Origin of the sequence: Clostridium sp. AM58-1XD (assembly GCF_003464085.1) — a bacterium.
In the GTDB taxonomy this organism is placed as follows: Bacteria; Bacillota; Clostridia; order Lachnospirales; family Lachnospiraceae; genus Lachnoclostridium_A.
The window spans coordinates 1-57,671 of sequence record NZ_QSDR01000018.1 but is presented as its reverse complement, the minus strand read 5'-3'; the positions used below and the strand labels follow the sequence as shown (position 1 = coordinate 57,671).

The 57,671-nt window shown below is 46.5% G+C and carries 54 protein-coding genes, 1 tRNA gene and 7 pseudogenes (1 of these 62 running past the window's edge); 14 read left to right on the top strand and 48 right to left on the bottom strand.

What is annotated here, in order from left to right; all coding sequences use genetic code 11:
- The 3 genes and pseudogenes from DXA13_RS12465 to DXA13_RS12455 all read right to left on the bottom strand — a co-directional run.
- Window positions 1-1,232, bottom strand: a pseudogene (locus DXA13_RS12465) (aconitate hydratase); it reaches 651 nt to the left of the window's first position.
- A gap of 77 nt (window positions 1,233-1,309) precedes the next feature.
- On the bottom strand, window positions 1,310-2,026 hold the full coding sequence (locus tag DXA13_RS12460) for an RraA family protein (RefSeq protein ID WP_243009100.1): 717 nt from the start codon (window positions 2,024-2,026) through the stop codon (window positions 1,310-1,312).
- Window positions 2,027-2,093: 67 nt separating this feature from the next.
- Entirely contained in the window at window positions 2,094-3,413 is a 1,320-nt protein-coding gene (locus DXA13_RS12455; RefSeq protein ID WP_181995658.1) for a 2-hydroxycarboxylate transporter family protein, read from the bottom strand.
- Between the two features lie 346 nt (window positions 3,414-3,759).
- Between DXA13_RS12455 and citC the strand changes: the two genes are divergently transcribed.
- Together citC and citX are read left to right on the top strand one after the other, a co-directional pair.
- Window positions 3,760-4,806 carry a [citrate (pro-3S)-lyase] ligase gene (gene citC / locus DXA13_RS12450; protein WP_118244853.1) on the top strand — a complete coding sequence of 349 codons (1,047 nt, stop codon included), beginning with the start codon at window positions 3,760-3,762 and terminating at the stop codon, window positions 4,804-4,806.
- 27 nt (window positions 4,807-4,833) lie between these two features.
- Entirely contained in the window at window positions 4,834-5,349 is a 516-nt protein-coding gene (gene citX / locus DXA13_RS12445; RefSeq protein ID WP_207662168.1) for a citrate lyase holo-[acyl-carrier protein] synthase, read from the top strand.
- A gap of 38 nt (window positions 5,350-5,387) precedes the next feature.
- Here the strand turns inward: citX and DXA13_RS12440 are convergent, their stop codons facing one another.
- The 10 genes and pseudogenes from DXA13_RS12440 to DXA13_RS12390 all read right to left on the bottom strand — a co-directional run bounded on the left by DXA13_RS12440 (window position 5,388) and on the right by DXA13_RS12390 (window position 14,494).
- Window positions 5,388-6,116, bottom strand: coding sequence for a DUF554 domain-containing protein (locus DXA13_RS12440; protein WP_118244852.1), 729 nt, complete (start codon window positions 6,114-6,116; stop codon window positions 5,388-5,390).
- 137 nt (window positions 6,117-6,253) lie between these two features.
- Window positions 6,254-6,775, bottom strand: coding sequence for a LysR family transcriptional regulator substrate-binding protein (locus DXA13_RS12435; RefSeq protein ID WP_243009103.1), 522 nt, complete (start codon window positions 6,773-6,775; stop codon window positions 6,254-6,256).
- A gap of 34 nt (window positions 6,776-6,809) precedes the next feature.
- On the bottom strand, window positions 6,810-7,172 hold the full coding sequence (locus DXA13_RS12430; RefSeq protein ID WP_181995657.1) for a LysR family transcriptional regulator: 363 nt from the start codon (window positions 7,170-7,172) through the stop codon (window positions 6,810-6,812).
- Window positions 7,173-7,267: 95 nt separating this feature from the next.
- Window positions 7,268-8,131, bottom strand: a complete 864-nt coding sequence (locus tag DXA13_RS12425) for an MBL fold metallo-hydrolase (protein ID WP_118244849.1) — start codon at window positions 8,129-8,131, stop codon at window positions 7,268-7,270.
- Window positions 8,132-8,146: 15 nt separating this feature from the next.
- Window positions 8,147-8,958, bottom strand: a pseudogene (locus DXA13_RS12415) (alpha/beta hydrolase).
- A 127-nt stretch (window positions 8,959-9,085) separates the two neighbouring features.
- Window positions 9,086-9,583 carry a 2-hydroxycarboxylate transporter family protein gene (locus tag DXA13_RS22475; protein ID WP_347559848.1) on the bottom strand — a complete coding sequence of 166 codons (498 nt, stop codon included), beginning with the start codon at window positions 9,581-9,583 and terminating at the stop codon, window positions 9,086-9,088.
- 14 nt (window positions 9,584-9,597) lie between these two features.
- A complete protein-coding gene (locus tag DXA13_RS22470) occupies window positions 9,598-10,392 on the bottom strand; it encodes a 2-hydroxycarboxylate transporter family protein (protein WP_118244845.1) in 795 nt (264 codons plus the stop codon).
- 142 nt (window positions 10,393-10,534) lie between these two features.
- Window positions 10,535-11,422 carry a LysR family transcriptional regulator gene (locus tag DXA13_RS12400; RefSeq protein ID WP_118244844.1) on the bottom strand — a complete coding sequence of 296 codons (888 nt, stop codon included), beginning with the start codon at window positions 11,420-11,422 and terminating at the stop codon, window positions 10,535-10,537.
- Window positions 11,423-11,521: 99 nt separating this feature from the next.
- Window positions 11,522-13,408 (bottom strand): TRAP transporter fused permease subunit, encoded by a 1,887-nt coding sequence (locus tag DXA13_RS12395; RefSeq protein WP_118244843.1) that lies wholly within the window; start codon window positions 13,406-13,408, stop codon window positions 11,522-11,524.
- Window positions 13,409-13,420: 12 nt separating this feature from the next.
- Window positions 13,421-14,494 (bottom strand): TAXI family TRAP transporter solute-binding subunit, encoded by a 1,074-nt coding sequence (locus DXA13_RS12390; protein ID WP_181995656.1) that lies wholly within the window; start codon window positions 14,492-14,494, stop codon window positions 13,421-13,423.
- 269 nt (window positions 14,495-14,763) lie between these two features.
- On the opposite strand from DXA13_RS12390, the gene DXA13_RS22465 reads away from it, so the two are divergent.
- On the top strand, window positions 14,764-15,288 hold the full coding sequence (locus tag DXA13_RS22465) for a LysR family transcriptional regulator (protein ID WP_118244841.1): 525 nt from the start codon (window positions 14,764-14,766) through the stop codon (window positions 15,286-15,288).
- 38 nt (window positions 15,289-15,326) lie between these two features.
- Window positions 15,327-15,677 (top strand): LysR family transcriptional regulator substrate-binding protein, encoded by a 351-nt coding sequence (locus DXA13_RS22460; RefSeq protein WP_118244840.1) that lies wholly within the window; start codon window positions 15,327-15,329, stop codon window positions 15,675-15,677.
- A gap of 36 nt (window positions 15,678-15,713) precedes the next feature.
- Here the strand turns inward: DXA13_RS22460 and DXA13_RS12375 are convergent, their stop codons facing one another.
- The 4 genes and pseudogenes from DXA13_RS12375 to DXA13_RS12360 all read right to left on the bottom strand — a co-directional run bounded on the left by DXA13_RS12375 (window position 15,714) and on the right by DXA13_RS12360 (window position 19,255).
- Window positions 15,714-17,168: an MATE family efflux transporter gene (locus DXA13_RS12375; RefSeq protein WP_118244839.1), complete on the bottom strand. Its 1,455-nt coding sequence runs from the start codon at window positions 17,166-17,168 to the stop codon at window positions 15,714-15,716.
- Between the two features lie 192 nt (window positions 17,169-17,360).
- Window positions 17,361-18,148 (bottom strand): annotated as a pseudogene (locus tag DXA13_RS12370) (DUF6282 family protein).
- 73 nt (window positions 18,149-18,221) lie between these two features.
- Window positions 18,222-18,437, bottom strand: coding sequence for a beta-propeller fold lactonase family protein (locus DXA13_RS22455; RefSeq protein ID WP_347559847.1), 216 nt, complete (start codon window positions 18,435-18,437; stop codon window positions 18,222-18,224).
- A gap of 17 nt (window positions 18,438-18,454) precedes the next feature.
- Window positions 18,455-19,255 (bottom strand): beta-propeller fold lactonase family protein, encoded by an 801-nt coding sequence (locus DXA13_RS12360; protein WP_278287053.1) that lies wholly within the window; start codon window positions 19,253-19,255, stop codon window positions 18,455-18,457.
- A gap of 237 nt (window positions 19,256-19,492) precedes the next feature.
- Here DXA13_RS12360 and DXA13_RS12355 point away from each other — a divergent pair, with 237 nt between their 5' ends.
- Both DXA13_RS12355 and DXA13_RS12350 read left to right on the top strand, forming a co-directional pair.
- Complete coding sequence (locus DXA13_RS12355) at window positions 19,493-19,681, top strand: (2Fe-2S)-binding protein (protein WP_118244836.1); 189 nt, start codon at window positions 19,493-19,495, stop codon at window positions 19,679-19,681.
- A gap of 376 nt (window positions 19,682-20,057) precedes the next feature.
- Window positions 20,058-20,693 carry a DUF3885 domain-containing protein gene (locus DXA13_RS12350; protein ID WP_118244835.1) on the top strand — a complete coding sequence of 212 codons (636 nt, stop codon included), beginning with the start codon at window positions 20,058-20,060 and terminating at the stop codon, window positions 20,691-20,693.
- Between the two features lie 67 nt (window positions 20,694-20,760).
- Here DXA13_RS12350 and DXA13_RS21820 read toward each other — a convergent pair whose 3' ends face one another.
- The 7 genes from DXA13_RS21820 to DXA13_RS12320 are packed head-to-tail and all read right to left on the bottom strand — an operon-like array spanning window position 20,761 to window position 26,534.
- Window positions 20,761-20,976 carry a hypothetical protein gene (locus tag DXA13_RS21820; RefSeq protein WP_243009099.1) on the bottom strand — a complete coding sequence of 72 codons (216 nt, stop codon included), beginning with the start codon at window positions 20,974-20,976 and terminating at the stop codon, window positions 20,761-20,763.
- A gap of 50 nt (window positions 20,977-21,026) precedes the next feature.
- Window positions 21,027-22,103 carry an MATE family efflux transporter gene (locus tag DXA13_RS12345; RefSeq protein WP_243009098.1) on the bottom strand — a complete coding sequence of 359 codons (1,077 nt, stop codon included), beginning with the start codon at window positions 22,101-22,103 and terminating at the stop codon, window positions 21,027-21,029.
- Window positions 22,096-22,695 carry a YcxB family protein gene (locus DXA13_RS12340; RefSeq protein WP_118244834.1) on the bottom strand — a complete coding sequence of 200 codons (600 nt, stop codon included), beginning with the start codon at window positions 22,693-22,695 and terminating at the stop codon, window positions 22,096-22,098. Before DXA13_RS12340 ends, DXA13_RS12345 begins: the two co-directional genes overlap by 8 nt.
- Window positions 22,696-22,707: 12 nt before the next feature.
- A complete protein-coding gene (locus DXA13_RS12335; protein WP_118244833.1) occupies window positions 22,708-22,965 on the bottom strand; it encodes a hypothetical protein in 258 nt (85 codons plus the stop codon).
- Window positions 22,962-24,641 carry a TRAP transporter fused permease subunit gene (locus tag DXA13_RS12330; RefSeq protein WP_118244832.1) on the bottom strand — a complete coding sequence of 560 codons (1,680 nt, stop codon included), beginning with the start codon at window positions 24,639-24,641 and terminating at the stop codon, window positions 22,962-22,964. Before DXA13_RS12330 ends, DXA13_RS12335 begins: the two co-directional genes overlap by 4 nt.
- Window positions 24,642-24,665: 24 nt before the next feature.
- A complete protein-coding gene (locus DXA13_RS12325; RefSeq protein ID WP_181995654.1) occupies window positions 24,666-25,787 on the bottom strand; it encodes a TAXI family TRAP transporter solute-binding subunit in 1,122 nt (373 codons plus the stop codon).
- A gap of 45 nt (window positions 25,788-25,832) precedes the next feature.
- Window positions 25,833-26,534 carry an RraA family protein gene (locus tag DXA13_RS12320; RefSeq protein WP_118244830.1) on the bottom strand — a complete coding sequence of 234 codons (702 nt, stop codon included), beginning with the start codon at window positions 26,532-26,534 and terminating at the stop codon, window positions 25,833-25,835.
- A gap of 308 nt (window positions 26,535-26,842) precedes the next feature.
- Between DXA13_RS12320 and DXA13_RS12315 the strand changes: the two genes are divergently transcribed.
- Complete coding sequence (locus DXA13_RS12315) at window positions 26,843-28,834, top strand: sigma 54-interacting transcriptional regulator (protein WP_181995653.1); 1,992 nt, start codon at window positions 26,843-26,845, stop codon at window positions 28,832-28,834.
- A 9-nt stretch (window positions 28,835-28,843) separates the two neighbouring features.
- Here DXA13_RS12315 and DXA13_RS22450 read toward each other — a convergent pair whose 3' ends face one another.
- The 10 genes and pseudogenes from DXA13_RS22450 to DXA13_RS12265 form a co-directional block, all read right to left on the bottom strand.
- Entirely contained in the window at window positions 28,844-29,098 is a 255-nt protein-coding gene (locus tag DXA13_RS22450; protein ID WP_278287052.1) for a YhcH/YjgK/YiaL family protein, read from the bottom strand.
- Between the two features lie 40 nt (window positions 29,099-29,138).
- Window positions 29,139-29,315: a YhcH/YjgK/YiaL family protein gene (locus DXA13_RS22445; RefSeq protein ID WP_118244827.1), complete on the bottom strand. Its 177-nt coding sequence runs from the start codon at window positions 29,313-29,315 to the stop codon at window positions 29,139-29,141.
- 1 nt (window position 29,316) lies between these two features.
- Window positions 29,317-30,249: a dihydrodipicolinate synthase family protein gene (locus tag DXA13_RS12300; protein WP_118244826.1), complete on the bottom strand. Its 933-nt coding sequence runs from the start codon at window positions 30,247-30,249 to the stop codon at window positions 29,317-29,319.
- Window positions 30,250-30,557: 308 nt separating this feature from the next.
- Window positions 30,558-31,027: pseudogene (locus DXA13_RS12295) on the bottom strand (chromate transporter).
- A gap of 62 nt (window positions 31,028-31,089) precedes the next feature.
- The gene (locus DXA13_RS12290) at window positions 31,090-31,671 is read right to left on the bottom strand and encodes a chromate transporter (protein ID WP_181995652.1); all 582 of its coding nucleotides are present in this window, start codon (window positions 31,669-31,671) and stop codon (window positions 31,090-31,092) included.
- Window positions 31,672-31,870: 199 nt separating this feature from the next.
- A complete protein-coding gene (locus DXA13_RS12285; RefSeq protein WP_118244825.1) occupies window positions 31,871-33,256 on the bottom strand; it encodes an amidohydrolase in 1,386 nt (461 codons plus the stop codon).
- 130 nt (window positions 33,257-33,386) lie between these two features.
- Window positions 33,387-34,328 (bottom strand): ABC transporter permease, encoded by a 942-nt coding sequence (locus DXA13_RS12280; RefSeq protein ID WP_118244824.1) that lies wholly within the window; start codon window positions 34,326-34,328, stop codon window positions 33,387-33,389.
- A 15-nt stretch (window positions 34,329-34,343) separates the two neighbouring features.
- Window positions 34,344-35,360 carry an ABC transporter permease gene (locus tag DXA13_RS12275; RefSeq protein ID WP_118244823.1) on the bottom strand — a complete coding sequence of 339 codons (1,017 nt, stop codon included), beginning with the start codon at window positions 35,358-35,360 and terminating at the stop codon, window positions 34,344-34,346.
- Window positions 35,357-36,883: an ABC transporter ATP-binding protein gene (locus DXA13_RS12270; RefSeq protein ID WP_118244822.1), complete on the bottom strand. Its 1,527-nt coding sequence runs from the start codon at window positions 36,881-36,883 to the stop codon at window positions 35,357-35,359. Before DXA13_RS12270 ends, DXA13_RS12275 begins: the two co-directional genes overlap by 4 nt.
- A gap of 264 nt (window positions 36,884-37,147) precedes the next feature.
- Complete coding sequence (locus DXA13_RS12265) at window positions 37,148-38,233, bottom strand: BMP family protein (RefSeq protein ID WP_118244821.1); 1,086 nt, start codon at window positions 38,231-38,233, stop codon at window positions 37,148-37,150.
- Window positions 38,234-38,475: 242 nt separating this feature from the next.
- Between DXA13_RS12265 and DXA13_RS12260 the strand changes: the two genes are divergently transcribed.
- Window positions 38,476-39,060 (top strand): cupin domain-containing protein, encoded by a 585-nt coding sequence (locus DXA13_RS12260; RefSeq protein WP_118244820.1) that lies wholly within the window; start codon window positions 38,476-38,478, stop codon window positions 39,058-39,060.
- A gap of 20 nt (window positions 39,061-39,080) precedes the next feature.
- On the opposite strand, the gene DXA13_RS12255 is transcribed toward DXA13_RS12260, so the two are convergent.
- Window positions 39,081-39,665, bottom strand: a complete 585-nt coding sequence (locus DXA13_RS12255) for a sugar O-acetyltransferase (RefSeq protein ID WP_118244819.1) — start codon at window positions 39,663-39,665, stop codon at window positions 39,081-39,083.
- An 86-nt stretch (window positions 39,666-39,751) separates the two neighbouring features.
- Window positions 39,752-40,150, bottom strand: a pseudogene (locus DXA13_RS12250) (sporulation initiation factor Spo0A C-terminal domain-containing protein); the annotation flags it as partial.
- A 315-nt stretch (window positions 40,151-40,465) separates the two neighbouring features.
- Between DXA13_RS12250 and DXA13_RS12245 the strand changes: the two are divergent.
- From DXA13_RS12245 to ilvN, 4 genes are all read left to right on the top strand, one after another.
- Window positions 40,466-41,212: a helix-turn-helix domain-containing protein gene (locus DXA13_RS12245; RefSeq protein WP_118244817.1), complete on the top strand. Its 747-nt coding sequence runs from the start codon at window positions 40,466-40,468 to the stop codon at window positions 41,210-41,212.
- Between the two features lie 67 nt (window positions 41,213-41,279).
- Window positions 41,280-41,858, top strand: a complete 579-nt coding sequence (locus tag DXA13_RS12240) for a TetR/AcrR family transcriptional regulator (RefSeq protein WP_118244816.1) — start codon at window positions 41,280-41,282, stop codon at window positions 41,856-41,858.
- A gap of 80 nt (window positions 41,859-41,938) precedes the next feature.
- Complete coding sequence (gene ilvB / locus DXA13_RS12235) at window positions 41,939-43,669, top strand: biosynthetic-type acetolactate synthase large subunit (protein WP_118244877.1); 1,731 nt, start codon at window positions 41,939-41,941, stop codon at window positions 43,667-43,669.
- Window positions 43,669-44,166, top strand: coding sequence for an acetolactate synthase small subunit (ilvN, locus tag DXA13_RS12230; protein ID WP_347559845.1), 498 nt, complete (start codon window positions 43,669-43,671; stop codon window positions 44,164-44,166). The genes ilvB and ilvN overlap by 1 nt, the downstream gene beginning before the upstream one ends.
- A gap of 221 nt (window positions 44,167-44,387) precedes the next feature.
- Here the strand turns inward: ilvN and DXA13_RS12225 are convergent, their stop codons facing one another.
- From DXA13_RS12225 to metA, 6 genes are all read right to left on the bottom strand, one after another.
- Window positions 44,388-45,191, bottom strand: a complete 804-nt coding sequence (locus DXA13_RS12225) for an alpha/beta hydrolase (RefSeq protein WP_118244814.1) — start codon at window positions 45,189-45,191, stop codon at window positions 44,388-44,390.
- A 127-nt stretch (window positions 45,192-45,318) separates the two neighbouring features.
- Window positions 45,319-45,867, bottom strand: coding sequence for a signal peptidase I (gene lepB, locus DXA13_RS12220; RefSeq protein WP_118244813.1), 549 nt, complete (start codon window positions 45,865-45,867; stop codon window positions 45,319-45,321).
- A gap of 104 nt (window positions 45,868-45,971) precedes the next feature.
- Window positions 45,972-47,033 (bottom strand): carcinine hydrolase/isopenicillin-N N-acyltransferase family protein, encoded by a 1,062-nt coding sequence (locus DXA13_RS12215; protein ID WP_181995651.1) that lies wholly within the window; start codon window positions 47,031-47,033, stop codon window positions 45,972-45,974.
- Window positions 47,034-47,651: 618 nt separating this feature from the next.
- Window positions 47,652-48,200: an RNA 2'-phosphotransferase gene (locus tag DXA13_RS12210; protein ID WP_118244811.1), complete on the bottom strand. Its 549-nt coding sequence runs from the start codon at window positions 48,198-48,200 to the stop codon at window positions 47,652-47,654.
- 95 nt (window positions 48,201-48,295) lie between these two features.
- Window positions 48,296-48,460 carry a type II toxin-antitoxin system mRNA interferase toxin, RelE/StbE family gene (locus DXA13_RS12205; RefSeq protein ID WP_118244810.1) on the bottom strand — a complete coding sequence of 55 codons (165 nt, stop codon included), beginning with the start codon at window positions 48,458-48,460 and terminating at the stop codon, window positions 48,296-48,298.
- 145 nt (window positions 48,461-48,605) lie between these two features.
- Window positions 48,606-49,520: a homoserine O-succinyltransferase gene (metA, locus tag DXA13_RS12200; protein WP_118244809.1), complete on the bottom strand. Its 915-nt coding sequence runs from the start codon at window positions 49,518-49,520 to the stop codon at window positions 48,606-48,608.
- 132 nt (window positions 49,521-49,652) lie between these two features.
- Here metA and DXA13_RS12195 point away from each other — a divergent pair, with 132 nt between their 5' ends.
- Window positions 49,653-50,150 carry a manganese catalase family protein gene (locus tag DXA13_RS12195; protein WP_243009097.1) on the top strand — a complete coding sequence of 166 codons (498 nt, stop codon included), beginning with the start codon at window positions 49,653-49,655 and terminating at the stop codon, window positions 50,148-50,150.
- 206 nt (window positions 50,151-50,356) lie between these two features.
- On the opposite strand, the pseudogene ligA reads toward DXA13_RS12195, so the two are convergent.
- From ligA to DXA13_RS12175, 4 genes and pseudogenes are all read right to left on the bottom strand, one after another.
- Window positions 50,357-52,317: pseudogene (ligA, locus tag DXA13_RS12190) on the bottom strand (NAD-dependent DNA ligase LigA).
- 41 nt (window positions 52,318-52,358) lie between these two features.
- Window positions 52,359-53,099, bottom strand: a complete 741-nt coding sequence (locus tag DXA13_RS12185) for a pseudouridine synthase (protein ID WP_118244808.1) — start codon at window positions 53,097-53,099, stop codon at window positions 52,359-52,361.
- Between the two features lie 586 nt (window positions 53,100-53,685).
- The gene (gene queA, locus DXA13_RS12180) at window positions 53,686-54,744 is read right to left on the bottom strand and encodes a tRNA preQ1(34) S-adenosylmethionine ribosyltransferase-isomerase QueA (RefSeq protein WP_118244876.1); all 1,059 of its coding nucleotides are present in this window, start codon (window positions 54,742-54,744) and stop codon (window positions 53,686-53,688) included.
- A gap of 136 nt (window positions 54,745-54,880) precedes the next feature.
- Window positions 54,881-55,819: a hypothetical protein gene (locus DXA13_RS12175; RefSeq protein WP_118244807.1), complete on the bottom strand. Its 939-nt coding sequence runs from the start codon at window positions 55,817-55,819 to the stop codon at window positions 54,881-54,883.
- Window positions 55,820-55,953: 134 nt separating this feature from the next.
- Here DXA13_RS12175 and DXA13_RS12170 point away from each other — a divergent pair.
- Window positions 55,954-56,025: transfer RNA gene (locus DXA13_RS12170), tRNA-Arg, on the top strand.
- A gap of 182 nt (window positions 56,026-56,207) precedes the next feature.
- On the opposite strand, the gene DXA13_RS12165 is transcribed toward DXA13_RS12170, so the two are convergent.
- Window positions 56,208-56,825, bottom strand: coding sequence for a pyocin knob domain-containing protein (locus DXA13_RS12165; RefSeq protein WP_118244806.1), 618 nt, complete (start codon window positions 56,823-56,825; stop codon window positions 56,208-56,210).
- Between the two features lie 245 nt (window positions 56,826-57,070).
- Window positions 57,071-57,671 (bottom strand): annotated as a pseudogene (locus tag DXA13_RS12160) (collagen-like protein); the annotation flags it as partial.

Genomic DNA, 57,671 nt, shown 5'->3' with positions numbered 1-57,671 from the left:
GAATCCGGTTCTGTAATAGAAGCCAGTTTTTCGATATCACACACTTCTGACGGTTCTGTAATATATCCTGTAATCGCCGTAGCTGCCGCTACTTCCGGGCTTACGAGGTAAAGCTGTGCGTCCGGCGTACCGCCTCGGCCTGGAAAATTCCGGTTAGACGTGCGCACGGAAACTCCATTAGTAGGTGCTGCCTGCCCGATTCCCGTACACGGCCCGCAGGCACATTCCAACAGCCTGGCTCCTGCACAGAGAAGTTTGGAGATGGTTCCGTCCTCCATCAGCATCTGCAGGATCTGTTTCGTTCCCACAGCTACAGTCAGGGACACATGGTCACTGACCACATGGCCGTCCAGCACTTCTGCCGCTTTTTTGATGTCACTGTGGGACCCGTTCGTACAGCTGCCGATAAATACCTGATCCACCTTTACCTGTTTCATATCCTTTACTTTTGCCACTTTATCCGGCATGGACGGACATGCAACCAGCGGTTCCAGATCACTCAGATTGATTTCCATATATTCATCATACGTACAGTCTTCATCCGGAAGCAGGGGAGAGTAGTCCGCTTCTCTTCCCTGAGCTTTCAGGAATTTTCTCACTTCATCGTCTGCCGGAAATACGGAAGTTGTTGCGCCCAGTTCTGCGCCCATGTTGGCGATCGTTCCTCTCTGGGCCACAGTCAGGCTTTTCACGCCTTCTCCCACATATTCATATGCTTTGCCGACTCCGCCCTTTACCGTAAGCCTGCGGAGCATTTCCAGAATGACATCCTTTGCCGAGCACTGTGGATTTAACGCTCCCGTTAATTCCACCTTCACTACTTCAGGCATCTTTAATCTCATTGGAAGTCCGGCCATCGCCGTAGCCACGTCCATGCCGCCGGCACCAATCGCCAGCATTCCAAGAGCGCCTCCTGTCGTCGTATGGCTGTCTGTTCCCATCAGGCTCTTGCCCGGTTTTCCGAACCGGAAATAGTGGATCATATGGCAGATTCCGTTGCCGGGCCGTGAAAGATAGAGGCCGTATTTTTTCGCGATGCTCTGAAGGAAAATATGGTCATCCGGCGTTTTGCTGTCTACCTGCAGCAGGTTGTGGTCCAGGTAGCTGACAGAGCACTCTGTTCTCACCTTCGGGAGCTCCAGCGCCTCAAAAGCCAGATAAGCCATAACAGCCGTAATATCATGCGTCAGCGTGTGGTCAATTTTTATGTAAATCTCATCGCCTGGATTCATCGTACCGGATACCAGATGGCTGGCAATGAGTTTCTGGATCATATTCTGTCCCATTTTTTCAAATCCTCCTGTTAAACTTAAATTGCACCAAAGCCAGATTTATTTGTCCGTAAACTCTTTATATCCCAGCTTTTCCAGCTGTGCCGCATAGTTATCCGGCAGCACTTTCTTCTTTTCTTTGATTTCCGCCGTGACTTTTTCCAGATTATCAATCTTCTTCTGGCATTTGCCATAATTTCCTCAGCAAATTCCGGTGGAATTACACAGACGCCGTTTACGTCGCCCACAATGATATCTCCAGGATTAACAGTCACTCCGCCGCAGGAAATCGTTACGTTGATTTCACCGTTGGTGTTCTTGCTGCTGGAACCACATGTAACCGCTTTTGCGTACATGGGGAATCCGATCTCCTCACACTCTTCCAGATCGCGGAACGCTCCATCCATGACTACGCCCTCAATCCCCTTTACCGCGCAGGAAAGGCTGCGATGGTCGCCCCAGAGCGCATTATTGCCGCTGCCTCTGCCGTCAATCACAATGACATCCCCCGGCTGGGCCATATCCACGGCCTTCGTCACCATCAGGCTGTCGCCCATGGACAGTTTTACCGTAACTGCCGGCCCGCAGATTTTCTTCTTTGTCACCATCGGTTTGATGTGATAATCCATTGCGTTATACACAATAGAGCCGTCACAAAGCTCCGGTGCGGAAAACTTTCTTAATTTCTCAATGAGCTCCTTTGACGGACGTTCAATCTCCTGATACATTCTGTATCCAATTTTTGCTTCTGCCATTTTCACTACCTCCATAAGATGAAATTTATTTTATATTTTTATATTTTTCTGTGTCTTTTATCCTGTGCTAAACCATAAAGCTGAATGCGATACTGGCAATCAGAAGTACAATCGCACCTCCGATTCGGGAAGAGATCGCCGCATAGCTCATGAGTTCCAGACGATGACCTGCTCCAAGAACCTGCAGGTCTCCGGAACCGCCTCTGTTTGCCATGCAGAGGCCCGCCGTCATCGCAGATTCCACAAAATTGAATCCTACCATCATACCTACCAGACCGGAACCGATAATCGCTCCGATTACTACCATTGCGCATATAAAAAGCGTCTTGACATTCAGGACTGCAATCAGTTCACCCAGATCGGTAAACGCAATACCAATCCCTGCCATGCACATGCCCATCAATGGTTTTGTAAAAAATGCCGACAGCTTTTTCGCGCCTTCCTTCACATTGTCCGGAACGATATTTGATACATTCAGCAGCGCTGCAAATACGACCATATAGGCATACATATGTAACGTCACGGGGCCGATATTAGGAAGAATTTTACCGGAAAATGCACGGCACAGGGCATAGATTCCCCCCGTAAGGAGCAGCCCTCCGGCCATATCATACGCCGTGGCCTTCACCTTCTCTTTTTTATCTCCCACCAGCACCGTCTTGTCCATATTTCTCAGAAGCTCGCCGTTGCCAGTCAGTTTCGGCCACTTATTTCCCATGGAATTCAAAGCTACTGCTCCTAAGATCGCAAAGTTATTGGCGATGTTCAGAATTGCAAATGCCTGTGAATAAAATGCGTCCTTGCTCTGCCCTGTAGTGGCTTCCCACATTTCACTTAAGGGTACTGCTCCCGCGCCGTTTCCACCGCCCATGACAGGGAGAACATACAGGGAAATGATATGAATCACGTCCACACCGCAGATCAGGCCTCCTATAACTCCAAATAACGCCGCCGCTGCAATTCCTCCCAGGATGGCCGGAACGTATCCTGCAAATGCCTTGATCAGCTGTTTTCTGTTTACCGCCAGCACAGCCGATACGATCAGCAGGGAAATAAATACCGTCTGAAATCCGTATTCATCATAGAAAAACGTAATTCCTTCTGCATATTTTTCCGGCAGAATATGATAGTAGTTCAGCGCAGCCGCTCCTAAAAACGCAAGCATGGAACCGCCGCCGATATATGCATTCCAGATCGGTATTTTTTCACCGATCTCATAGAGCACCAGACCAATCGACATGAGAACCGTTATTGTTGCCAGCATATCATCGCTTGGAATTACCTGTAATCCAATCGCCGCATAAATTACAAGCAGTATAATTCCTACCTGCCACATAGGCAGACCATAGAATTGACGTGACAGCAGACCATCTTTCTTTTCTTCCATAATACCCATTACCCTCCTTAAATCTTATATACTGACTTTCAGCCCTTTTCTGCGCGCACACGGATCTTTCAGCTGTCTCCAGTATAAAAGCATTTTTATCATCAGTAAAATACGTATAATTACATAAATGCCATATAAAAATCTATATACTTTGAAGAAAAACGCCCGAACTCATGTGAAAAAACTCCAAATTCTTTTCACTCGATTAGTCACTTCTTCCAAAACCATACGAAACAGCCTATGGGCAGTATAAAAAAATCATATCTTATTTACTTTTTCTTTTTGGACTATATAATAAAGCTTATACAGCCTGACCATTTTCAAAAGCTTAAGGAGGAAAATTCAAATGGCGATCTATCACATTTCCCCTATATACCCTTCTGATGAAAGAAGCCATCGGATGATCGATCAGCTTCTGGCCGATGAGGGAATCCGGCGGGATGAAAATCTCGACTATACATGCGGCGTTTTTGACGATAATATGAATATCATTGCTACGGGAAGCTGTTTTAGCAACACCCTTCGCTGTCTGGCGGTCAGCAGCGCTCATCAGGGAGAAGGGCTGATGAATCAGGTTGTCACCCATCTGATCGAGGAACAGTTTTCCAGAGGAAACAGCCATCTCTTTCTCTGCACAAAATGCAGCTCTGCCAAATTCTTCAGGGATTTAGGCTTTTATGAAATTGTAGAAATTGAAAACCAGATTGTATTTATGGAAAATAAAAAGACCGGATTTTCTGATTATTTATCAGACTTGGAAAAAACGAAGAAAGGTGGAAAGAGGGTTGCTGCTCTCGTAATGAATGCCAATCCTTTTACGACAGGCCACCAGTATCTGGCAGAGACGGCAAGCAGGGAAAATGATATTGTCCATCTGTTTATGGTGAGCGAAGAGGCGAGCCTGATACCTTTCCATGTCAGAAAAGAACTGATTCTGAAAGGGACCTCCCACCTGCACAATATCATTTATCATGACAGCGGTCCTTACATGATCAGCAATGCAACATTTCCCAGTTACTTCCAAAGAGACGAACATGCCGTAATCGAAAGCCATGCCATGCTCGATCTGACCATATTCTGCCGGATTGCAGAGGCGCTGGGCATCACACGCCGATACGTGGGGGAAGAGCCTGCCAGCGTTGTCACCGGGATATACAATGATATCATGAAACAGAAACTGCCTGAAAACGGAATTGAATGCATCATTGTACCGCGAAAAGAATTAAACGGAGCTGTTATCAGCGCGTCAACGGTCAGAAAGGCGATCCAGGACCATAATTTCGCATATTTGAAAGAGCTCGTTCCCTTATCCACCTACGAATATTTTATCAGCAGCGAAGCCGCTCCTGTTATTGACAGAATAAAAACGTGCGCCGATGTGCTCCACTACTGAAAATTCAAGTGAAAAGAGGATAAATACATGATGTCCGGAAGCCATGTAACGATGGAAGATATGATGAAAAGACGTGAAAAGCGGGCAGCAGAGCAGCAAATGCTCATTGAAAAATATCATGCAGCCGTCATTTCATTCTGTATGAATATTCCTGGTCCCGTAAAAACCACACCCGAAATTCTCCGGTTATTCCAGGACGGCAAAAAAGAGATCCTGCTTGTGCTCCGTATGAACTGCTGCCCTGTGTTAGAAGAATTGGAAGTTCATGAAATTACTGGCGATGAGTATATGCTGAGTGTAGATCAGAAAGCGGCCGTCTTAAAGGAAACAATGGTTGCGATTGAAGAATCCCACCCCCTTGGCCGCCTGTTTGATATCGATATCATAGATAGAGATGGGAAAAAATTATCCAGGCCTGCTTACCGCAAATGTCTTATCTGCGGTAAGCAGGCCCAGGACTGTGCCCGCTCCAGAACTCATACTGTGGAAGAAATGCAGGCCAGAATTTATGAGATGCTGTCCGAGTATTACGGCAAAACATGAATAACCGCTGTTCTTCTCCACGAATTGCCAGCAATACCCTAATTTAAGATCGGAAATATATATGAGGCCCATAGCCAGCTGACCGGCATGATGATAATCATTGCCGGTATCATATCTGCCGTTGGGAACATTTTAAGACGTATTATTCTAAAACCAGTTGCAACCAAGAGAATTCCTCCTGTCGCCTTGAAATCATCAATGATATCCGGAGTCGTCAACGGGTAGATCAAACTGCCGCCGAAAAATAACAGCAAGCATATTAGAAATTGAGGCACTGCAATAAATGTCACTACGCCGCCTAAGGTACATGCAAAAATCAGCGCAGTAAAAAAATCCAAAATAGATTTTGCAATCAGTATACTGTGATCCCCATACATTCCCGACACGATTGATCCGTATATTCCCGTTCCGCTGGCGCAAAATAGTACTATAATCGTTAGCAGGGTCTGATTAAATTCTTCTTCACATACGTTTTTTCTCTGCGGAATTATTTTAGAAAGCAATTTCTGCATCCCTTGGCCGATCGTTGTAATCGCATGTTCAAAATGAATAGTCAGGCCAATTGCGCTTCCTATTACAACCGAAAAAATTACGGCAGGCATGTTTTTCATCAGTACAATGCTTCCAATCCCCATAGCCATGGAACAAACACCAAAAATCATGTTCAACTTTTCTTTGAAATCCGAATTTAATTTATGACCTGCAGCAGCACCGATACCGCCTCCCATTACAATAGATAAGCAATTAATTATAACACCCGTCGGCATGATATCCTCCTCCTGATTTGAAAAAGAGGGGGAACGTACAAAGCTCTGTCACAGATACCAGATGCAGTGACTTGGCCACCGCCTGGAACGGAATCTGGTATCTGTGGCAGAGCCGATTTGGCCATTTCCCCTCTCCTTCAAATTACGCCCTTATTGTTAAAAACCCTTTGCGCGATCTTTATGAATTCCTTCTGAGCCAGATTCTGATATGCTTCTTTTCTGTATACAGCCAGCACCTTCCATGTAATCGGAACCTTATCCAGGGAATATGTGTTGAATCTGCGCGCACCCTGAAACAGCCGTACCGTCATCTCCGGCACCATAGCCACTGCAAAACCCGCCTCTGCCATACGCAGTGCCGTCAGATTGCTGCTGGTCTCGAAAGCGATGACGGGGTTGACCGCGTAACGCCTGAAAATCTCCTCACATTTTTCCCTGCTTCCATGCCCTTTCTTCAGAACTGCAAACGGCAGATCCTTTACCCGTTTCCAGTCAATGACGCTGGAGTAACCGTCCAGACACCTGTCTTTGCCGATCATTCCGTCCCCTGCTACGAGCAGGAACTCCTCTTCATAAATTTCCTCATACCCAAGTTCCGGTCCCAGCGCCCGTTCCGGTATGAATATCACATCCAGGCGTCCATGTCTCAGCTCGTCCAGAAGCTGCTGCGTATTTTGTTCAGCCGTCTGTACCTCAATCCCCGGAAACGCCTTTTTTAAATTCCTTCATCAGACCGGGAAGCATATAACTTCCCCGTTCCTTTGGTATTCCCAGGTTAATCAGCCCCTTCTGGTATCCCGCTATATCCTGAAGTTCTTTCTTCACGTTATCGTTGATATCCAGAATTTTTCTGGCCGCTTCTATATACTTTCTGCCTGCGTATGTAAGCGTCAGCGGATTGGTGCTCCTGTCAAAGATCTTAACCCCCAGCTCCTCTTCGGCCTTGGAGATGAACTGGCTCAAAGATGGCTGAGAAACAAACAGCGCCTTTGCCGCTTTCGTTATATTCTGGCATTCTGCAACCTTTACAATATAAAACAGCTGTTTAAAATCCATATTCCCCTCCATCGAAAAAATATATGATTTTATTTTATTCTCTGGGGAGTGCAATGTCAACCGTTCCTCTCCTGTTCAAAATTACAGACGTTTCGTTATTCGCATACCGTCATCTGAATGGAGTACCAGCGGTTTTGCTCAGGAGTCAGAATCCTTCCCGGAATCCCCGCCTCCTCTGCCATCTGATTGGCATCGGCAAAGGCTTTTTCTGAAAATCCCGGCAAACGTTTCAGCCATGTTTCATGGTGCATGGGAACGATGATCTGGCAGTCTGCTGTTTTCATGAACTGGAACCAGTCGTCTGCCACATGTTCCATATGCCGGCTGCTGTTCACTTTATTTCTGAAAATGATGTTCGGACGCAGCGTTTCAAACCGTTTTGCCATCCCGTCATCATTTCCTCCCACAAATGCAATCCTCAGTCCGCCCGGAAGCTGCAGAAGAAAATTCATATTGAAAATTCCACCTATTGTATGAAGAATATTCGTCTCTTCCGTTCTGTCAAATGGATTCCCTTCCTTCATACTCTCTTCCCATGTCCATGGCTGCCCGTGGTGTTCCCCATGAAATGTCATCAGCGTAAATTCAGGAAAATAATAGGTATCCCCGAAGTCCACCGGATATACAGAGGTTAAAGGAACCTCCATATACCTTGCAATTCCGGCTGCTGTCGATGAATGGCAGATGATCTTAGATCCGAACCGTTTTGCAGCTTCTTTTAAATTGCCGATATGGTCACCATGGGTATGATTTAAAATGATATAATCTGCACCTTCCAGATCGTCCGTACAAAATCCCGTAAGCTGATAATCAGCGATCTCTTCCCCGCGCTCTCCTGCATCCACCCAATAGTAGGGATCGGTCAGGAGATGTCGGCCTCCCGGCAGCCTGAATTCAATGCACTGGGCATTCAGCCACCGGAACGAAATGCCATGAGATGAAAGAACTTGTTTTTCCATAATACTGCTCCTTTTTTATAATCTGTTCTGAAATATTTTTGAAAGAAACGGGAATATCAGTTGTTCCGCCTCCTGATATCCTTCCGCTCTGCGTACGACGAAACCATGAGAAGCCTCCAGGACCCGTTTCACTGTCAACGTTGTTCCTGAGCGGATCATCCTGGCCGCCAGCCTTTCCGCTTCCTCTCCCAGCACATCATGGCCTGCCATAATCATAAGCACCGGCGGCAGCGCCTGAAGCTGCTCTTCACTGGCGAAGCAGGGGCTCACCGTCGGTCCCTGCGTTTATCCGCATCGACATACCAGTCATTGTACTTCCTGCAGTCCTCAATGGGAGGCTTTACATCCGGCCCGTTTGCTCCCCGTTTTTCTGCCGGGTCCTGTTCCAGATCTACAGCAGGATAATCTACCAAAAGCCCGGCCGGCACAAATCCGCCCTTCTCCTGTGCCATAAAAGCTGCGGCCAGAGTCAGGTTCCCTCCTGCACTGTGACCTCCGATTACAAGCTTTGTCTTGTCAAGTTGAAGCTCCTCTGCATGTTGCCACAGGTAAGAAGCCGTATCATAAACCTCATTCAGTGCATAAGGATACCTGTATTCCGGAGCCGTATGATAGTCAATGTCAAACACGGCGCAGCATGCATTTTGGCAGATATTTCTGCAGAACACAACGTCCTGCTGCCTGTGGCCTTTTACAAATCCACCTCCGTGAAGATTGATAAATACAGGATATGCGCTTTTTAACTCCTTTGGATAATATACATAGAGATGAATATCCCTTCCTCCAACAGAAAGGTTCCACTCATATTCCTTTCCTGTTTCAAACATTGCAAGCGCTTCCTCCGATACTGTAAGCCCTACGCTGCCGCCCTTATTCTGGCCAGTGCCTCATCCATAATATCTCCTCCTTCTCAATCGCATTGCCGACTGTTTTACCGACTGCTGTAATGATGAATTAATATAAAATACCGAATACCACGCTGGCAATTACCAGAACAATGGAGCCTCCGATCCTGGACGAAATTGCTGCATAACTCATCAACTCCATACGGTTTGCAGCGCCCAGTACGACGATATCGCCGCCTCCGCCTCTGTTTGCCATACACAGGCCGGCAGTTACGGCAGAGTCCACCGGGAAGAATCCGAATATCCAGCCTACCACTGCCGTCGCCAGAATCGCTCCCACAACTACTGCCACGCTGATCGCAAGCGTATCCAGGTTGATTACGCTGATAAAATCCGCAAAGTCCGTCATGGAAATTCCGATTGCCGCCATGGTAAGCCCCTGCCAGTATTTATTAACTACACCCACAATTGCTTTACAGGCAGACCGGATATCCTCCGGAATCAGATTGAATATGTTGCAGAACACGAGGATCAGAATGAACCATGCATATTGATGAATGCTGGCACCCATTACTTTCGGCATAATCTGTTTCAGCACGCAGGCCAGTGCATAAACGCCTCCTACCCAGGCAAAACAGCATCCGCATTCCCGGGCCGTCGGAGCAGGAGCTTCATTTTTTTATCCGTTACCGCTTCCTTTCCCTTATTGCGCATGAGGTTCGTACCATCGCCGGTCAATTTGGGAAACTGCCTTCCGGCTCCATTTAAAAATGCTGCCGCGAATACGCATAAGATATTGGCAAATGTAAGGATTGCTATGGCTTTCGCATAATATGTATCCTTATCCAGTCCTGTCACTTCATTGAAAATCTGGCTCATTGGAATCGCGCCGGCCCCGTTTCCTCCCCCCATAATCGGAAGAATATAGTAGCAGACCAGTTCCGACGGCTTATGTCCCAGCAGCATGCCGACCACGAGTCCCAGAGCAGCGGCTCCCGCGACGCCTGCCAGAATTGTTGGTATGTATCTCACAATACTTTTAATCAGAGAATCCCTCTCAATTACTAAGAGTGAACCTGCCATTAAAAAACAGATAAACAGTGTCTGAAATCCGAAAGTATCATAAAAATTAGAAACGGATTCCACATATTTTTCAGGTATCCAGTTCATATAGACCATCCACGATGTAAACATCATGGCCATCATACTTCCTCCGCCCACCCATTTGTTAAATATGGGGATTCTGTCGCCGATCTCAAACAAAATACTGCCTATGGCAATTAAAAGTACAATCGTTGAAAGAAGATCTCCTCCCAAATTTCCGGTATACATGGCAACGAGAACAATCGCCAGAATAATTGCATACGGTACAGCCGGTATTCCCATAATTCTGAAATCTTTCATTTTTTCCTTCATCAGGTATCCCCCTCATTTTTTCTAATCATTCACTTGTTCAAAAAAAGTGCCGGCCCTTTTTGTTAAAATGATTGTAAACTATGAAGAACACAGCTGTAAAATCATATAAAATCATGAATGCCATTCCGTTTGGGAATGGCATTCATGTAATGATCCTTTTCTTTTTTCGTTCATAATACTCATTCATAAAATGGATAAAACCATTTGCACACGTTCGTTCCAGAGCCTCTTTCGGATAAACCATCCAGAGATTTCTCGTGACAAGCGTACCGTCCCTGTTTACCATAGGCAGCTTATAAAGCGGTATCCTGTCCAGATCATCCCCAGGCCAGAAACAGAGACAGTACCCCAATCCCTTTTCCGCAAGCTGCCACACGTGGTCTATAAATTCAGCCCGGATCCCCACCCGGTAAGGTTCCTTAAAATATTCTTCCCACCACCGTCTGACAAGCTTTTTTGTACTGGCATTCATATCATAATCAACCCTGGGAAGCTGCGGCAGTTCGTTCATGGTACACGGCGTTTTCGACATGATATAGCCCTGCTCCTGCATAATCAGGATCCGTTCTACATTTCCGCCGTAGTCTCCCTTCAGGAGCGCCACGTCAATTTTCCCTTCACATACCATGTGGATCAGCTTGTCACTGTGATCGTTTACGACTTCTACCTGCACCTTATTATGACATTTCATATATTCTGCCAGAATCTCTGAAAAGCAGTATTTGCTGTAGGAATAGACAACCCCGATCCTAAGCTTTCCATACTCCTCATTTTTAATCTGTTCCAGGCCTTTTTTCGTCTCTTCAAAAAACAGGAGATACCGCTCTGCCTGGGCGGCCAGATATGTCCCTTCCGGTGTAAATTCCACCCCTTTTATGCTCCTGTTTACAATTTTCACATGATATTCTTCTTCGATCACCTGCAGCCTCTTTGTAATCGCAGGCTGGGTTATAAAAAGCGAATTTGCTGCTTTTGTTATATTTTTATACAGATAAAGGGCATTTAAAATCTGCCAGTCTGTATCTTTCATACTTCCTCCTCCACCGAAAGAAGAAAAGACCGGCAGTTTTTCCACCGCCGGCCTATCTTTATCAGAACGTTTTTATCCTCATTTATATCGATTTATGGTCTAAGCATTCACAGCTTCTTTCACTTTTTTCCCAGCCATAAAGTTCCACACGTATACAACTGCGAACAGGACAAGCCCTAAGATGCTGACCGTCAGGTTCGGAATTACCAGCAGGATTCCTGCCACTACGGCCAGAATGCGGAACGGAAGGCTGATCTTTGCCCTTATATATCCTGCTACGCCGGCTCCGATTGCCCACACGCCAAGGAATGCAGTGATAACGGCAATCGCTACAGCGCCTATGCTTCCCATCAGCAGAAGAGAAGTGTCATAGATAAAGGTATACGGCACTACGAAAGCAGGCAGGGCGATCATACAGGACAGGATTCCCGTCTTAAACCAGTTTGACTTCGCCAGCCCCGAGGCCAGGTATACGGCAGCGCATACGGGAGGCGTAATCGTTGAAAATCCTGCAAAGTAGAATATGAACAGGTGGGCTACCAGGATCGGTACGCCAAGGGTGGTCAGCACCGGCGCCAGGATAGCGGCGGAAAGAACGTAAGCTGCCGTAGCAGGAAGCCCCATACCGAGTACGATACAGACAAGCATGGTAAGCACCAGGCAGAGGAACAAGTTATCCTGTCCGATCTGTACGATTACGGAAGACAGCTTTACTCCGAATCCGGTAAGGGAGATCAGGCAGATGGTAATCTGTGATCCGGCCATCAGAGTTGCCATATTGACAATGCTTTTGCCTGCCGATACGGATACGTCCGTAAACAGGTTTATACATATTTTAGGAGTATCCGACTTTTTCTCCGCCTTAAATACCTTAAAGAGCAGAGCTACGATGAATCCTGCAACGGTGGCATAGAACGCGGCCATCGTAGCGGTATATCCCCGGAGCAGATAATACAGGAAAAATGCGATCGGAGTAAAAATAACAAGATATTCTGCCTTATCGATCGATTCCGTTACTGCTTCTCCCCGGATATTGTCCTTTTTGGAGATATAGTGAACCGCTATGTATGCGCCCACATAATACAGCAGCGCCGGAATCAGGGCCGCCTTGGCAATTTCCAGATAGGAAACGCCCAAGAGCTGCGCCATAATAAATGCTCCCGCCCCCATCATCGGAGGCATAATCGTTCCGCCTGTGGAACCAACAGCTGAAATTGCCGCCGCCCACTCATTGTTATATCCTGATTTCTTCATTAAGGGAATGGTAAACGTGCCTGTACCGACTACATTCGCCATAGCGCTTCCTGATATCATGCCAAAGAGTCCGCTGGCAATCAGAGCCACTTTTCCCTGGCCGCCGATGGTCTTACCCGTCAATTTCTGTCCCAGCTTGACGAAGGTTCCAGCGCCTCCCGTCTCGCTGAGCATGGCTCCGAAGATTCCGAACATAGCCAGCATTCCTGCGGAAATACTGATCATGGTTCCCCAGATTCCATTTGTACTGTGATATAAGGTCTGGAAAATCAGGTCTACCGAATACGGTTTATGTCCCCATACGCCTGGAAAATAAGGGCCGTAAAGCGCATAAGCGAAAAACACGAGCGCCAGTGCCGGGAAAATCAGTCCTACAGACCGTCTGCTGGCTTCAAGCACCAGTATAACCAGAATGACCGCCAGCGCCTTGTCGATCGGCCCCAGCCACTGCAACGGATTCCAGATCAGCGTGTTATAATTGGCAACGAGGAAAATTACGGTTACTGCTGAAATAACAGCCAGTATGATATCATATACAGGGACTTTGTCTGAACCCTTCTGCTTCTTGGAAAACGGTATCAGGATAAAGCTGAGAGTCAGTACGAATCCCAGATGGATGCTTCTCTTAATCAGATCAGGCAGCATTCCGAATACCGTATAAATCTGGAATACGACGAGTGCAATACAGAGCACCATGACGATTTTATCCCATGGACTTTTCAGTTTTCTCATCTCTTCACCTTCCTACTGTACGTCTTTGTACTCTTCCGGGATCAGTGTCTCTGGTATTTCTACGCCTTTCTCTTTCAAATACTGAACCGTTCCTGCATGAAGCGGGATCGGGGACTGGAGCGTAAGCTCTGTCATATCCTTCTCAGCACCCTGAGGATATGCGACGCTCCACACGTCACGGCCGTCTTCAAATATAGCCTTCACAAACTGGTATCCAAGATCCTGGGAAAGATTGCTCGTACTCTGGGAGCCCTGGAGAATCTGTACCGTATGTACGTCATAATCGACCCCGTCATAGGTTCCTGCCGGAATCGTGGCCGGTACAACATAAGGGATTGCTTCGCAGATTTTATCGATTTCTTCATCTGTAAAGCTGATCAGGTCGATGTCCAGGCTTGCTCCGATTTCCATAACAAAACTGTCTCCTGCAATTCCCGCTTTGGAACCGCCTACGATCTGTCTGTCAATGACGGCGTCCTTAATGTCTCCCTGGCCTGCTTCAAAGAGGTCCGCATCCACATCCAGCACTTCCAGGATCCTCTTTACAATCGTCGCGCATGATGTACCTGTACCGCCAGGTCCGAAACGCTTTCCTGACAGGTCCGAAATGCCTTTAATTTCCGCGTCTTTTGCCACTACGATCTGAATCGGAGATTCATCAAAGTACCAGAGCAGCCTGGACTGTGTATGAGGCTGGCCTTCCCAGCTTCCCTCTCCATAGTAGTTCTCATAGTCAGTCGCACTGGTGGAAATTCCCATCTCCAGTTCTCCTGATACAACCCGGTTTGTGGAATCCACAGCGCCCTGTGTTTCTGATATATCTACCTGGTATTCCGGATATACTTTCATAATCGTCTGGCCTACTGCGGTCCAGTATGTATAGAACTGGGAACTGGACGGAGATGAGCCGAATGTCATATATGTCGTCTCTCCCGAACCCCCTGCCTTCGTTTCTCCTTCCGTTTTTGCCTCTCCTTCTGCTGCCGCGCTGTTTCCGTTACCCCCTTGCGGAGCGGAACATCCCGTAATTGTCATGGCTGCTGCCAAAGCTGCTGCAAATAATGTTGTACCTCTTCCTTTTTTCATGATAGCCCTCCAAATATGATTGTGTTTTTTATGTATCCAGCAAACAGGAACATTTCTTCTCCTCTTAACATAATCATTTTGCAACTGTCCTGGGCGGCGCATCTTTCTGCATTCTATCCGCATGGAACAGTTACTGCATTTTTCACAAATGTAATTGTGTTTTTCGTACTTTTAGTGTAACATATAACTATTCATTAGTCTATTTCGATTTCTCGATAGTTTCTATAAGCTAAAGCTAATATAATACGATATGATAAGGAGGGATACGTATGAATTTCCGACAGCTGGAATACATCCAGATGATTCAGAGGGAAGGCAGCATATCCGGAGCAGCCAAGAAGCTTTTCATCTCTCAGTCGGCCCTGAGCCAGCAGCTAATCAAGCTGGAAGAAGAGATCGGAGCACCTATTTTTGAACGCGGCATCACGCCTTTACGGCCTACATATCTCGGAGAGCAGTATCTGACATACGTCCAGAAAATTTTATTTGAATATGAAGAAGCCAGCCGCCTGCTGCAGGACTTGGAGAACTCCAAAAAAGGCCGTCTTGTTGTAGGCATTCCTCCTAACAGAAGCGTTCAGCTGCTTCCTGGACTTCTTCCCAAATTCATCTCACAATATCCTGACATCGAGCTGGTGTTCCGTGAATATAAGTCATACGAGCTGGATGAGATGATCCTGCAGGGCGACATTGATTTTTCTATCATGGTGTCACCCTCTACATCGCCCATGATTTCTTTTACCCCTCTTTTAAGGGAAGAAATTTTCCTGGCCGTTCCGAAAAACAGCCTCTGAACAAACGGTTCGGCGGCGGGAACGGCCACATTGACCTCATGTACTGCAAAGATGAGAATTTTATTTTAATGAAAAAAGGCCATCGTCTTCACGCCCTCGCAAAGCATCTCTTTGAGGAATACAATTTTGAACCTCATGTCCTCATGGAGACGGGAAACGTAGACCTGGCCCGTAAAATTGTGGCAGGCGGTACCGGCGTCTGTTTCACGTCCCAGCTGGCCGCCGTTCTGAATCCACTGCAGCAGCCTCCCGTCTACTATTCCCTTGGAAAAGACGGCATTTTCTGGGACCTTGGAATCTGCTGCCATAAGGATAAATATATCTCCTGGGCCATGTCACTCTTCTTCGATTGCGTTAAGGCAGAAATTCAGGAAAGCTTTCATTACTGATAATAACAAAGGAGACAGCCGCCCTGCATGTAATTATTATGAAATGACTCCTTTCTGCGATGGACGGATCACTGCACGTTCCGGTACAGGTTCTCGGCCTTCGCTGAATTCCATTGTTTTGAAATAACGTACTGTTAAATACACTGCGACAATCATACCAATGATATCCGCAGCAGGCGCGGCAAACAGGATCGCATTGATACCGCTGCCGGCATGTTTCTCCTCAAAAATTGCAGGGATCAGGATAACAAGCGGCACAAAGCAGACAATATCGCGGGTCAGTGACGCAATGACTGCCATAACTGGCTTCCCCACAGCCTGAAAGAAGATAGAGGACATTTTAATCACACAGGTAAAGATGACGAGTGACAGGAAAATGCGGAACGTGCGCGTTGCGTATTCCAGATAAAGTACATCATTTCCAGAGCCGAAAATATTGATAACAACCTGCGGACAGATTTCAAAAATCAAAGTAGACACAGCACCAACTGCGAGTGTTGCAATTAAAATCGTACGGTACGTTTCTTTGACGCGATCATACTTTTTCGCGCCGTAATTGTAGCCTAAAATCGGCTGCCCGCCAAGGACTATGCCAACAACGATGTTAATTACGATGGTAAATACCTTTGTTTCGATGCTGATAACTGAGATTGGAATATCCTGCCCATAGATGGACAAAATGCCGTATTTGGCGAGCATAATATTGCAAGTCAGGGAAATGATGACAATGGACATCTGCGTAATAAAGGAAGAAGCGCCCAGCTTCAAGGCATTACTGAAAATTTTAAAATGCGGCACAAAGCTCTTCTTCGTCAGGCGAAAGCTCTTGGTTCTAAAAAAGTACCAGACACTTACGAGGAACGACACCGTCTGTCCGATCACCGTTGCCCATGCCGCGCCGGCGATTCCCCAATCCAGACCAAAGATAAATACCGGGTCAAGGATGATATTCAAAATTGCGCCAAGCGACATGGACGCCATAGAAACCGCCGGGCTTCCATCTGCACGAACAACAGCGTTCATCATGTTCATCAGCATAAAAGCCGGAAAGAAGCAGAGTACGATGGTAAAGTATTCTACTGCCATTCCAATTGTCTGGTTCGACGCACCGAACAATCGGAGCAGCGGCTCTCTCCATACCGCGCAGAGGGCCAGCATGATCATACTGAGGATCAGCGTGATCGCAATGCCGGTTCCAATACAGCGATGTGCATTTTGCGTATCCTTTTTCCCCTGACAAATGCTGAGATAGGCGGCGCAGCCATCTCCAATGCACCACGCAAAGGCTTGTGCGACAATCAGGATAGGAAATACAATTCCCGTAGCCGCGTTACCGAGATACCCCAACGCGCTGTTTCCGACAAAAATCTGGTCAACGATGTTATAAAGTGCGCTGATAAGCAGTGAAAGGATACAGGGAATCGAAAACTTAACCAGCAGTTTCGATATTTTTTCTTCACCCAGCATTTGATTTTGATTTGTTTGTTTCATGATTCTCCTCCTAATACAGAATGTACGATTTGGAGTCTTTATCAGAGAAAAGCTGCCTAAAAACTGCGAAGGACAAAAAAATAGTGCGTAGAATTCGTTCGGAATTCTACGCACTTAGCTGTCCAGCCTGATTATGATATCATTTTTTTCTTTTAAAAGTCAAGAAAATCTTTTTCATTTTGTTTCATACCTTTATTTTTGCCGGTCCAGTCCCAGCACATGTGCCGGATTTCTCTTTGTCATCAAATCGATATCGTCTTCTGCGATCCCGTGCTCTTCCAGATACTGGATGGATTCCGACAGGGACTCATACCAGTATGGATTCTGTGTCTGTCCCGCATCTGTAGCGATAATTGTATTTTTCGCCCCGATCTCATGAACTGCTTCCAGATTATCTTCCATATTTTTCTTATATGTACCGTCTCCCATGGGCTGGGCGTAACAGTGTTCCATAAACGCGCCATAATCCTCGGCCAGCCTCTTTTGCTGCCGGATTGTCAGTCCTACGAGGTTGGATTCCGGATGGGAAATAATAATCTTGTCAATTCCCATATTCCTGGCCGCCTCCGTGACGACAAAAATTTCATCCGGAGACAGATGGGAGGTGGCGAGCGCCGCGTCATAATCCTTCACCAGCTTCAGCACCGGCACCATCTCATCCACTATTTTCCCATTACGGACGCATGCAACGCCTCCAGATTTCCCTTTTCTTTTCATCGTAAATTCCGAATCAATCGTTGGAAGCCAAACAATTTTTCCGCCGATCTCCAGAGCTGTTTCTACCGCATACGGGTTCAGCCCGCCTGCCGCCTGATTCAGTGTTATTCCACCGAACATCTGGAATCTGCTACCGGCATATTTTTCATCTTTCATTTTATTGACGATTGCCGCTCTGGCAGCTGTAGGCATATGGTGCTCTTGATCACGATTCCTCTCACATCACGGCGGACGCCTTCTTCCATCAACTCTATATCACTCATTTTCCTCTCCCGTACATCAGGAGAAGAATGTACATGAGTATCGATCACACCTTTCAGATAATTCTTTTCCATCTCAGTCCCCCCTTTCATCCAGCCAGACCATGCATACCGGACTTTCTGTATGATAAACCATATCCGTATATGTCAGATCTCCATTTTCCGGATTGATCCGGAAAAAGCGAATATCATCGCTGTCCTCATTGGCTGCAGCCAGTCTGCTTCCGTCTGGAGTTAATGCCATAAATCTCGGCGTCTTTCCCAGGCAAGGGACATTGCCTGTCACTTTCAGATAGCCCGTGTTTTCATCTACAGAATAGATTGTAATGCTGTCATGTATCCTGTTGGCTCATAGAGGAAACGGCCGGACGGGTGGATTACAAGCGCGCTGGCCTGACCCTCTCCCACATAAGTTTCCGGCAGCGCCGAAACAATCTGCTTCGCCTGAAGCCTGCCTTTCTTCTCATCGAACAGGCAGAACGTGACGGAATTTCCCCTTTCATTTACAACGTAAAAAAAGCGGTTATTCGGGTGGATGGCCGCGTGGCGCGGTTCATCCAGTTCTCTGGCACGAAGAAAATCCGTCTGTTTCAGTGTTCCGTCCTCTATTTTTCGAAAGACGTTCACGCCACCATAACCGATTCCTCTCCCCTGGGCCGGTACAAACAGATATCCTCCTGTCCGGTCCCACAGGCACTGATGCGCATGGGAGACTCCTCCCTCTGCTTTACCCGGAAGTGCTGCTTTAAAAAACGGCTCATCCACACTTCCATCTGCATTCCGTCTCAGAACATTGACACACCCTCCCTGAAGAGAGGCTGCATAAAGAAAATGGTTTGACTGGTCAATTGTAAGAAATACAGGATTCCTTCCCACATTTCCTACCGTGTTGATATGCTGTATACCGCCATTTTCCAGAATTCGGAATGAACTGATCTCATTTTCGTCTCCATGGACTGTATACAGGAATTTCCTGTCTTTGTCCAGACATTGATAAGACGGATTCTCCATATTCTCAATGAGCTGAATATCCTTCATTTCTCCGTCTTCTGATATTTCGCAGACCTTCAGTCCCTTCCCCCGGGCATTGCGTTCCCGGGTGTCCTGCAGCCTACATAGACTATACTTTTCATAAAATTACTCCTTTAAGGAGTAAAACGTTCCTGTTGTTTGCTGATTTTATTTTATCACGGACCAGGCATTATGTCCAATTCATTAATCGGTGCACTCATATAAGCAAATACTTATACTTCGTCTTTTTTTTTACAGAATTTCTGTTCATCTTCGTTTTAGTGAATAAAGACTGTTCTTTTACGCATACTATCCCCGCAAAAGGAGGTGTACACCATGAATCTTGATAAAATTGTATGCAGCTGCATGAGCGTAACGAACGGAATGATCAAGGACGCCGTTGATTCCGGCGCCACCACTCTGGAAGAAGTACAGGAAATAACAGGCGCCGGCACTGTCTGCGGCGTCTGCCTGGACGATATCCAGCATCTGGTAGATGAATTTGTAGCCGAAAAGAACAAGTAAGAAAGAATCCCGCGAGCGGGATTCTCCGCCTGCGCCTTCGTCTTCACCTAATAAGGTTGTTTTTCCAATTTTAAGAAAAGCCATAGGATAGTTCGGTATCCTGTGGCTTTTCTGTTTTAGACCTACCCAAAAAACTTGAAGTAAACACCAATCTGCCGGCCTCAACTCCTGTTTTTCCTTCTCTTAACCGAGCAGAGGAAATCATTAAATATGAAATGATTTATTTTTAAAGTAAAGGGACAAGAGTAGATAAAGTATGGTATTATGATGATAAATCAATAATAGATGAAAGTCATTCCCAATGTCTGAAGGGAGGAACATGTGATGAGGATTGTTCGTGGAATCGATTTTATTGGTAAGGAACAGGTATTATAAGATGGGAAAACTTCACAAGTATTTTGAAAACGCGATAAGAACGATTGGCTTTGTTAACACAAAGTTGCCAACTGCCGTCTTTTATAGTACCCCAATTGGTATTCGATTTGAAATCGGAGGTAAAGAGGAAGTATATTTGCCGGATGATCAAGGAATGAACCCCGTTTATGTTAAAAATGCCTTTTGTCGTGCAAAAACATTGTTTCATGATTTGCCATGCCGCCCCAACCTTCTTAGGATAGATAATAATCCAGAAGAAGCAGGCGGGATTACCCTGCAAACGCTTTCGCATGTGGGGTTGCCTGCCCCAGATGAATCCATTCTGGAAAGACATATTGATGAGGGAGCCTGCTTTCTTCAAGAGCATTTATATTGGGATTTGACGAAAAGTAGTTGTCAGATTAACAGGCTGCTTTTCGAAATCATCAAAGGCGATATTGGCGGCTTCTCTTGTTTATGTTCCAATGTTTATTTGCTGAACACTGAAAATTTTGTCCTTTACCACCTGTATGATGATCGAGGCGCTGATATTGTTGCATATGATAAGCACTTATTGCTGCCTTTGTATCAGAAATACAAAGATTGGATTCTTCCATACGACAAAGCCAGAATCGACCAGCTATTTGCGGGAACGTAATGAATATCGTCAAATAAGTATTTTACAGGCACCTTTCCTTTCTATTCCTATCATCTTTCTTCGGATATCACCCGTCTTCCCTGTACATTTTTCTTATAAAAGCCGTGATCAGCGGGAGGGTAAGCAGAAAGGTTCCTGCATCTGCAATCGCCTGAGCGGACTTGAGGCCGGACAGCCCAAAGAACCTCACTCCCAAAAATACGGCAGGAATTAACAGCAGGCCGCTGCGCAGCGCCGAAATAAATGTGGCTCTGCCGCTCTCTCCAATTGTCTGAAACAGCATATTCGAACAGGCCGGCAGAGGCTGAAAAATCAACGAAAGGCTCTGGATCTTCAGGCGCCGCCGGCAATGTCCAGCACTCGAATGTCCGTGCTGAATTTATGGAGAATCATATCCGCTCCCCAGAAGCCGGCCATGGCAAAGCTGCTCAAAGCACATTCCCCTAAAATCACGGTAAAATAGAAGCTGTTTCTGACACGCCTGTATTTTTTTGCCCCATAATTAAACCCGGCTGCAGGCTGCATCCCCTGTCCGATTCCAATCATAATCGAAGAAATCAGACCACATATCCTGTTTACTATGCTGATTGCAGCCACGGCTGCATCTCCAAATACAGCCGCCTGATGATTCACTGCCATGCCGGAAATGCTGGTAAGGCCCTGTCTCGTCAGGCTGGGCATGCCGTTTTTTAATATCTGCAGAATCTCTTTCCGGCTTCTGCTGACCTTCTTTACAGACAGGCAGCACTGGGTCCGACCCTTTAGAAACATGCTGATCAGTATGGTAAAACTCACGGCCTGAGAGACAGCCGTAGAAATTCCTGCTCCGGCCATTCCCATATGAAAGCCATACATCAGCAGCGGATCACCTGCCATATTCAGTACCGCCCCTGCGCTAAGGCCCCGCATAGCCAGTGCCGCTCTGCCTTCATATCGCAGCAGGTTATTCAGCACACAGCTGCTTGCCATAAAAGGGGCAGCCAGCAGGATATAAAATCCATACGTCCTCGCATATGGCAGAATGGTTTCCGTACTTCCCAGCAGCCTCATAAAGGGCGTCAAAAAGCAGATTCCCACGATCCCCAAAGCGCCTCCGCCCCACAATGCCAGAAAGAAACCGGTTGAAGCAAAGCGAGAAGCTTCTTCCGTCTGTCTGCTTCCCAAAAAACGCGACACATTGCTCCCGCTCCCCTGCCCCAGCATAAATCCAACTGCCTGGATAATTGCCATGAGGTTGAAGACTACCCCAGCCGCTCCTCCTGCACTCGTTCCAAGCCGGCTCACAAAAAAGGTATCCACCAGGTTATACAGATTTGTTATCAACATACTGACGATCGTAGGACCACACAACTTTAAAATCAGTCCGTATACCGGCGCTTCTGTCATTTCCCTGTATTTCTGATCATCCATGACACTTCCGCCTGATTATATGCCGCTTATTTTCGATTCTGCAGGACAGCCTTTTCAGCAGAAACCGTTGAAACTCCTGAGGATTCTGACCCTTTAGGCTTTCAAAGGGAACCAGAACCGCCTGATTGCCTGATGTATAAATATAAATACAGTCCGGTGTGAGATAACAGCTCTGCGCCGTTTTATAGTCATATTCCTGACAGGCCAAGCCGTTTTCAGCCCTGATATGCTCCTGATAAAATTGAACTACGAGTTCTCCTCCTGCAGGCCCTTCCAAGTTTCTGCACAGAGTCCGTCGGAACACATAGGGGTGAACAAAGCCAAGCCACAGCATGATAAAGGAAAATCCGCCAATCAGCAGGATCGTAATCATTTCACCGATTCCGGCAGAACCGCCCTCTAATACATACCGGACGATCCTCCACAACAGACAGCCTGTCAGAAACAGACCCGGAAGCTTGATAAACAGCGGATGCTGTCGGCAGTGGTACCATAGATGAATCCTGCTGAAACTGTTGATTAATTCCGGCGAATAACAGTACTCTGCCTGATACACCGGTTTCCTTTTCACTTTTTTGCTGATGTCTCCCATAAAGATACCTCCTTATGCCGCCTGTACCCTCTTTTTTGCTACACGTCCCCGGATAATAATTTCAGCCAGAATAATGACGGCGCCTGCATAGCCTGCAATATCGGTTAACGATTCCGGGAGGCAGATGAAAATACCGCAGATCACGCAGATCACCCGTTCTGCCTTATTCAAAGTTGTTCCAAAATAACCTGCCAGTCCTATCGTAAGCACAAGCGTTCCAAATGCCAGTGTTCCTATGGCATATACAATTTCTGTAAAACTGCCGATCAAAAGGACGCCGGCTGGTATACAAATACAAACGGAGCCAGGAACGCACACATTGCATATGTAAATGCCTTCCATCCTGTTTTCCACGGGTTGGAATTGGCGATTCCGGCAGCCGTATAGCTGGCCACGCATACAGGAGGTGTAATCTGTGCAAAAATTCCAAAGTAAAACAGGAACATATTGGCCGGCAGAAGGTCAATTCCCATCTTCAGAAGCGTAGGCATAAACAGTACATAAGCGGTCAGATAAGAAGCTACGGTAGGCAGAGCCATTCCCAGCATCATACAGCCGAGCATGGCGACGAGAAGTCCGATCCACAGGTGTGTCGCTCCCAGAGAGCAGATCACGATGGAAAGCCTGGTCGCCAGACCTGTCATCGTAATAATACCGATAATAATTCCACAGCCGCATAAAGGCATTCCGACCGTAGCCGTACGTTTTGTAGCTATCATCAGTTCCTGAAGAAGCTGGGTAACGCTGCGGCGCCGTTCTTTCTTATCGATAAAGTTCAATAAAATAACGGACAGGATTGCATATAAAGCAGAACGCTGGATCGTAAATCCAAGTCCCATGGTTCCCATAAGAATGACAATCGGGCTGAGTAGATGTAGCCTTGGAAGAATCGGAGCATGCTCCGGCTTTACCACTTCAAATCCGATATCAGAATCTCTTTTCTTCTTTGCCAGCAGATCCACCATAACAAAGACAGCCGCATAATAGATCAGTCCAGGTCCCAAAGCGGCGCCTGCAATGGTCAGATAGTTAATTTCCAGCATATCCGCCATCAAAAAGGCTGACGTTCCCATGATCGGAGGCATGATCTGGCCTCCTGTAGAGGCCACTGCCTCTATGGCTCCGGACTCTTCCGGCGTATATCCGCATTTTTTCATCATAGGGATGGTAAATACGCCGGTGGACGCTACATTGGCAGCTGCAGAGCCGCTGATCATTCCGAACAGGCAGCTGGAGCATACGGCAGCCTTCGCCGGAGCGGAAGCATCATTGGACTTGGCGCCTGCCAGAAGTCCCATATCAATTAACACCTGTCCGCAGGCGCCTCCTGAAAAGAGCCCGCCGAATAACATCATCCAGAAGAGGAAGCCCGCCGCCGCGCTCAAGGCGGAACCATAGATACCTCCGTTGCCCATAATCATCAGTTCTGTAAATTTTCCCATATTCAGTCCCTGATAATAAAGGATACCAGGCAGCTTGGGCGCTACAAATCCGTAAGCGATTGCTACGAGAATAAATACTACCAGCGGCATGCCTACGGTACGGAATATTCCTCCGATAATAAGGACGATCACGAAAATACAGATCACCTTATCGTACCAGTACAGCGGATCCATGTAGGCCAGGCGCGTCACCAGACGTTTATACTGGCTGACGTGATATATCAGAATGCAGATTGAAGCAAAACAGCAGAACAGATCAAATGCTCCTGCCACAAATTTCCGGGCAGGCGAGTTGTCTTTCAGCTTGAACGGAACGTATAGGGTACAAAGAGCTCCAACCGAGGCTACATGGATCGGCCTGAGCATCATGGCCGGAAGCGGGTATATAAACGTGCGGTAACACTGGAATCCCAAATAAATCAATGTGATGAATACTGCCAGAGTTTCTCTTTTCGTATCGCGCAGAAAAACATCTTTCAGACTCATTCGCTGTGTACTCTCCATAGTCTTCTCCTTCCCATTGACATATTAACCGATCGGTTTTCCTTCACTGTCCAGCACGCCTGCATCCTGGAAATATTTAATCGCTCCGCTGTGAAGGGGAACCACCGTAATTTCTTCATCGATTGCGCCTTCCAATGTCATTCCTTTAAATGTCGGACATGTTTCTGCCAGTTTCTCTCTGTTCTCTACCATAACCTTTGTCAGAGTATAAGCTACTCGTTCATCCATGTCCTCGCTGACGATCAGGCTCGTTCCCAAATAGGCCGTACGGGCATCTTCCGGAAACTGGTCAAAGGTTCCTGCAGGAATGTAGCGCTCCGCAAATCCCCGTTCCAGAAGGCCGTCAACGATCTTATCGCTGAAGCCGCTGATGCTCACGTCTGTACTCATGGAAAGCTCTGTAATCGTTGCACTTGTAAGGGTAGACGCCATGCATATGATGTCGCAGGAACCGTCCTGCATCATCTCGCTGGCCGTATCGTTGCCTGTGTAGGTAATGCTGCCGCCCCAGGATTCGAATGTTTCTGCGTCGATACCGTAAATTTCGAAAATGTAGTTCAGCAGTACGTAGTCGGAAGAGCCAACATCCTCACTGCATATGCGGGCAGGATACTTGTTTTCGATAATTTCCTCAATCGTTGCGCATCCGCTCTTCTTTTTGAAAGACTCGCTGGCGACCTGCAGACAAACAGAGTTGCCTCCCGCTCCGAAAAGAGCACGTACCTTAGAATACGGCTCCCTGCCGTTAAAGCCTACCGTTGCAGAAAATGCATTCTGCCCTCTGCAGATATCCGCCTGACCTGCTTCAATCAGATAGCCGGAAGTGGACGTTCCGCCGGAGATCGTCTCCTGGGTCAGAGTAGAACCGGACGGAAGAATGCCGTCTTCACTGAGGAAGGTGATAATCGTACCGATATCCGTATAGTCGGAACCGCCGGAACCGGAGCTTGCAAAACGCAGCGTAATCGGTTCCGTAACGACCATGGGATTTGTTTCACCGTCGGCCTGAGCCTGTGCTTCTGTTCCTTCCGCCTGGCTTTTTCCTGCTGTTGTTTCTGTTTTTTCCGATGCTGTGTTTCCTCCGCATGCTCCTAAAAGCAGGCTGGCTGCAACTGTACACAAAATAGCTGTAAATCTTTTCTTCATACCTTTTCTCCTTTTTCTGTTCATTCTTGTGCAGCAGAGATACCCCTACTTATTTTTTTCATAGATACCATAAATGATTTCTACATTTTTCTCCTGAAGCGTCTTTTCCACCCATTCCCGGTTTAATTTTCCAAGAGGCGCATTTACTGTCTTTTCTTCATCCTTGCGTGCAAACGGAACTGCTTTTTCCAGTATGGCTTTTGCTTCCTGCCTTGGTATTACGAGAACTCCGTCCATATCGCCCAGAATGATATCACCTGGATTTACTACCACTCCCCCGCAGGTTACAGGTACATTTACTTCTCCCGGTCCCTGCTTGTACGGCCCTCTCGATGTGACTCCTGCGGCATACAAGGGCCAGTCCATATCTCTGACTGTATCGTAATCCCTGACCGGTCCATCTACGACAAAGCCTTCCACCCCTTTATACTGCATGAATCCAAACATGATTGCTCCGGCCAGGCTCCGCTCACGGCCTCCTTCATTATCCACAATGATTACATCCCCCGGTCCGGCCAGATTCATGGCCTCATGAATCATCAGATTGTCGCCGCTCCTTGTTTTTACAGTCAAAGCAACGCCTGCCATACTTTTATTCGGCTTTGACAGCAAATGGATGGACGAATGCATCACTCCCAGCCGCTCCATGCAGTCACAGACATTCGCAGTCGGCAGCCCCCGAAATTTTTCTACCAGATCCCGATCCGGCATTTCCCTCTCTGTGAAAACTCGAAATCCTACGGACATCCTCTTTCCTCCTCTTCTAAAGCACCCCATTTTATGGTTCTTGCCTGTACAATGCTTTTACTATATAAAAGAGCAAATCTTGTGCCAGCTCAAAGTCTTTTCACCATTTTCCATCATATAGTCCTCAAAGGAAAAATACCAGACGAAATAATTTCTTTTTTTCGCCGATTTTTTTTATCCTGAAAAATTCAGGGCAAAATAACGTTCCTATGTTATTTCATTTTATTTCACGATATGGTATATTAGAAATATATTGAAATAGCATGAAACAATCAAACGATATGAAATATACGGGAGGAAGAACCTGCATGATAAACGATATTATTATGCTTCTGCCGAATGAGGCTAATACCTATTATATCAAACAGATTCTGCAGCAGCAGAACATCAATATACCTGTTTATGAATCCTTTGGAGAAGAGGCTGTCGCCTTTGCCGGCCAGCAGATCAAGCAGGGCGCAAAGGTTATCATCAGCCGCGGAAGTACCGCCCATCTTCTGCAGGAAATTTTCACAATTCCGATTGTCGAAATCCGCTACACCTTTTACGAGTTTTCCGTCGCTATGAAAAAGGCGGTCAAAATCAGCCGGCGCATAGGCCTGGTTGGCTATAATGCCGCATTTGACCAGCCGGAGCTGTCTTCGTTTTTCCGTCTGGAACAGATGGAAGTCCGCATTATCAAAGACCCGATTCAAACAAAACAGGTTCTTACCGAACTGAAAAACATGGGAATTGAGCTGATTATCAGCGGCCAGAAGATTGGAAGAATCGCCAAGAGCATAGGTCTGGAATCCGTAACCATCCGAGTCAATACAAAGAACGTTCTGGACGCATTGCAGGATGCACAGTATTTAAGGAATCTGGAAACAGAAAAGCAGAAGCAGTTTGAAAGCATATCGGCTCTGCTTGACTCCACACAGGAAGGAATCCTCTCCATCGACAAGCAGGGCATGATTCTCTCCTCCAACCGGATTTCCCAGGAAATCATGGGGGTTCGTATTCCCCATGCTTCAGTATACGATTACTTCCCACGCAGCCTGATCAAGCAGATTCTCAGCGGTATGCCCCTATACAACGAAGTCGTTTCCCTCAATCGTGAAAATGTGCTTTTCAGCGGCATAGCCACTCTGCTGGATGACGTGGTAACAGGAGCCGTGCTGACCTTCCAGCCGGCCTCCGACATACGGCGCAAAGAATATGAGCTGCAGAAAAAGGCCCGTGCCAAGGGCCATATTGCCAAAAATACGTTTAACCATATCATCGGGAAAAGCCCGGCTCTCATGGAAGCAAAGGCTCAGGCTCTGCTGTTTGCCGTTACGGAAAGCAGCGTACTGATTTACGGTCCTACCGGTACAGGCAAAGAACTTTTTGCCCAGGGCATACATAATGCCAGTCCCAGAAAACATAAGCCTTTTGTGGCCATCAACTGTGCTGCTCTGCCTGAAAGCGTTCTGGAGAGCGAACTTTTCGGATATGTAAAAGGCGCCTTTACAGGCGCCAGACCGGAGGGAAAGATCGGTATTTTTGAGCAGGCCCATACAGGGACCATATTTTTGGATGAGATCAGCGAGATTTCCCCTGCCGTTCAGGCCAGGCTTCTCCGCGTCATTCAGGAACGGGAGATTACACGGATCGGAGACGATAAGATCATACCTGTAGATGTACGAATCATCGCCTCCACCAACCGGAATCTGCTGGATGAAATCGAAAATAAAAGTTTTCGCGAAGACCTTTACTATCGCCTCAGCGTCTTAAATTTAAATATTCCGCCTTTAAACAGCCGGAAAGAAGATATTCCTCTTCTCGTAGAATATTTTTTATCCTATTTCAGTCAGAACTCAGACAGGCCTCAACCTGTTCTCGCTCCGGATGCCCTCCTGCCCCTCCAGAATTTTACATGGCCGGGAAATATCCGGCAGCTGCGCAATATTGTGGAATGTGCCGTCGCCCTCTGCCAGCACGGGGAAATCACAAGACAGCTGATGGAAACCGTTCTGAAAATCTCCGGTCAGATGATGACGAAATCCCGTTCAGCCCCGGCTGTTCCCTCATGTTCAGGTACAGCTGGTTCCTTTGTCTCTTCGGCTGAGGCCGAATTCCCGGCGTCTTCTTCCGCTTATTTTTCTTCCCGGTCTTCTACGCCGCCCACCTTTTACCAGTCTATGGCTGAGGCCGAGCGGGAAAAAACATTTTCCGTGCTGGCTGCGTGCAAAGGGAATAAGACAATGGCTGCCAAAGAGCTGGGAATCGGTTATACGACTCTATGGAGACGGCTGAAAAAATATGGAATGCAGTCCTGAGCGAATACCTTATGTTTCCTGCTCAATTGCCACTTTTATAACCGCTTTATTGTTGACCGAGCATTTTCCCGGGTTCAAACAGGTGGCATGGGCATCATCTGGAAATAAAATCAAGAAATCTCCCTTTTTCATGTGGGTCATAAAGCCATGTCCGTCGTTGGCATAGAGGATTTTATCTGCCTTTTCGTCATATTCCGTACTTGGCTTTATCTCACTCACCGGGCAGTAGCCGATTACTTCCTCGCCCTCTAAAAGATACTGGATATCAATGTCCTTCCTGTGGCTTTCCCACTTTGCTTCCTCTTCATTTTTCGTGGCAAATCCTTTTTTTTATAATAATCAGAACCTTGCCGTCTGCAATCGGGTATCTTCCCGGTTCCATCTCATTTAAGTCGTGAGCCTTCATATAATCCAGGGCCGCCTTTAAGTTAGGGGAAATTTTCCTGTAAATATCTGCATTTTTAATCGAATCGAATATCATTTTATAACCTCTCTCCTTTTCCGTCTGTAATCACATACGCTGCCTCATTTTTTGTCTTTCTGAGAATACCTTCCAGAATCATTTTATGCTCTTCCTCCAGAGGAAGCAGGGGACGCCTCGGGAATCCGCCCCTTCCGCCGGCCAGATCCACTGCTGCTTTCAAGCCTGGAATACCGAAACGTCCGGTTACCGCCTTGTTGGCTTCCATAAGAGCCAGCTGCAGTTTTACCGCCTTTTCCATATCGCCTGCCTTGGCGAGCTCGTACAGTTCCACGCATTCATCAGGGAATATATTGGCCAGGGCCAGCGTGCCTCCCTTTCCACCGGCTGCTGTGACTGGCAGAAGAAAGCTGGCGCTTCCGGCAAATACGGCGAAATCATCCGGTGTATCCCGTATCGTTTCCATAATCTGAACAATATTTCCGCCGCTGTCCTTTATACCGATTATATTGGGATGGGCAGACAGTTTCTTAACCAGAGCCGAGGAAATATTCACTCCGGAATTGCCCGGCATGTTATAGAGTACAATGGGAATCGGACTTTTATCCGCCACATCATTGAAAAACACTTCCATAACCGGTTCCTTCATGGCCCCTTTGTAATAATTGGGATTTAAAACAAGGGCGGCGGCTGCCCCGGCCTCTGACGCATATTTGCACAGTTCAATGGTCGCAGCCGTAGATTCACAGCCGCAGCCTGCGATTACACGCTTTCCCGGCGCGGTCAGACTGCAGACAGCCTTGATGACTTCTCTCTTCTCCTGTTCCGTCAAAAATACAAACTCACCGTTTGACCCCATAACAACAATCCCCGCCAGCCTGCTGGGATTCCACAGCGTCTCCATGTTTTCCTTCATGGCCTCCATATCGATGGGGCCAAATCCTCCGTCAAAGGGGATGGGAATCGGAGCATAAATTCCTTCCATCTGAAACATAATGAATTACCTTCCTTTCTGTACAGCGGTATTGATTTTTATCTGCCGCCTTTTACATATCTAAAAGCAAAACTTATGCCAGGTTTATGTTATATATATTTTCAAAAATAATCAGAGCCTGCTGGAATATTGAAATAGAAATGCCCTCGATGCCAGACTCTGTTCCAAGGCTTTTGCCAGGTAACCTGATCCGTCATCAAGGGCAGTACTTTTTCGTTTTTTGCAGCATGCTCTTGTCATTTTTGATAATTGTAATATTTCTGATACGATAACACTTATATCTCCATGGCTTATACAATTTCGGCCGTTTATCCCATAATCAGTCCCAGCAAAGCTCCCAGCAGGATCGTCTTTGGCACGGACAGCTTAAACTTGTACATCAGCGCCCCCACGATCGCGGCAATCGCCACGAGATTCCATCCGATTCCAAAGGGACCCGTCCCTGTTATAAAGGTCTCCTGTCCCTGGGATACGACGACTGCCGCCAGCATTCCGATACATACGGGCCGGATACCTACAAACAGCCATTCCAGATACTTGTTCCCCTTAAATTTCGTAATAAAGTGCGCAGCCAGCATACAGAGCGTCAAAGACGGCATCATCGTGCCCAGGTTTGCACAGAAAGCTCCCAGCCATCCGACTGTACGGAATCCCACGAGGATGCGCTGTTAATCCCCAGGGAGCCCGGCGTCATCTCTGCCACGGCTACGATGTCCAGCACCTCTTCCGGCGTCATCCATCCATACTTCAGCACGATATCGCTGATTACGGGGATCATCGTCATACCGCCGAAGCTGCAGAACCCGACCTTCATGAAAGACCAGAAAAGCAGCAGATAGATCATGGCTGACCACCTTCCTTTCCGTCTCTCATCTTCCTGTCCTGTATGATTCCCAGCATTAGGCCGAATACGGCGCCCAATATTACCACCATCGGTTTACTGACCTTTGTAAATGCACAGACCAGAAATGCTGCAGCCATAATCACATAGCTGATTTTAGATACGAGAGCCTGTCCCTTCATCTTCCAGGATGCGCCGATGATCACTGGGATAACTGCGCTCCGCACCCCGTTTAATACCCTGTTGATCGTATGAATCTGCTTCATTGCCGTATAAAAATATGTAACAAGAGCAAACACCAGCAGAGCCGGCGCGGAGAGCCCAAGAGTCGCCGCAAATGCTCCGGCAGGACCAGCCACCGTATAGCCGAACATGACTGATATATTCATGATCATCAGGCCGGGAAGAGACCTTCCTACCGACATAAAGTCCAGAATCTGTTCTTCCGTCACCCAATGGCGCCTTTCCGTAAATTCTTCCTGCATCTGGGCCACGATTCCCCAGCCGCCGCCGAATGTAAAACATCCGATTTTAAACATCACACAGAAGATGGTTCCGATTTTTTTCCATTTTTCCCACATAAAAATCCCTCATTTCTTCTATATATCATACCGCGTTCCATAAGGGACGTCCAATATGAAAAAACCAATGCCAGCCATAAGGGAATACTAATCTTTAGTTTTCGCAGCGAACTGGCTGAGGGAAGGCTGGGATACAAAGAGTTCCTTTGCCGCCTTTGTTATGTTCCGGCATCAGGTCAGCTGGAATAAGTCCATTTCTTTACCAAATATTTGTAAACTCATTACGAAGCACTCTGTCACATACTTCCTCGCCCTTCTTAACCAGCTCTTCTTCATCCACATTCGTCAGGCGTCCGTCCTTGACTACAACCTCACCGTTTACCATAGTCATCCAGACAGGGCCGGTTACGCCGCCTCTGGCCAGCATGTTCTTAGGATCATGAAGCATACCCGTCATCTCGATTCCGTTTAAATCCACCATGAAAAGGTCGGCGCCTTTGCCTTCCTCCAGAGATCCCAGGTCCATACGCCCCAGGGTCTTTGCCCCATTCACCGTAGCAATCTTCAGCATATCATAGGAAGACAGACATGTTCCCCTTTCCTTGCTGTGGTACGCCTGCATGAGGTAAGCCATTCTCAAAGAATCCAGAAGGTTGGAACTGTCGTTTGTGGCTGAACCGTCACAGCCAAGGCTGATCAGGACATTTTCCTTCATCATGGCTCTCATGTCCAGGATTGGAAAACCACCCAGCACAGCCGGCGCCGGACAGTGGGACACACCTGTTCCCGTGCGGCCCAGAATCTTGAATTCTTCCGGCGTCAGCTCCCATCCATGGGCGATCCAGACATCTTCTCCTACAAAGCCGATGTCTTCACACCATGCCAGGGTACGCTTTCCATACCGTTCTTCGATTCCGGCACATTCGCCTTCTCCCAGGTGGGTGTGAAGATGAACGCCCAGCTTCCTTGCCAGCTTCGCCGATTCCACGAATGTTTCGGCATAACAGTTGATCGGCTGGCACGGAGATATTACGATCTGGCTCATGGAAAATGGCTTCGGATCGTGGTATTTTGCAATGATTCTCTCACAGTCAGCGAGGAATTCATCGGTGCTCTCCACCATCTCTTCCGGTATGGAGCTTCCTTTTTCTCTCGGCAGCGTATTGGCTCCGCGCCCTGCATGGTAGCGGATTCCCAGAAGGCCGGCCGCCTCCATCTGACGGTCAACAGGGCGGTTCCCCGTTTTCTTCGTATAACAGTACTGATGGTCAAAGGCACACGTACAGCCATGTTTCAGCAGGTCGCCCATCGCGGTCAGGGAAGAATAATAGATCACGTCATCGTCAATTTCCTTGAATATCCTGTAAATCTTATCAATCCAGTCCATAACCATCAAATTCGGATAATCGATGGTGAGCAGATTTCTCACAAATGTCTGGAAAAAGTGATGGTGTGTATTGATGAGGCCCGGATAAACGAATTTATCCTCTGCATCGATCACTTCTGCGCTCTCGTCCTGAATATCTTTTCCTATTTTTACGATCTTCGGTCCGTCAATCAGCAGATCGCAGTCCCAGAATACTTGATCTTTCTCATCACATGTCACAATGGCTCTGGCATTTTTAATCAGTTTTTTATTCGTCATGATAAACTCCTCCTCTTTTATCTTATAAGCATTCGCGTTTTACTCTTTCAATCTGTTCCCTTATCCATTGTCCTGTATCACAGGCCTGTGCCTGTCCTCTGTGGCCGCCTGTGCAGAACTTGACTGCCGATTATCTGGAGCCTCTCACATATGGAATTCCCAATGCTTCCGGTTCGCTGCTCTTTCCAATAGAACCAAGAAGAGCTACCAGCGTAATGATGTACGGAAGCATCGCCAGAGCCTGGGTAGGAAGGGGCACGCCCATCGCCTGAAGTCTGATCTGAAGTGCGTTGGCTCCTCCAAATACGAGAGCCGCTCCAAACATCCCGAGAGGCGTATAGCGCCCCAGAATAACTGCCGCCAGTGCGATATATCCTCGTCCTGATATCATGTTTTCCGTAAATTTCCCCAACTGCACCAGCACCAGACAGGCGCCGCCGATACCGCCCAACATGCCGTTGACAGCGATTGCCGCCCACTGATACCGGTATACTGGGATTCCGGCCGCGTCCGCCGCTCTCGGATGTTCCCCGATCGCCGTAAATGCCAGCCCTGCTCCCGTCTTTTTGTAGAATAATACGGCCAGTACGACCAGCACATATACGAGATACGTCAGGATATCCTGGTTAAAAAATGCATTGCCTACCAGTGGAATCTTTGAAAGAAGGGGGATTTCAATGGCGGAAAGAGTAGTTACCTGCTGATACGACTGACCGGCCGACATCAGCTTGTATAAAAAGCTGGTCACTCCAAGCATGAAGATGTTCAGCGCAATTCCGCTGACAGACTGGTTCTGTGACAGCTTGATGCACAGGTACCCGTGAATTGCGCTGACTGCCATTCCCCCCAACATGCCGCAGAGGAGACCGATGAAAATATTTCCGCTGAAAAAGGCTCCTGCAAATGAGAAAAAGGCTCCGCCCAGCATGACGCCTTCCATACCGATATTCAGGATTCCCGCCTTTTCCAGGAACGTCTCTCCAAGTCCCGCGTAGATCAGAGGCACGGCCATACGCACTGCTGCCGTCAGAAATGCTGTCAGAAACGTCATTGTAAAAATCTGCTGTAACATTTTTCGGTACCTCCTCTATTTCTTCTTTTTCAACTGGAACATCTTCTTGCCAAGTACAAGAAGGACGACAAGTCCTACTAAAATATTCACGATGGCAGAAGGTACTCCCATCTGGCGCTGCATGGAGTTGGCTCCCACCTGCATGGCGGCAAATCCCACGGCGGAAAAGAACACGCCGACCGGATGGTTGGAGGCCAGAAGAGCCACCAGAACCGCCGTATATCCACAGTCAGAGGAAATTCCTTCCAACAGTTTTTTCTGAATTCCCAGCACCTCTACAACGCCGGCCAGTCCAGCCAGCCCGCCGCTTAAAAATGCGGAAATAATCGTATTTTTCATAACAGAGATTCCGCTGCACTTGGCCGCTCTCCTGTTGGAACCTACCACCTTCAACTCATACCCGACCGTGGTCTTTTCCATGAGAATCCATACGATAACGACCGCCGCTATAGCGATCAGAAATCCCATATTGAGGCGGGTCGGAGGCATGAGCAGCTTAAATGCTGCAGAAGCTTCAATTCTGGCCGACTGAGGTACGCTTCCCGCCGGATCCATCAGAAATGTTCTGACTGCGATCCCCATGAAATTGATGGATATGTAGTTCAGCATGATCGTCACAATAATCTCCGATATTCCGAACTTTGCCTTAAATACAGCCGCAATCAAGGCCCACAAACCGCCGCAAAGGAAACCGGCCAGCATGGAAAGAATGATTCTGGCCGGTCCCGGTACGGATGTAAGCCCGAGGGCAACGGAGGCCGCCGCTACCGCTCCCATATAGAACTGTCCTTCCGCACCGATGTTGAAGAATCCTGTTTTAAATGCGACTGCACATCCCAGTCCTGTGAGGATCAGAGGCGTTGCCTTTACAAAAATCTCACAGAAATTACTCATGTTTCCAAAAATGCCCTTGAAGAACATCTGGTATGCTTCCAGAGGGCTTGCGTTGGACAGGATAATCAGCAGGGTTCCGGCCGCTATGGTAATAAGGGCTATCCATACGATGGAAAGATATGATTTTTTCTGACTCATTTCCTGATCTCCTCCTCTGTGATACCGCCCATCATCAGGCCGATTTTTTCCATTGTAACATGTTCTCTGTCGAGGACGCCCATAATCCGTCCTCCGAACATCACTGCGATTCTGTCGCTCAGAGCCATGATCTCTTCCAGATCGGCAGAGATCAGAAGGACGCTGCCTCCTTTATTCCTGTGGTTCATCAGAACCTGACGCACAAACTCTGTCGCACCGATATCCAGACCGCGGGTCGGCTGATTGGCAATTACCAGTTTTGCATTTTCGGAAACCTCTCTGGCTACAATGACCTTCTGCTGGTTTCCGCCGGACATCAGGCGGACAATCGTATCGCCCTTTGACGTACCGGAGGTCTTGATTTTGTAATCCTCAATCGCTGCCGCCGCCCTGTTTTTCATCAACTTCTTATTCATAAACGACAAGCGGGAATACGGCTGCCTGTCATAATCCCTGAGCATGAGATTTTCTTCCACATTCATAGCAAGTACAAGGCCGTCCGCATGACGGTCGTCCGAGATGTAGGAAATCCCCTTTTTAAACCGCTGCTTCACGGTATCCTTGGCAATGTCCTCTCCACAGAACTCGATTTTTCCTTCCGTCGCTTTCCGGACGCCTGCAATGACCTCCGCCAGTTCTTTCTGACCGTTGCCGTCCACTCCCGCAATCCCAAGGACTTCTCCCTTTTTAATGTCCAGACAGATATCGGAGAGAAATTCCGGCTGTTTCGGCTTGATGATGCTCACATGGTTTAATACGAGCGCCTTCTCTTCTGAAGACTTCCCTTCTGTCACAAATCCGCTGTTCAGCTGTCTTCCGATCATGTAATTGGAAAGCTCCGCCGGGTTTGTTTCTGCCGTCACAAGGTCTATAATCTTCTTTCCGTCTCTTAAAATCGTCACCCTGTCGCTGATACTCATAATTTCACTCATTCGATGGGTGATGATGATAACTGCATATCCCTCTTCCTTCAGTTTTCTCAATACTTCAAAAAAGTGCTCCGTTTCAGAAGGTGTGAGAACGCCTGTAGGCTCATCCAGAATCAGCAGGTCCACGTTGCGGTAAAGGGCCTTTAAGATTTCCACCCTCTGCTGCTGCCCAACGGAAAGCTGGTTTACCAGGGCCGACGGATTCACTTTCAGGCCGTATTTCTCTGCCAAACTCAGAATCTGTTCTCTGGCCTGCCCTCTGTTAAGGGCCTTCCCGCCGGTTTCCAGTCCAAGTATAATATTATCCAGAACCGACAGTTTCTGTACAAGGGAAAAATGCTGATGTACCATACCGATACCGCTTTCAATCGCAGCCTTTGGAGATGGAAAATGCACTTCTTCCCCTTTCCAGAAGATTTCTCCCTGATCAGCAGAATAAATTCCGAACAGAATGTTCATCAAAGTGGTCTTTCCGGCTCCGTTTTCTCCCAGCAGGGCGTGTATTTCGCCTTTCGCTACGGACAGGCTGATATCTTCATTGGCATATACCCCTGAAAATGCCTTGCTGATATGCTTCATTTCCAAAATGCCCATTGACGTTTTCTCCTTCTACACAATTTCAATAAAAAGGGTGATACAAAAAGGAAAAAAAGCACAGTCCCGAACCAGATTGTTCCGCCTGTCTGCCGCCGCGGAACAATATCTGGTATCGAAGACGTGTCTGATTTTACTTTTGCAGCACCCTCTCCTTTAAGTTTCTGTTATTCGATTTCTTAATATATGATATATGATCTCTATACAGCCTTCTTATGTATCATGGGTAATCCGTTCTGTACGGATGATCCGATCATCTCCTAATTAGTTTCTTGGAGCTGTGTCGCACGGAACTTCGAATTCACCGGATTTGATTGCTTCTGCCTTTTCTTCAATCAGCGCTCTTACATCTTCCGGAATTACGGATTCCATATCGTGATATGGAGCCAGTTCCACGATTCCCTCAGCCATACCCAGTTTCTTAACCGTTCCTTCAAATTTGCCTTCCTGAATATCGGACACAGCTGTCTTGATCAGTTCCGGAACATTGTAAACTGCGGATGTCAGAATTGCCTTTGGCGCCAGTTCAAACTGGTCGTAGGAATCTCCTGTCGCATAAATGCCCGCATCCTGCGCTGCGTTAAGTGCGCCTGTACCGCTCTCATTTGCACAGTGTCCGATCACATCAGCACCGTTTTCAATCATAGCCGTAGCAGCTTCTTTTGCAAGCGCCGTATCTGTAAAGGAGCCTGTCCATGCTGTCTGTACTTCGATGTCAGGATTTACTTCCTTAGCTCCATCCTCATAACCGTTCATGATCTTTACGAGGGAAGCGCCCTGTACCGGTCCGATGAATCCCAGCTTTCCCGACTTTGACATGCTCGCTGCCAGCATTCCTTCCAGGTATCCTGTCTCTTCACACTTCATTACATAAGAAGCAACGTTATCTGCTGCCGCCTCTGCTTCAATACAAATGAACTTTGTATCCGGATATAACTCTCCAACCTCTAATGCAGGATCACCGAACTGGAAGCCATGGCCGATTACAACGTCATAGCCGTTTGCCGCATAATCGGTAAAAGTTGCAACCATATCAGCAGCTCCCACATTCTCTGTGTATGCGATCTCACATCCCAAATCTTTTTCAACAAGAAGAAGTCCGTCATAAGCAGACTGGCACCATCCCATATCGTTTACAGCGCCTGTCACACAAAGAGCAACCTTCAGCCCGTCTTTGGAAGACGAGTCCGTGCCTTCTGCTGCTTTGCTTTCCTCACCTGCTGCGCTCTCCGCCGCTGTAGAAGCCGCCTCGGAAGCCGCCGTCGTAGTATCGGCCGGCTTAGAAGAACAGCCTGCCAGTAATGATGCCGTCATTGCCAGTCCTGCAGTCAATGCTAATAACTTTCTCATAATATTATCTCCTCTCAATGGTAAATCATGTCATTTCCTATGCGTTCATTATAGTGAACGTGTCGTATTTTGTCAATGGTGTATTTTAATAAATATCAATCTTATTATTACCCCTTCTTATATTTGACAAACCTTTGTTACTGAGAGTATAATGGCCGCAGAAGCAAACGTTCATTTTAAAAATCACATATTCAGACAAAATTGCAATTATATACAGCGTACAGCTGTCAGGAGGATAATTCATGGCAGAACTTAATTTAGTTAGAATCGGCCGGCTTTTGAAAAGCCAGCGTATGATGCTGGGACTTTCCATACGCGATCTTTCCGCCCGTTCCGGAGTGGCCGCCGGAACAATCAGCCAGATCGAAACAGGGAAAACTTCGCCCAATCTGGTAAGCATCTATTCTCTCTGTGAGAACCTGGGATTCCCCATATCGGCCCTGTTTGTAGAAGAAAGCGATGAACGCATCAATTTAATTCGTAAAAATGAACGTCCATCCTTTACAAGAAACGTAAGCGCCGGAAAGGAAATCACAGAATCTCTGATTACCAGGGGCAACAGCGAGATGTGGGGAGGAATCATTACCATGCCTCCCCATACGGATTCCGGTGCTTTCTATTATCATGAGGGCGAAGAGTTTGCCTTTATTTTAAAGGGAACTCTGATTTTTGAACTGGAAGGCCATCCCGTCTATGAGCTTCACAGCCAGGATACGCTGTACTACCCCAATGAAATCGGCCATCGATGGGAGAACAGAACGGATGAAGAAGTGCAGTTTATGATTGTATCGACTTCAGAATATAAGAACGAACCGCCTGCAGAATAACTGCGTGAACCGCTCGATTTTTATAAATTTTTTCTTATCACGCGGCATGGATTACCATACGCAACCGTATTGTCAGGAATGTCTTTTGTAACTACGCTTCCTGCTCCGATCACTACGTTGTTCCCAATCGTCACACCCGGCATGATGATGGCACCTCCGCCGATCCAGACACAGTCACCAATCCTCACAGGCGCTGTCTGTGTTTTACAGAATTCAAAGGAGCCGTCCGCTTTTGCCTCTCCAAACCGCTCTTTCGCGCTTAGCGGATGATATGCCGTATAGATCTGCACATTCGGTGCAATTAGCGCATGATCACCGATCACTATCTTGTTATCATCCAGGAACGTACAGTTCATATTTACTTCGCAGTTATTTCCAAAATAAATATTATTTCCGTAATCCACGAAAAACGGGGCCGTAATCCATAAATTCGCTCCGCGGCCTCCCAACAGTTCATCCAGTATCCTGTCTTTTTCCGATAAATTTTCAGAATCCGCCTGGTTGTAATCACGAATCAGGTTCTTTGCCTTATGCCACCTGTCCAGCAATTCGCTGTCGCCGCAGTCATATCGTTCCCCTGCCAGCATTTTTTCTCTTTCCGTCATATCTTTCTCCTGCTAAATTAATATTCGATAAATGCCCGCCTCGCCTGTATCCGGTTAGCGGTCAGCAAATAAATATATACCTGATTTTAATGTCTGCGCCTTTCCATGTCAATTGAAAAACGTCTGCTGGTTCGCAGTTCGTCCGCCATAAGCGCAATCAGTTCCGAATTCGTAGGTCTGCTGATTACCGAATATCCCAAAACCTGATATACATTTTCCAGCCCGCCTCTGTTCCAGGCAACTTCGATCGCATGGCGGATTGCCCTCTCCGTCCTGCTGGCCGTGGTATTGTACTTACATGCGATAGCCGGATAAATCATTTTTGTAACAGAACTGATCAGTTCATAATTATTCACTGCCATTTGAATCGCTTCTCTCAAATACCAATAGCCTTTGATGCTCGCCGGTATTCCGATTTCCCGCAGCCTGTTCGTAATCTCCGCTTCCAGATCAGCTTCCGCATGATCATCCAGAGTTTCTTCTTCCGTTTCGCCGTCAGAAATTTTAATCATAATACCGCATTCTAGCTTTTCATGAAACAGTCCCGTCAAAACTTCAATCGCTTTTCCTGCTTCACTGTCCTTACTGATCCGTACCTCTCTCATAATTTTTTACCTCCCTTAATTCTCCGTGTAAATATTACATTTTTGTTACTGATTGTCTGCAAGTATTTACAACTGTTTTCTGCGTGGTAAAATACATAATACCATAAATGTATTTCACAAAGTTACGTTTTTTATTAACCCAATATCACTTTAACGCGAAAAATATTTCTAAAAAGAAAAGGCAGATGATCATACATGTTAACCAAAAAACAGATTGTGGATAATTTTATCGTAATGTGCGAAAGAATGCGGGCAGAGAGAAATCTGAGTCAGGCGAAAATGGCAAGTATTCTGGATATGTCCACATCCAGCTATTTTAAGATGATAAATGGAGAATTAAACTCCATAACGGCCCATACGGTTTACAGGCTGCATAAATTAACTCACATTCCCATGGCGGTATTGATCGGGGAGATTGACATCGATACAAATATTCGAAAAATGCTGGAAGATATTTCGACTACACAGAAACGGTTTGTAAAAACAATGATCGAAATGGAATACTATACCGCCTGCCGATATGACGGAGATGGCAATTTCATCAACATGATTATTCCCACCGGTGAGATGATAGACGGTATGAATTACGATTCCTGTAAAATTGAAAAGATCAATATCGGTCCCTACTACCACCAGTACAAGGATGCCCTGGTCTGCGCTCTGAAAATTACCAATCTTTCATTTTCTCCGACATACATCGATGGTGATGTTTTGTTAATCGGAAATGATCACCAGCCGCGTACGAATCAGATCGGACTGCTTGTAAAAAGTGGAAAGGTCTATTTACGCCAGGTGATTGTGAATGATGTGATTGCCTTAGAACCTGTCTGCGGAATCGGCAGGACGATTTTTATTACGAGAGAAGAATTGAGAGACTGGCATACCATTGGATACGTTTTGCAGAAAATGAGGCTGATTTCCTCTGAACCGATTCCTCAATAGTTCTTGACATTCTGCTCTCCTGCGTATAAAATAATTTGATAGCAAGCGCTTGCATGGAGGAAGAATCGTGGATGATACAAGTCAGAAGATAATTGACGCGACGATGGCCCTGATTCGCGATAAGGGCTATGTTGCTACAACAACAAAAGACATTGCCCATAAAGCCGGTGTAAATGAATGTACCCTGTTCCGCAAATTTAAAAACAAAAAAGAGATCGTGTTAAGCGGAGTCGATCAGGAAAAATGGCGTGGCAGCGTGACTCCGGAGATCTTTCAGGACGTTGTATGGGAGCTTCAGCCCGATCTGGAGATGTTTATGACCACATATATGAACAGAATTACACCTGATTTTGTAAACCTGTCCATTGGTCTGAGAGCGCCTCAGCTCTATGAGGAAACCGCCCCTCTGATCATGAAAATTCCTCAGTCGTTCGTCTCTACTCTTACCCATTACTTCCGTACCATGGAAGAAATGGGTAAGATTCCCCATCTGGATTTTGAATGTCTGGCCATGACGATCTTTTCCTCAACATTTGGCTATACCTTCTTAAAAGCTTCCTTCGATGATAAACTGACGAAAATCGGCCAGAAAGACTTTATTAAAAAAACGGTAGAACTGTTCATAAAGGGCGTACCGCAGGCGTAACGAGATGGTACTGTGCAGACAGTGCCATTTATAATATTCCATGTGCAAGCAAGTACATGCATTCAGAAAGGACTGACAGGATGATTACAGGAGCAGAGTTATTTGTAAAAGCTTTAAAAGCTGAGCAAACCAATGTATTATTCGCATATCCCGGCGGACAGACGATTGATCTGTTTAACGCCCTTTTCGATGTTCAGAATATGGACATTATTTTGCCCCGTCACGAACAGGGTTTGATCCATGCTGCCGACGGTTACGCCCGTTCCACTGGAAAAACAGGCGTGTGCCTCGTAACGAGCGGCCCAGGTGCCACCAATCTTGTAACAGGCATAGCGACTGCCAATTCCGACAGCGTTCCTCTCGTCTGTTTTACCGGTCAGGTTTCTACCCGTCTGATCGGAAATGATGCGTTTCAGGAAGTCGACACGGTAGGGATCGTACGGAACATTTGCAAGTATGCCGTAACCGTCCGCAGCCGTGAATCTCTGGGAGAGATTATAAGAAAGGCGTTCCATATCGCAGGTACAGGCAGGCCCGGCGTGGTCGTCGTCGACCTTCCGAAGGATATCCAGCAGGCCTATGGAAGCGATGTATATCCGGAAAAGATCGAAATCAGAGGGTATAAGCCTGTGGCTTCCGTACATATCGGCCAGATAAAAAAAGCTCTGGAAATCTTAAACCAGGCCAAACGCCCCTTATTTTTAATCGGAGGAGGCGTCAATATCAGCAGAGCCCAGGCTGAAATGCGCAGACTGGCTGAAAAAACAGGAATTCCCGTCGTTACCACAATTATGGGCAAGGGCGCCGTCCCCTCCGACCATAAATTATATGTAGGAAATCTGGGAATTCATGGAAGTGCTGCTGCTAATTCCGCAGTCAGCCAGTGCGACGTACTTTTTTCCATCGGTACACGTTTTAATGACCGCATTACGGGGAAAATTGAAGAATTCGCTCCCAACGCAGTCATAATTCACGTCGATATCGATTCCGCTTCGATTTCCAGAAACATCGCCGTATCCATTCCAATTGTAGCCGACGCCAAAAGCGCCATTCTAGCATTAACGGAGCGGGCGGTCCGTCTGAATATCCCTGAGTGGACAGCCCTGATTGATGATTGGAAAAAGCGCTGGCCGATTACGACGGAAGGAACCGGCATCACCCCGGAAAAGATTATGAAGGCTGTAAACCGTATCTTCAAAAAGGCTGTCATTGCGACCGATGTCGGGCAAAACCAGTTGTGGGCTACACAATTTCTTGAGTTGAATGAGCAAAAACGTCTCTTAACCTCCGGCGGCCAGGGCACCATGGGCTTCGGCCTTCCGGCTGGCATAGGGGCAAAAATCGGAAATCCGGAAACAGACGTGATAGTTATCACAGGGGACGGCGGCATGCAGATGAATATTCAGGAACTGGCCACGGCAATGGTATATGAACTTCCTGTAATCATCTGCATTCTGAACAATGGTTATCTGGGGAATGTAAGGCAGTGGCAGGAAATGTTTTTTGACAAACGGTATTCCTGTGTCTGCATGCGGCGCCGCAGAACATGTCCTTCCTCATGCAGCGCGCCAGGTTCCAACTGTCCCGAATACATTCCGGACTTTATAAAGATGGCCGAAAGTTACGGTGCCGAAGGAATACGTGTGACCGCTCCTGAGGATATTGAACCGGCCCTCACCCGGGCACAATCCAGCCGTAAAACGCCTGTAATCATCGAATTTTTGATCGGCCGGGAGACGGATGTGCTGCCTATCGTGCCTCCGGGAGGTACGCTTTCTGATATGATCCTGGAAATGGAGGAAAAAAAGTGATAAAAAAAAGATGGATATGCCTGTTTGTAGAAAACGATATCGGTGTTCTCGCCCGTATTTCCAGCCTGTTTTCAGGTAAATCATATAATCTGGACAGCCTGACGGTAGGAAGGACCGAGGACAGAACCATATCCCGAATGACAATTGGGCTGACAAGCGACGACATGACCTTTGAACAGGTGAAAAAACAGCTGAACCGATGTATCGAAGTAATTAAGGTGGTTGATTTCACAGATGTCAGTATTCATAAAAAAGAACTTATGTTTATAAAAATCAGCAGCTGCAGCAGGCAGGACATGAACGATATTTTCCAGCTTTCACAAGTATTTAACATCAGGGTTGCGGACTGTAGCCCTTCATCTGCTGTGGTTGAAAGCGTCCATACTGACGAAAAGAATGACAAAATCGCCATTGTATTCTCAAAATACTTCAGCAACCGGGTGGAAATTGTAAGAGGCGGGAGCGTTGCCATAGAAGCCGTCAGCGCCGACTCGTAGAGTATTCTTAACGGCGGTAAATGAAATAAGTACTTTAACACTTTATAATAGCAAATCTTTTACCGAAAAGCAAAAAGGCAGCGCCAGGATAAGGCGGCAATTCCAGCCGATTTCCTGACGCTGCTTTCTATTCTTTTCTATTCTTTTCTATTATTTTATTATTATCCTTTTACTATCCTTCTATTGCCTTTTTAATATCTATTCTTCTTAATGCAAAACAATTATATCCGCCGGCTGATCCAGGCAATTACGTCTCCGATTACCTCATCCCTGCAGTACTCATTAAATATCTCGTGGAACAGATTTCCGTATATCTTCATCTGCTTGTCCTTGGAGGCTGCAGCTGCAAAGAAATCGTATGTATCCTGAACGCTTACAAGCCCGTCCTTTTCTCCATGAAGCATCAAAACCGGATAGGAAAACTCTTTTTCCCTTTCTGCAAACCAGTCCAGACCGCTGCAGATCGCATAACACAGACCTGTTGTAAAGGTCTTTGAATTGTAAGGGTCTTTCCCGTACCAGTCTACTACCTCGGCTACGGAACACACTCCAGCGCCTAATTCATTCGGCAGCTGTGTATGGGGATCCATATCTTTTGGTACGCCGGTAATCAGTCCTCCATGATCCTTCGTCAAGGCGCCGCTTGTAATAATGCCCCGCAGACCTTTATTCTGATACTTCACGCCATAAAGGGATACGGTAAATCCGCCCATACTATGTCCGATCAGGAACACCGGAATGTCCGGATTCTCTGCGATTGCCATATCCACCACTACATTAGTATCGTCCAAAAGCTCGTTGAAATCGTCATAGTGCGTCCGTTCCCCCTCAGAACGCCCATGTCCGCGATGATCGAACCGGTAAGTTCCGATCCCAGACTGATGAAATAAATCGGCAAAGTAGTCATAACGCCCCTGATGCTCACACAGTCCGTGGACAATCACTGCCGCTGCGCGTGCGCCGTCCGGTATTTCTTTGTTCAGATACAGCATTGTACCATCGAAAGAAGAAAACATTTCACCCATTCGTAACCCCTCCTTTTAAATAAATTTGTATTATGTGCCGGCTTGTCTGCGGGATACGCAGTTACCGATACGTACATATGTACATGGACGTGCCTGCTCCTCAAGTATTACAGGTCATTTTATTACACTACTGTACCTTTTGAATTCCGGGATAATATCGAAACAGAACCTTAGCCAAAATTGCATCCTCCGGCACATACGGATCCGGCCAGCCTCTGGCGTCCGCAGAATAATTTCTGTTGTCGCCCAGCATCAGATAACAGCCCTCAGGCACTTCGAAATGATATGGGTCCGATTCCATTTTCTCCGGAAGATATGGCTCTTCAAGGGGCGTGTCCGACTCGTTGATATAGACATGCCCGCCCCGTATCTCCACAGTCTCTCCCGGAAGTCCTATGATACGTTTCACCAGCCTTGTCTTATCTGTGCCCGGTTCTGTTTTATGATGAAAAACCACGATGTCTCCTCTTTTTGGTTCCCCGCCAAAGGCATAAGACAGCCGGGAACCGATCAATCGGTCGCCTGCCATAATCGTATTTTCCATAGAATTGGTTGGGACCTCACTGTTGGCTATAATAAATCGGTTGAGCACAAAAGCAATCGCAGCAGCTATGACGATAATCTGAAGCCATTCCAATATCCCCTTTTTCAGGTCAGTTACGGATACATGTTTCATAAAATCTCCTCAGCAAAGAATCCTCTTAATATTATATACAGTCACTAATATCTTTACTAAGTTTAACACGATCTACTGTAAAAGTCCTTACTATTATGTTAATTTTAATTTCCGATTTCAGATTCCTTCCCACTTTGCCGTATCTTTTCCAGGTATTTAGTGCCCAACGGAGTAAGGCTTCCATCCCAATTCGTATAGAACCCTTCCTCGTCCAGTTCCGTCAGAATAAAAGGTATCCACACGCCGCCCCAGGAATTCGCGTTGTCACCATAATTAGCCGGATCCCCTTCCTTGGTATCTCCGTCCAGCCATCCATACGTATACCAGAAGGTTCTGTTCGCGGGGTCATAAATCTCAGCGCTTATCGTTCCGTCCGTCACTCCGTGATTGTTGATCGAATACAGATGGGGCATAGATGGGTCCGCTTCCATGTTTCTGTCGCTGATCATTTGTTTCAGCGTCTCCACATTTATTTTACCTGTGTTTTTCTCCAGAAGCTCCATTCCCCTGTTGTATCTGTATTCAGAAGTGTTGTAATAGATCTTGTTCTCTGTCCCGCTTCTGTCTAACGGCTTCATCTCTTCTGATTCCCACCGATTTGCCCTGGCCGCTTTTCCCGACTCCTGCCCAGTCCATTTGTTTACGACGGTCACCGTATCATATCCAGCCTCCACCACAGCAAGGCTTCCCTCTGCGTCCGCAAAAATATAATTTCCCTGACATCCGACGCCTTTTGGATTATTTTTCACGAATTCAATCGCCTCATCCACCGTAGAGACCGTAGAGCCCAATTTGAGAAACCAATCGACTGCCGGCGTCTTATCGACCGACTCCGGCTCACCCGGTACTACCCACGAGCGCGTCCAGCTGAAGCCCTTTTCGTTCATACCACGATCAGAGCCGACATCCGTAAAAGATCCGTCCTTCTCCTTGATCAGACATGGCGTGTGAACAAATTTATATCCTCCGTCCTGCGGAATCGTAACGTAAACGGGTTTTCGCGGGCCCGGCAGATAGGGGTTGTCACTTGTTGACGCGATGTAAGCGTTTTGATCTTCCGTCTCAGTTCCGTTAGCCCCCAGCAATGTGCAGGCTGCCGAACTGATCGTACAGGTCAGCATCAAAACGCCAGATAAACCAATGGACACCATTTTTTTCACGTTCATCTCTTTCTCCTCCTTCAGTTGTGCTATAGTTCGCGCGAACATTTACTTGTACCATAAGCTTATATCTATTCTCGTCCCATGTCAACAGCCATTTGTATATTTTGTACATTTTCAAGAAAACATTACATAAATTTTGTTTATTTTTATACCAACAAATCTATTCTGACTGTTTCTTAATATTGTCTTGTTCCTTACATACCTCCGGTATTCTATCCCTCTCTGTTCGTTTTTCGCAGTGAAGTCCTCCCTGATATGATACACAGCTGTAGGCATTTATCAAGGTAGAAAACACCTACAGGCTGTGTATGTGGACTCCTATATTATTTATAATAATTTATCTATTTAAATCCTCCGACAGTTTCATCAGCTTAGCAAGCATATCCTTATTGCTTCTTCTTATTTTAAAAGAATTGTTCATAGAGAAATCCCCTACTACAATATCGTTAGCATAGATCCTAATCCATCGGAATCAGTCTCAATATCATATACTTCACATCCAGGTACATCTCCAATAGATACAATTTTATCATCCTTTTACAAAATATCACCTACTTTAAGCTCAGAAGCCTCTTTCCAGCTACTTTCCACAATCAGCACAGCTAATATCCCATCTTTCACTCATATATTTTCCTCCATGTTTAAGTATCTAGCAGGAACAAATTCTGTTAGCCAAACTCCATTTTCCGAAAGATAAAATTTGTTTCCATCTCTAAACATCTCGCCACTATGTACCTGCAATATGATTGGCTTCCCATGACGTTTTCCAACCTTAATAGCCGTTTTTTTGTCTTTTGACAAATGCACATATAATCTACTCATTGGCTTTAAACCTTCTGTCTGAATGTCTTCCAGAAATCTATCGGCAGTTCCGTGATATAAAAATTCTGGTGGTTCCTTCTCACGCAGCTCCACATCCACCGGAATACTATGCCCCTGATTGGCACGGATCAGCGTCTTGTCCTCATTGAGGCTGTATCTCCCCTTTTCATCGGTTGCCACGATATCTTCCAATTTCTTCATATCAATGTTTCTGCCGGTAGAATTAATGCCAGTAATCAATTCTTCTACATTCGCCCAGCCATGCTCATCTAACTGAATCCCGGCAGTTTCCGGCTTGTGACGCAAAACAAGACTTATAAATACACTTAATTTATCTTTTTTACCCAATTTTCACTCCTCCAAATAAAATCAAGTATTCCTTCGATATTATATTTTCCAATTATATAACTAATGGACTGAAATAATTCAGCCCATTAATCGTATCAAAACAAATCGCTATGTGTTCCAGTCCTTGTCAATAGCAAGATAAGTTCCTCTTGATCTATCTCATATACCAATAACCACTTAGGTGTAATATGACATACCCTAAGACCAATAACTCTTTTGTAATCTTTCTTGAAAGAGGAGTGGAACTTAATCGTCAGCATTCAAATCCTCCATTCCCAGATTCGACACCAATTTGGCTCCAAACTATGCTAAATTATACCACATTATGCCGTCTGCTCAATTGCTGCAAAAATCTCCAAACATACCAAAACCCCTTGATTTTCCTTGGTTTTCAGGCTTTTCTTACTATTCCGTCTCAAGCGTGTACGGCGTTACCTGATATACGTAATAATTCAGCCAGTTGGAATAAATCGTTCCAGACATATTTCTCCAGCTCAGAATCGGACTTGAAAACGGATCGTTATTCTCATAGTAGTTGCACGGCACAGTCGGATTCAGCCCCTTGTTTAAATCTCTGTGGTATTCGTTTGCTAACGTCATCCTGTCATATTCCGGATGGCCCTGAATGAAAATCTGCCGTCCGTCCTTGCTGATAACAAGAAATACGCCCGCTTCTTCGGATTCCGCCAGGATTTCCAGCTCAGGATGCTTCTGAATATCCTCCCGGCGCACCTCCGTATAACGGGAATGAGGGCAGTAAAAATAGTCGTCCAGACTTCGTACAAGCGGTTCTCGGCGATGGAGCAGCTTGTGTCTGTAGACTCCGGAAAGCTTCGTTTCCCTTTCGTATTTGGGAATTCCATAATGGTAGTAAAGTCCGGCCTGCGCTCCCCAGCAGAGATGAAGGGTGGACGTCACATGTCTTCTGCTCCATTCCATGATCTTTGTCAGTTCATCCCAATAGTGAATTTCCTCATATTCCATATTCTCCACAGGAGCGCCTGTTATGATCATTCCATCAAACTTCTGTTTTTTAATGTCGTCAAAATATACGTAGAATTTGTTTAAATGGCTTGCAGATGTATTCTTCGCAACGTGATTGGATACCATCAGAAAGGTACAGTTTACCTGTAAAGGCGTGTTGGACATCACGCGCAGAAGCTGCAGCTCTGTCTCTTCTTTTAGAGGCATAAGGTTGAGAATCAGTATTTCCAGAGGACGGATATCCTGGCTCATCGCCCTCGCTTCATCCATAACAAATATATTTTCATTTTCCAGCGCCGCCTTAGCCGGCAGGTCATTCTGAACTTTAATTGGCATTGAACATCCCTCTTATTCTATCATTCATAATCATTTATCCGCCATCATACCACAAATTATGTAAAAAATCAAAGGTTCTAATGATTTTCCCCATTTCATACAATCCTGTAAAAGCATAAAAGGATCTTTTTCATGCAGAATATATCCGATATTGAATTCCATTCATCCCTTCCCTATCCTGCTGTACAGGCTGCAGGAACGAATCCCATGTACGCAGAGGCAATGTTAGACAACCTTGGCGGACAGAATTCCGAAATGTCTGCAATCAGCCTTTACTTTTACGATCACCTGATCACTTATCAGACAGAAACTGTTGCCCGGGTATTTCACAACATAAGCATTGTTGAAATGCATCATCTGGAAATTTTCGGCACTCTGGCCATGCAACTGGGCGAGGACCCACGCCTCTGGAGCCGAACGCGCAGTAATTTTTATTCCCTGCGTCAGGGCCCGTATACATGGTGGTCGCCTGCATACTCCTGCCGGAAACGTCCGGCTTCCCTGCACCAGGTGCTTCTGTTTGCCGCTTCACAGGAAAAAGCTGCAGCGGACAAATACCTGGCTCAGGCCCAATGGATCCTGGACTGCAATGTTCAGGACAACTTAAATCGATTGCTCAGGACGAACTGATTCATGCAAATATCCTGCATCAGCTGGCGGCCGAATATTCCTGATACATACCGGCCACATCAGCAGGACGGTAAAAATATACAGTTGCCCGTTCCCATTCTTTTAAAAGAGCAGATAGAAATTCTATCTGCTCTTTTGCTCCTCCCCTGCCAACGCATGGATTCGTCTTCGGGCAGGAATCTCATTTTCTTTAATTTAATCATTTTCTATGATTCAATCATTTTCAGGAAATCTATTTCGGAAATAATCGGCACGCCCAGTTCTTTTGCCTTCTTATTTTTAGAAGAATTTGACGTCACGTCGTTGTTGATCAGATATGACGTTCTGGCAGTAACAGAACCTGTTACCTTGCCGCCTTTTGCTTCAATGATCGCCTGGACTTCCTTTCGGTTTGCAAAGTGTTCCACAGAACCTGTAATAACAAAATTCATTCCCTCAAAAACGGCCTCTTCTCCCTGAGCCGTGTCTTCCTTTTCAATGGTCAGTTCGGCCAGGAGCCTGTCGACAATTTCGTTGTTGCGTTCGCTCAAAAAGAAAGAAATCCATGCCTCTGCCAGTACTCCGCCGATTCCGTCGACTTCTACCATTTCCTCCGTATCCGCATGGCGCATGGCAGCAAAATCATATTTGAAGTGACGGCAGAGCATTTTTGCGTTTGCAAGACCGATTCCTGCTATTCCAAGGCCATAGACTACACGCGGCAGTGTGGTGTGGGAAGCATTATTAATAGCTGCAATCAGGTTTTCATAAGATTTCTCCCCAAATCCTTCCATGTTCACAATCGCTTCTCTATGGTCATCGAGATGGAAAATATCCGCAAATTCATGAATAAATCCTGCACCGATAAATTTCTCCAGGGTCGCCTCCGAGAGCCCGTCAATATTCAGGGCATCTCTGCTCACAAACAACGTGAAACTCTTGATTTTTTTAGCCTGGCACTCCGGATTGATGCAGTACAGGGATTTTACGTCATTCACCTGTTTTACCTGTGTTGCCCCGCCGCAAACGGGACAGGCTTTTGGAATGTCTTTTACTCCGCTTCTCGTCAAATTATCTGCGATTTGTGGAATAATCATATTTGCTTTATAAACCGTGATCTTATCCCCTACGCCCAGATCCAGCGACTCCATAATACTCAGGTTGTGAACGCTGGCGCGGCTTACCGTCGTTCCTTCCAGCTCTACCGGCTCAAAAACAGCCACAGGATTAATCAGACCCGTTCTGGATGCACTCCACTCAATATAGCACAGCTTTGTTTCCTGTATTTCATCCGCCCATTTAAATGCAATGGAATCCCTCGGGAATTTAGCTGTTCTTCCAAGGGACTGGCCATATTCGATGTCATCAAATAAAAGCACGAGGCCGTCGGACGGAATGTCATTCGTACCGATCGCTTCCGCAAATTCTCTCACCATATCAGGCAGAGTTTCCGCAGTCACCTCTCTCCACTCCACTGTCTCAAATCCCTGATTTTTCAGCCAAAGGAACTGCTCTTTTCGGGAATTCTCAAATTCCACTCCGTCGGCCTGGACCAGTGCAAATGCAAAGAAGTTCACGTTTCTCTGAGCTGTAATCTGGTTATTCAGCTGTCGGACGGAACCGCTGCACAGGTTTCTCGGATTTTTATATCTGGCATCCACGTCTTCAATTTCCGCATTAATCTTATTGAAGTCAGAATACCGGATGACTGCCTCCCCCTCAGAATCAGCTGGCCTTTATAACTGATATTCAAGGGTATGTTGGCAAATACGCGGGCATTATTTGTAATTACTTCTCCTATTTCCCCGTTTCCTCTTGTAACTGCTTTCGCAAGCGTACCATTTTCATAGGTGAGTACAATCGTCAGTCCGTCCATCTTCCAGGACAGCAGTCCGCTTTTATCTCCCAGCCACTCCTGGAGCTCCTCCACGCTTTTTGTCTTGTTCAGGGAAAGCATCGGACGGTCATGGGCCTCTTTGGGCAGCTCGCCAAGAACCTCATACCCCACATTCTGCGTCGGGCTTCCTGACAGGATCACGCCTGTCTCCTTTTCCAGGGAAATGAGCTCGTCATAAAGCCGGTCATACTCATAATTGCTCATAATTTCCCGGCTTTCCTGATAATATGCCTTTCCCGCTTCCGATAATATCTTTACTAATTCTTTGATTCTAAGGATTTTTTCTTCCATATATTTTTTCTTTGAATCCCCCTGTCCTCATGATGGCTGATTTATCTCTGTTCTCTTCGCGGGAGGCTGGACGATCCTTCCAGAAGTCCGGACATTTCGCTCCACTCTTCCTCCGTCACTTCTCTGCATTCTCCCGTCTTCAGTTCTCCAAGCGTCACATTCATAATCCGTATCCGTTTTAAAGCCACTACCCGGTATCCCAGTGCATCACACATTCGCCGGATCTGGCGGTTTAATCCCTGTGTCAGAATAATGCGGAATGTGTATCCGCCCGTCTTTTCTACAAAACATGGTTTTGTTACCGTATCCAAGATCTCCACGCCGCTTCTCATTTTCTGCAGGAACTCATCCGTCAGCGGCTGGTTTACTCTTACAATGTACTCTTTTTCATGGGAATTGCTTCCCCTTAATATTTTATTGACAATGTCTCCCTGATTTGTCATAAGAATCAGGCCGGTGGAATCCTTGTCAAGCCGCCCGATCGGATATATTCTGACAGGATAATGGAGAAATTCTACAATATTTTCGGCCCTGTCTTTATCGGAAGTTGTACACACGATTCCTTTCGGCTTATTCACTGCCAAAAGCACCGGCTTATCTTTCTTTCTGCTGCTTATATCTACTCCGTCACAGATAATTGTCTCCGTTCCGTCCACTTTCATTCCCATAAGAGCCGTATCTCCGTTGACCAGAATCTTTCCGGCCTCGATCAGACGGTCTGCCTCTCTTCTGGAGCAGATTCCCGATTCGCTCAAAAATTTATTCAGGCGTATTTCTTCCATGTTTTATCTCCTTATTCCTGTTCCCGTCCCTCGTATTTTCACTCTTTCTGCATTATATCATTGCCCTGAAAACTTATCAACCAGTCATTTCCTGTCCGAATCACATGAATCGGAGATATAAAAAATCCACCTATCCGACTTGTAGCCATGAAGCTCATCCATCTTTGAAATAATAAGCTGTCCGGTGTCGACAGGCTCCTTTCTGAAAATAAAAAAGTGTGCGCTTCGCGCACACTCGCGCCGGAGCGCGGTCGCGACAGCGACCATTTCCTCAGCGCGGAGTGCGTATCCTCGCGGAGCGTTTTGTGCTATAGGGAACGAAGTTTCCTATAGCATAAGAAAGAATCCTGCTCGTGGGATTCTCCGCCTGCGGCGGGTCGCTTCAGCGACATCATTCCTTACCGCCGCAGGGCGACCCCGCCCGGAGGGATTTCTTGTTCCATAGGATAGTTCGGAGAGCTTTCCTATGGAACAAGAAAAGGGCGCCGTCTCTGATATCGTCTTCTGCATCCGGGTACCGCCCGGAAACGAAAGCTGATATCAGAAACTTGCCCTGTTTTTTAACGCTCCTGTTACAGGCATTCCATTACTTCATGCCTGACTTCTGTTCCTCCTGATGAGGCAGAATCAGCATCGCATCGCCGAAGCTGAAAAATCTGTATCGTTCTTTAATCGCCTCTTCATACGCGTTCAGGATATGCTCCCTTCCTGCAAGCGCTGAAACGAGCATAACGAGTGTGGATTCCGGAAGATGGAAATTTGTGATCAATCCGTCCAGAATTTTGAATTGGTATCCCGGATAAATAAATATTTCTGTCCAGCCGCTTCCAGCCTTTAAAACACCGTCTTCACCTGTGGCAGATTCCAGCGTACGGCAGCTTGTTGTACCGACGCAGATGACCCGTCCGCCGTTTTTCTTCGTATCATTGATCTTAGCCGCTTCTTCCTCTTCCACAATATAAAATTCGGAATGCATATGATGATCCAACACATTCTCCACCTTTACGGGCCGGAATGTGCCCAGGCCCACATGAAGGGTGATATGGGCAATTTTTACTCCCATATCTTCGATCTGCTCCAGCAGTTCTTTTGTAAAATGAAGTCCCGCTGTCGGAGCTGCCGCCGATCCGTCGTTCTTCGCATAGACCGTCTGATAGCGATTTTTATCTTTCAGCTGATGGGTAATATAAGGCGGCAAAGGCATCTGGCCCAGCTGATCCAGAATTTCTTCAAAGATTCCTTCATAGGAAAACTGGATCAATCGGTTTCCCTCTTCCACCACATCGATGATTGTTCCTGTCAGTATTCCCTCTCCAAAATGGATAACCGTACCGGTTCTGGCCTTTTTTCCCGGCTTTACAAGGACTTCCCATATGTCATTCTGTTTTCTTTTTAACAGCAGTACTTCTATTTTTGCTTCCGTTCCTTCTTTTACTCCAAAAAGCCTGGCAGGAATAACCTTTGTATCATTAATCACAAGGCAGTCTCCGGCATTCAGATAGGAAAGGATATCTTTGAAACCTCTGTGCTCAATTTCTCCTGTTTCCTTATCTAGTACGAGGAGTCTGGAAGAAGAACGGTCTTCCAAAGGGTCCTGGGCAATTAATTCCTGTGGCAAATCATAATAAAAGTCTTTTACATCCATTCTTTTTCTCCTGAGATACGTGAAGAGAGCCGCCGCCGGCCTGATTTCCCAGACCTGCAGCAGCCCCCTGTCCCTTATTTTCATTTATCTACTGATTCTTTCAGGCATAAAACCTCCGGCCATCCGTGCTTCTGCATTACTGCTCCGCGCTCTGATCTCCTTCAGAAACGGGTGATTCTGCAGCAGATGACTCTTCCGCACCATCACCGCTTCCCTCTTCATTGGAAGTTTCTCCTTCCAAAGAAGTTTCTCCCTCGGAAGTACCTGTTCCGTCCTCTGCATTCTCACTGCCGTCCGCAGCAGTCGTCTCAAGGCTCATGGCTGCTGTTGTTTCTTCTCCAGGAGCCGGAGCCCCTTTCCTCAGCATTCCATATGCGCTTGCAAGCTTTGTATCGGAGGCCGCCGCCTCTTCCAGCCTGGCATTAATCTGAGCTGCCAGTAGACGCACACCTTCCGACTGCTCTGCCTGTGCTACATAAGAGAGCACATCATTTGATACGTTTTCAGAAATAATAAATCTGCCGTCCTGATTCTTTGTCACATAGCACCACATGAGATTCGGCGCCAGTGTATCTGTCACTCGGAACTTTATATCTGCACTTACATATACCAGATAGGAATTCTCATCTAGTCCCGGCATCGTATAACAGGTAATATTTTGAAAAGACTCTATATATTTTGCTCTCCACTGCATCTTCTCACGCAGCTCTTCCATGCCTGCTGTATCGGTCTTTCCAAAAAGCTCATACATAGTTTCTGCATCGCATTCCGCCTTTGCCTGGCAGTATGATTCCATGAGAGCGTTGATTTCTGGAATCTCACTTTTTTTCAATGTAAACGGCTCCTCCGGTTTCGTCTCGGTCTGGCCGTCTGAGCCAGCCGGAGCGTCGCCTTCTGCCGTCACCTCCGTCGTCTTTCCTTTAACATCTGCTTCTTTTGATTTAGGAGACCTGTCCACGATTACAATGACAAGAATTAAAATGACTACAATAACGGGAATTGCTAACAGGCGGAGATACCTCTGTGCGTCAAAGCCGCCCATCGTTCTCTTATCCCTTGGCCTTCTGTTTCTCATTCTTGCTGTATCCTCCTGTCCGGATGATTATATCTCCAGTCTTTGTCTATTTTATCAAAATATAATTCAAAAAGCAACCTAAACTGAAATAAGTGCTTGCAGTCCCCCAAAAAATGTAGTAAAATATCACTGTTGCACCTGTAGCTCAGTGGATAGAGCAGTGGCCTCCGGAGCTGCGTGCGTAGGTTCGATTCCTATCAGGTGCAGTTTTTTAGAAAGTCTTATTTTAAGCAGATTTGTTATAAAATCCGCTTAAAATAAGGCTTTTTTGTTGCTTTGATAATGCATTCCTTCTTAGTAAACTATCCTGTTCCGCTTTATTTTTTCGATTCTATGCACTATGCAACTTCTCCTTTGCAATAAGTTCCTATTTTCATATAAGATTTATTTAAAGCCATGTTACCCATGTACTCCATTCATCTGCATTGATTCTCTGGCGTAAATATACATGACCACTTGTAGATAAAAATATTTGCCATATCCAATTATTTACTCCGTTCCAGGTTAGACCATCACTGACAAAAATAAATAATATACCCCAACAATAACCATTATATGGATTACCGTTAGCAGTGCCTGCATTGGAACCAACGAAGTACTGTCCTTGTGTGAGGTACTGATTGAACCCTGATCCATTGCTTATGTTACCATCGTAACGTTTTTTATAACTGCTTAATAAATTGCTAATTTCTGATTCCGTATAGTATCTATCATCATGGGTATGCAATTCATTTGCCTTAGATGATAAACTATTATTCATATGATCGAGCATATCCTTCAGAGCCTTTCCCTGTACAGCATCCAAGACATTTCCAGGCTCTGTTGCAAACAGATTATTTACAACCTGTGACTTTTCAATCAGTTTTGTTACTACTCGATCTGCAATCGCGTCTATGAGCGCCTGGGATACTGCCTCTGACCCAGCAGCGCCTAATATACCCAATGTATCCGTTGCATGAATCTCTGATAGTCGTTCGGCCGCCTGCATATTTGTGTAGACTGGCATCTGTTAATCCTCCTTTGATCGTTATATTTGTTAATACCATATTACAACTATCCGAAAGATAATTTGTCCCCACATTCTCATGAACGCGGACGCTGCCGTAGAAAAACAACAGTCCCCGCTGCCAGATGGAGTGGCTGAGCCACTGCCTAAAAACGTAATCCGGTACCGGGGACATCCATGATTTTCTTTTATATCCGATTTTGCTACTGTGCCTCTCTCTATTTCTTCTGTATAGATATCATTTCTTATTTTGTAATAATTTCTGCCTTACACGTTGAAATAAACGTCGGATCACTGTTATTCGAACCAACAAGAACCACTACGCCAAACGTATTTATCAAAACTCGTCCCTGTCCTACCGTCTGTCCTCCAGCGTTAATCGCAGCACCTGTGGTGCCAATCGGCAGATAGGAACGGACAGCAGCCTCACAGTTTGCTCCGCAGCCTGTAGGTGCCGGTGTAGGTGACGGGATATAAACAATGGCACTATTATACGTGGCACTCGTAATACGGACGGAGGCAATTCTGCAAATCGATAGCGCTTCCTGTACGACTCCCTGATTATTCGTCAGCAGAAACAGACCTGCATTTGGATTCGAATTTGGTGCTGGAATAAGACTTCCCGGCCGGCCGCTTGCATTATTTCCGCTTTCCATTGAAACAATAATAGTACTCGTCGGATAAAGCTGTATGATCTGCTGGAGGATATTTCTCATCTGTGCAACACATGCACACCCTGTTTCATCTCCTGCCGGTCCTGTCGCTCCTGTCGCTCCTGTTGCCCCTGTTGCTCCCGCAGCTCCTGTCGCCCCTGTTGCTCCTGTCGCTCCCGTAGCTCCTGTCGCC

What these genes read in the sequence shown, in the direction of transcription:
- DXA13_RS12460 (WP_243009100.1), bottom strand. Translation starts at nt 2,026, where the DNA reads ATGGCAGAAGCAAAAATTGGATACAGAATGTATCAGGAGATTGAACGT.
- DXA13_RS12455 (WP_181995658.1), bottom strand. Translation starts at nt 3,413, where the DNA reads ATGGAAGAAAAGAAAGATGGTCTGCTGTCACGTCAATTCTATGGTCTG.
- citC (WP_118244853.1), top strand. Translation starts at nt 3,760, where the DNA reads ATGGCGATCTATCACATTTCCCCTATATACCCTTCTGATGAAAGAAGC.
- citX (WP_207662168.1), top strand. Translation starts at nt 4,834, where the DNA reads ATGATGTCCGGAAGCCATGTAACGATGGAAGATATGATGAAAAGACGT.
- DXA13_RS12440 (WP_118244852.1), bottom strand. Translation starts at nt 6,116, where the DNA reads ATGCCGACGGGTGTTATAATTAATTGCTTATCTATTGTAATGGGAGGC.
- DXA13_RS12430 (WP_181995657.1), bottom strand. Translation starts at nt 7,172, where the DNA reads ATGGATTTTAAACAGCTGTTTTATATTGTAAAGGTTGCAGAATGCCAG.
- DXA13_RS12425 (WP_118244849.1), bottom strand. Translation starts at nt 8,131, where the DNA reads ATGGAAAAACAAGTTCTTTCATCTCATGGCATTTCGTTCCGGTGGCTG.
- DXA13_RS22470 (WP_118244845.1), bottom strand. Translation starts at nt 10,392, where the DNA reads ATGAAGGAAAAAATGAAAGATTTCAGAATTATGGGAATACCGGCTGTA.
- DXA13_RS12400 (WP_118244844.1), bottom strand. Translation starts at nt 11,422, where the DNA reads ATGAAAGATACAGACTGGCAGATTTTAAATGCCCTTTATCTGTATAAA.
- DXA13_RS12395 (WP_118244843.1), bottom strand. Translation starts at nt 13,408, where the DNA reads ATGAGAAAACTGAAAAGTCCATGGGATAAAATCGTCATGGTGCTCTGT.
- DXA13_RS12390 (WP_181995656.1), bottom strand. Translation starts at nt 14,494, where the DNA reads ATGAAAAAAGGAAGAGGTACAACATTATTTGCAGCAGCTTTGGCAGCA.
- DXA13_RS22465 (WP_118244841.1), top strand. Translation starts at nt 14,764, where the DNA reads ATGAATTTCCGACAGCTGGAATACATCCAGATGATTCAGAGGGAAGGC.
- DXA13_RS22460 (WP_118244840.1), top strand. Translation starts at nt 15,327, where the DNA reads ATGTACTGCAAAGATGAGAATTTTATTTTAATGAAAAAAGGCCATCGT.
- DXA13_RS12375 (WP_118244839.1), bottom strand. Translation starts at nt 17,168, where the DNA reads ATGAAACAAACAAATCAAAATCAAATGCTGGGTGAAGAAAAAATATCG.
- DXA13_RS12355 (WP_118244836.1), top strand. Translation starts at nt 19,493, where the DNA reads ATGAATCTTGATAAAATTGTATGCAGCTGCATGAGCGTAACGAACGGA.
- DXA13_RS12350 (WP_118244835.1), top strand. Translation starts at nt 20,058, where the DNA reads ATGGGAAAACTTCACAAGTATTTTGAAAACGCGATAAGAACGATTGGC.
- DXA13_RS21820 (WP_243009099.1), bottom strand. Translation starts at nt 20,976, where the DNA reads ATGCTGTTTCAGACAATTGGAGAGAGCGGCAGAGCCACATTTATTTCG.
- DXA13_RS12345 (WP_243009098.1), bottom strand. Translation starts at nt 22,103, where the DNA reads ATGGATGATCAGAAATACAGGGAAATGACAGAAGCGCCGGTATACGGA.
- DXA13_RS12340 (WP_118244834.1), bottom strand. Translation starts at nt 22,695, where the DNA reads ATGGGAGACATCAGCAAAAAAGTGAAAAGGAAACCGGTGTATCAGGCA.
- DXA13_RS12330 (WP_118244832.1), bottom strand. Translation starts at nt 24,641, where the DNA reads ATGGAGAGTACACAGCGAATGAGTCTGAAAGATGTTTTTCTGCGCGAT.
- DXA13_RS12325 (WP_181995654.1), bottom strand. Translation starts at nt 25,787, where the DNA reads ATGAAGAAAAGATTTACAGCTATTTTGTGTACAGTTGCAGCCAGCCTG.
- DXA13_RS12320 (WP_118244830.1), bottom strand. Translation starts at nt 26,534, where the DNA reads ATGTCCGTAGGATTTCGAGTTTTCACAGAGAGGGAAATGCCGGATCGG.
- DXA13_RS12315 (WP_181995653.1), top strand. Translation starts at nt 26,843, where the DNA reads ATGATAAACGATATTATTATGCTTCTGCCGAATGAGGCTAATACCTAT.
- DXA13_RS22445 (WP_118244827.1), bottom strand. Translation starts at nt 29,315, where the DNA reads ATGATATTCGATTCGATTAAAAATGCAGATATTTACAGGAAAATTTCC.
- DXA13_RS12300 (WP_118244826.1), bottom strand. Translation starts at nt 30,249, where the DNA reads ATGTTTCAGATGGAAGGAATTTATGCTCCGATTCCCATCCCCTTTGAC.
- DXA13_RS12290 (WP_181995652.1), bottom strand. Translation starts at nt 31,671, where the DNA reads ATGTGGGAAAAATGGAAAAAAATCGGAACCATCTTCTGTGTGATGTTT.
- DXA13_RS12285 (WP_118244825.1), bottom strand. Translation starts at nt 33,256, where the DNA reads ATGACGAATAAAAAACTGATTAAAAATGCCAGAGCCATTGTGACATGT.
- DXA13_RS12280 (WP_118244824.1), bottom strand. Translation starts at nt 34,328, where the DNA reads ATGTTACAGCAGATTTTTACAATGACGTTTCTGACAGCATTTCTGACG.
- DXA13_RS12275 (WP_118244823.1), bottom strand. Translation starts at nt 35,360, where the DNA reads ATGAGTCAGAAAAAATCATATCTTTCCATCGTATGGATAGCCCTTATT.
- DXA13_RS12270 (WP_118244822.1), bottom strand. Translation starts at nt 36,883, where the DNA reads ATGGGCATTTTGGAAATGAAGCATATCAGCAAGGCATTTTCAGGGGTA.
- DXA13_RS12265 (WP_118244821.1), bottom strand. Translation starts at nt 38,233, where the DNA reads ATGAGAAAGTTATTAGCATTGACTGCAGGACTGGCAATGACGGCATCA.
- DXA13_RS12260 (WP_118244820.1), top strand. Translation starts at nt 38,476, where the DNA reads ATGGCAGAACTTAATTTAGTTAGAATCGGCCGGCTTTTGAAAAGCCAG.
- DXA13_RS12255 (WP_118244819.1), bottom strand. Translation starts at nt 39,665, where the DNA reads ATGACGGAAAGAGAAAAAATGCTGGCAGGGGAACGATATGACTGCGGC.
- DXA13_RS12245 (WP_118244817.1), top strand. Translation starts at nt 40,466, where the DNA reads ATGTTAACCAAAAAACAGATTGTGGATAATTTTATCGTAATGTGCGAA.
- ilvB (WP_118244877.1), top strand. Translation starts at nt 41,939, where the DNA reads ATGATTACAGGAGCAGAGTTATTTGTAAAAGCTTTAAAAGCTGAGCAA.
- DXA13_RS12225 (WP_118244814.1), bottom strand. Translation starts at nt 45,191, where the DNA reads ATGGGTGAAATGTTTTCTTCTTTCGATGGTACAATGCTGTATCTGAAC.
- lepB (WP_118244813.1), bottom strand. Translation starts at nt 45,867, where the DNA reads ATGAAACATGTATCCGTAACTGACCTGAAAAAGGGGATATTGGAATGG.
- DXA13_RS12215 (WP_181995651.1), bottom strand. Translation starts at nt 47,033, where the DNA reads ATGAACGTGAAAAAAATGGTGTCCATTGGTTTATCTGGCGTTTTGATG.
- DXA13_RS12205 (WP_118244810.1), bottom strand. Translation starts at nt 48,460, where the DNA reads ATGCTGACGATTAAGTTCCACTCCTCTTTCAAGAAAGATTACAAAAGA.
- metA (WP_118244809.1), bottom strand. Translation starts at nt 49,520, where the DNA reads ATGCCAATTAAAGTTCAGAATGACCTGCCGGCTAAGGCGGCGCTGGAA.
- DXA13_RS12195 (WP_243009097.1), top strand. Translation starts at nt 49,653, where the DNA reads ATGCAGAATATATCCGATATTGAATTCCATTCATCCCTTCCCTATCCT.
- DXA13_RS12185 (WP_118244808.1), bottom strand. Translation starts at nt 53,099, where the DNA reads ATGGAAGAAATACGCCTGAATAAATTTTTGAGCGAATCGGGAATCTGC.
- queA (WP_118244876.1), bottom strand. Translation starts at nt 54,744, where the DNA reads ATGGATGTAAAAGACTTTTATTATGATTTGCCACAGGAATTAATTGCC.
- DXA13_RS12175 (WP_118244807.1), bottom strand. Translation starts at nt 55,819, where the DNA reads ATGAGAAACAGAAGGCCAAGGGATAAGAGAACGATGGGCGGCTTTGAC.
- DXA13_RS12165 (WP_118244806.1), bottom strand. Translation starts at nt 56,825, where the DNA reads ATGCCAGTCTACACAAATATGCAGGCGGCCGAACGACTATCAGAGATT.